Annotated in this window: 54 protein-coding genes, 1 tRNA gene and 1 riboswitch (2 of these 56 cut by a window edge); of the genes, 25 read left to right on the top strand and 30 right to left on the bottom strand. The window is 40.1% G+C overall.

Annotated features, from left to right (window positions below; translation table 11 throughout):
• Nucleotides 1-237: the 5' portion of a hypothetical protein gene (locus K1X76_00555; GenBank protein MBX7147547.1), read on the bottom strand. Its footprint begins 123 nt before the window's first position; 237 of the gene's 360 nt are visible here — the first part of the coding sequence; the start codon lies at nucleotides 235-237; its stop codon lies beyond the left edge, outside the window.
• Between the two features lie 43 nt (nucleotides 238-280).
• Nucleotides 281-1,087, bottom strand: coding sequence for a hypothetical protein (locus K1X76_00550; GenBank protein MBX7147546.1), 807 nt, complete (start codon nucleotides 1,085-1,087; stop codon nucleotides 281-283).
• Between the two features lie 97 nt (nucleotides 1,088-1,184).
• Between K1X76_00550 and pal (K1X76_00545) the strand changes: the two genes are divergently transcribed.
• The 6 genes from pal (K1X76_00545) to rsmA all read left to right on the top strand — a co-directional run bounded on the left by pal (K1X76_00545) (nucleotide 1,185) and on the right by rsmA (nucleotide 5,273).
• Complete coding sequence (pal, locus tag K1X76_00545) at nucleotides 1,185-1,601, top strand: peptidoglycan-associated lipoprotein Pal (GenBank protein ID MBX7147545.1); 417 nt, start codon at nucleotides 1,185-1,187, stop codon at nucleotides 1,599-1,601.
• 41 nt (nucleotides 1,602-1,642) lie between these two features.
• Complete coding sequence (pal, locus tag K1X76_00540) at nucleotides 1,643-2,080, top strand: peptidoglycan-associated lipoprotein Pal (protein MBX7147544.1); 438 nt, start codon at nucleotides 1,643-1,645, stop codon at nucleotides 2,078-2,080.
• A gap of 84 nt (nucleotides 2,081-2,164) precedes the next feature.
• Nucleotides 2,165-2,944, top strand: coding sequence for a tol-pal system protein YbgF (gene ybgF, locus K1X76_00535; GenBank protein ID MBX7147543.1), 780 nt, complete (start codon nucleotides 2,165-2,167; stop codon nucleotides 2,942-2,944).
• Nucleotides 2,945-2,950: 6 nt separating this feature from the next.
• Nucleotides 2,951-3,982, top strand: coding sequence for a tRNA (adenosine(37)-N6)-threonylcarbamoyltransferase complex transferase subunit TsaD (gene tsaD / locus K1X76_00530; protein ID MBX7147542.1), 1,032 nt, complete (start codon nucleotides 2,951-2,953; stop codon nucleotides 3,980-3,982).
• Between the two features lie 15 nt (nucleotides 3,983-3,997).
• The gene (locus tag K1X76_00525; protein MBX7147541.1) at nucleotides 3,998-4,468 is read left to right on the top strand and encodes a DUF2062 domain-containing protein; all 471 of its coding nucleotides are present in this window, start codon (nucleotides 3,998-4,000) and stop codon (nucleotides 4,466-4,468) included.
• A complete protein-coding gene (gene rsmA, locus K1X76_00520) occupies nucleotides 4,455-5,273 on the top strand; it encodes a 16S rRNA (adenine(1518)-N(6)/adenine(1519)-N(6))-dimethyltransferase RsmA (protein ID MBX7147540.1) in 819 nt (272 codons plus the stop codon). Before K1X76_00525 ends, rsmA begins: the two co-directional genes overlap by 14 nt.
• Nucleotides 5,274-5,631: 358 nt before the next feature.
• On the opposite strand, the gene K1X76_00515 is transcribed toward rsmA, so the two are convergent.
• The 5 genes from K1X76_00515 to K1X76_00495 form a co-directional block, all read right to left on the bottom strand.
• Nucleotides 5,632-6,576, bottom strand: a complete 945-nt coding sequence (locus tag K1X76_00515; GenBank protein ID MBX7147539.1) for a J domain-containing protein — start codon at nucleotides 6,574-6,576, stop codon at nucleotides 5,632-5,634.
• A gap of 96 nt (nucleotides 6,577-6,672) precedes the next feature.
• The gene (locus tag K1X76_00510) at nucleotides 6,673-7,116 is read right to left on the bottom strand and encodes an Hsp20/alpha crystallin family protein (GenBank protein MBX7147538.1); all 444 of its coding nucleotides are present in this window, start codon (nucleotides 7,114-7,116) and stop codon (nucleotides 6,673-6,675) included.
• Nucleotides 7,117-7,281: 165 nt separating this feature from the next.
• Complete coding sequence (locus K1X76_00505) at nucleotides 7,282-7,731, bottom strand: response regulator (GenBank protein MBX7147537.1); 450 nt, start codon at nucleotides 7,729-7,731, stop codon at nucleotides 7,282-7,284.
• Between the two features lie 145 nt (nucleotides 7,732-7,876).
• Nucleotides 7,877-9,292: a sigma-54 dependent transcriptional regulator gene (locus tag K1X76_00500; GenBank protein MBX7147536.1), complete on the bottom strand. Its 1,416-nt coding sequence runs from the start codon at nucleotides 9,290-9,292 to the stop codon at nucleotides 7,877-7,879.
• 144 nt (nucleotides 9,293-9,436) lie between these two features.
• Nucleotides 9,437-11,455: a TonB-dependent receptor gene (locus K1X76_00495; GenBank protein MBX7147535.1), complete on the bottom strand. Its 2,019-nt coding sequence runs from the start codon at nucleotides 11,453-11,455 to the stop codon at nucleotides 9,437-9,439.
• Between the two features lie 395 nt (nucleotides 11,456-11,850).
• Here K1X76_00495 and K1X76_00490 point away from each other — a divergent pair, with 395 nt between their 5' ends.
• The 5 genes from K1X76_00490 to K1X76_00470 all read left to right on the top strand — a co-directional run bounded on the left by K1X76_00490 (nucleotide 11,851) and on the right by K1X76_00470 (nucleotide 18,026).
• The gene (locus K1X76_00490; GenBank protein ID MBX7147534.1) at nucleotides 11,851-13,287 is read left to right on the top strand and encodes a radical SAM protein; all 1,437 of its coding nucleotides are present in this window, start codon (nucleotides 11,851-11,853) and stop codon (nucleotides 13,285-13,287) included.
• 191 nt (nucleotides 13,288-13,478) lie between these two features.
• Entirely contained in the window at nucleotides 13,479-14,930 is a 1,452-nt protein-coding gene (locus K1X76_00485; protein ID MBX7147533.1) for an ABC transporter substrate-binding protein, read from the top strand.
• On the top strand, nucleotides 14,927-16,636 hold the full coding sequence (locus K1X76_00480) for a sensor histidine kinase (GenBank protein ID MBX7147532.1): 1,710 nt from the start codon (nucleotides 14,927-14,929) through the stop codon (nucleotides 16,634-16,636). Before K1X76_00485 ends, K1X76_00480 begins: the two co-directional genes overlap by 4 nt.
• Nucleotides 16,633-17,274, top strand: coding sequence for an ATP-binding cassette domain-containing protein (locus tag K1X76_00475; GenBank protein MBX7147531.1), 642 nt, complete (start codon nucleotides 16,633-16,635; stop codon nucleotides 17,272-17,274). The genes K1X76_00480 and K1X76_00475 overlap by 4 nt, the downstream gene beginning before the upstream one ends.
• Nucleotides 17,271-18,026, top strand: a complete 756-nt coding sequence (locus tag K1X76_00470) for an ABC transporter permease (GenBank protein MBX7147530.1) — start codon at nucleotides 17,271-17,273, stop codon at nucleotides 18,024-18,026. Before K1X76_00475 ends, K1X76_00470 begins: the two co-directional genes overlap by 4 nt.
• Nucleotides 18,027-18,039: 13 nt before the next feature.
• Here the strand turns inward: K1X76_00470 and K1X76_00465 are convergent, their stop codons facing one another.
• Nucleotides 18,040-18,885: a hypothetical protein gene (locus tag K1X76_00465; GenBank protein ID MBX7147529.1), complete on the bottom strand. Its 846-nt coding sequence runs from the start codon at nucleotides 18,883-18,885 to the stop codon at nucleotides 18,040-18,042.
• A gap of 109 nt (nucleotides 18,886-18,994) precedes the next feature.
• Between K1X76_00465 and K1X76_00460 the strand changes: the two genes are divergently transcribed.
• From K1X76_00460 to K1X76_00450, 3 genes are read left to right on the top strand one after another with little or no spacing between them, the layout of a single operon-like run.
• Nucleotides 18,995-19,531 carry a rhodanese-like domain-containing protein gene (locus tag K1X76_00460; protein ID MBX7147528.1) on the top strand — a complete coding sequence of 179 codons (537 nt, stop codon included), beginning with the start codon at nucleotides 18,995-18,997 and terminating at the stop codon, nucleotides 19,529-19,531.
• A complete protein-coding gene (locus K1X76_00455; GenBank protein MBX7147527.1) occupies nucleotides 19,518-19,841 on the top strand; it encodes a metalloregulator ArsR/SmtB family transcription factor in 324 nt (107 codons plus the stop codon). The genes K1X76_00460 and K1X76_00455 overlap by 14 nt, the downstream gene beginning before the upstream one ends.
• A 14-nt stretch (nucleotides 19,842-19,855) precedes the next feature.
• Nucleotides 19,856-21,481, top strand: coding sequence for an FAD-dependent oxidoreductase (locus K1X76_00450; GenBank protein MBX7147526.1), 1,626 nt, complete (start codon nucleotides 19,856-19,858; stop codon nucleotides 21,479-21,481).
• Here K1X76_00450 and K1X76_00445 read toward each other — a convergent pair.
• From K1X76_00445 to K1X76_00405, 9 genes are all read right to left on the bottom strand, one after another.
• Nucleotides 21,478-22,044 (bottom strand): heme-binding domain-containing protein, encoded by a 567-nt coding sequence (locus K1X76_00445; GenBank protein ID MBX7147525.1) that lies wholly within the window; start codon nucleotides 22,042-22,044, stop codon nucleotides 21,478-21,480. The genes K1X76_00450 and K1X76_00445 overlap by 4 nt on opposite strands.
• Nucleotides 22,041-22,949, bottom strand: coding sequence for a serine/threonine protein kinase (locus K1X76_00440; GenBank protein MBX7147524.1), 909 nt, complete (start codon nucleotides 22,947-22,949; stop codon nucleotides 22,041-22,043). Before K1X76_00440 ends, K1X76_00445 begins: the two co-directional genes overlap by 4 nt.
• Before the next feature lie 15 nt (nucleotides 22,950-22,964).
• The gene (locus K1X76_00435) at nucleotides 22,965-27,167 is read right to left on the bottom strand and encodes a hypothetical protein (protein MBX7147523.1); all 4,203 of its coding nucleotides are present in this window, start codon (nucleotides 27,165-27,167) and stop codon (nucleotides 22,965-22,967) included.
• A gap of 199 nt (nucleotides 27,168-27,366) precedes the next feature.
• Entirely contained in the window at nucleotides 27,367-30,588 is a 3,222-nt protein-coding gene (locus K1X76_00430) for a CusA/CzcA family heavy metal efflux RND transporter (GenBank protein ID MBX7147522.1), read from the bottom strand.
• Between the two features lie 109 nt (nucleotides 30,589-30,697).
• Nucleotides 30,698-31,690, bottom strand: coding sequence for an efflux RND transporter periplasmic adaptor subunit (locus K1X76_00425; GenBank protein ID MBX7147521.1), 993 nt, complete (start codon nucleotides 31,688-31,690; stop codon nucleotides 30,698-30,700).
• Nucleotides 31,687-32,925: a TolC family protein gene (locus K1X76_00420; GenBank protein MBX7147520.1), complete on the bottom strand. Its 1,239-nt coding sequence runs from the start codon at nucleotides 32,923-32,925 to the stop codon at nucleotides 31,687-31,689. The genes K1X76_00425 and K1X76_00420 overlap by 4 nt, the downstream gene beginning before the upstream one ends.
• A gap of 78 nt (nucleotides 32,926-33,003) precedes the next feature.
• Nucleotides 33,004-33,378 (bottom strand): hypothetical protein, encoded by a 375-nt coding sequence (locus K1X76_00415; protein MBX7147519.1) that lies wholly within the window; start codon nucleotides 33,376-33,378, stop codon nucleotides 33,004-33,006.
• 50 nt (nucleotides 33,379-33,428) lie between these two features.
• Nucleotides 33,429-33,941 carry an NADH-quinone oxidoreductase subunit I gene (locus tag K1X76_00410; protein ID MBX7147518.1) on the bottom strand — a complete coding sequence of 171 codons (513 nt, stop codon included), beginning with the start codon at nucleotides 33,939-33,941 and terminating at the stop codon, nucleotides 33,429-33,431.
• Nucleotides 33,942-34,001: 60 nt separating this feature from the next.
• Entirely contained in the window at nucleotides 34,002-35,081 is a 1,080-nt protein-coding gene (locus K1X76_00405; GenBank protein MBX7147517.1) for a hemolysin family protein, read from the bottom strand.
• Nucleotides 35,082-35,621: 540 nt separating this feature from the next.
• Here K1X76_00405 and K1X76_00400 point away from each other — a divergent pair.
• On the top strand, nucleotides 35,622-36,554 hold the full coding sequence (locus K1X76_00400; protein ID MBX7147516.1) for a hypothetical protein: 933 nt from the start codon (nucleotides 35,622-35,624) through the stop codon (nucleotides 36,552-36,554).
• A 25-nt stretch (nucleotides 36,555-36,579) separates the two neighbouring features.
• On the opposite strand, the gene K1X76_00395 is transcribed toward K1X76_00400, so the two are convergent.
• The 6 genes from K1X76_00395 to K1X76_00370 form a co-directional block, all read right to left on the bottom strand.
• A complete protein-coding gene (locus K1X76_00395; protein MBX7147515.1) occupies nucleotides 36,580-38,046 on the bottom strand; it encodes a hypothetical protein in 1,467 nt (488 codons plus the stop codon).
• 232 nt (nucleotides 38,047-38,278) lie between these two features.
• Nucleotides 38,279-39,577, bottom strand: a complete 1,299-nt coding sequence (locus K1X76_00390; GenBank protein ID MBX7147514.1) for a hypothetical protein — start codon at nucleotides 39,575-39,577, stop codon at nucleotides 38,279-38,281.
• Nucleotides 39,578-39,690: 113 nt separating this feature from the next.
• A riboswitch (cobalamin riboswitch) is annotated at nucleotides 39,691-39,894 on the bottom strand.
• A gap of 95 nt (nucleotides 39,895-39,989) precedes the next feature.
• Nucleotides 39,990-40,763, bottom strand: a complete 774-nt coding sequence (locus K1X76_00385) for an SDR family oxidoreductase (GenBank protein ID MBX7147513.1) — start codon at nucleotides 40,761-40,763, stop codon at nucleotides 39,990-39,992.
• An 84-nt stretch (nucleotides 40,764-40,847) separates the two neighbouring features.
• Nucleotides 40,848-41,528 (bottom strand): hypothetical protein, encoded by a 681-nt coding sequence (locus K1X76_00380; protein MBX7147512.1) that lies wholly within the window; start codon nucleotides 41,526-41,528, stop codon nucleotides 40,848-40,850.
• Nucleotides 41,525-42,544: an RNA polymerase factor sigma-32 gene (locus K1X76_00375; protein MBX7147511.1), complete on the bottom strand. Its 1,020-nt coding sequence runs from the start codon at nucleotides 42,542-42,544 to the stop codon at nucleotides 41,525-41,527. The genes K1X76_00380 and K1X76_00375 overlap by 4 nt, the downstream gene beginning before the upstream one ends.
• Before the next feature lie 116 nt (nucleotides 42,545-42,660).
• Nucleotides 42,661-42,731: transfer RNA gene (locus K1X76_00370), tRNA-Gln, on the bottom strand.
• Nucleotides 42,732-42,820: 89 nt separating this feature from the next.
• Between K1X76_00370 and K1X76_00365 the strand changes: the two genes are divergently transcribed.
• A complete protein-coding gene (locus tag K1X76_00365; protein MBX7147510.1) occupies nucleotides 42,821-43,489 on the top strand; it encodes a hypothetical protein in 669 nt (222 codons plus the stop codon).
• On the opposite strand, the gene K1X76_00360 is transcribed toward K1X76_00365, so the two are convergent.
• Nucleotides 43,479-44,531, bottom strand: coding sequence for a mechanosensitive ion channel family protein (locus tag K1X76_00360; GenBank protein MBX7147509.1), 1,053 nt, complete (start codon nucleotides 44,529-44,531; stop codon nucleotides 43,479-43,481). The genes K1X76_00365 and K1X76_00360 overlap by 11 nt on opposite strands.
• Before the next feature lie 45 nt (nucleotides 44,532-44,576).
• On the opposite strand from K1X76_00360, the gene K1X76_00355 reads away from it, so the two are divergent.
• The 4 genes from K1X76_00355 (at nucleotide 44,577) to K1X76_00340 (ending at nucleotide 48,261) form a co-directional block, all read left to right on the top strand.
• Nucleotides 44,577-45,191: a CPBP family intramembrane metalloprotease gene (locus tag K1X76_00355; GenBank protein ID MBX7147508.1), complete on the top strand. Its 615-nt coding sequence runs from the start codon at nucleotides 44,577-44,579 to the stop codon at nucleotides 45,189-45,191.
• A 931-nt stretch (nucleotides 45,192-46,122) separates the two neighbouring features.
• Nucleotides 46,123-46,947, top strand: a complete 825-nt coding sequence (gene dinD, locus K1X76_00350; protein ID MBX7147507.1) for a DNA damage-inducible protein D — start codon at nucleotides 46,123-46,125, stop codon at nucleotides 46,945-46,947.
• Between the two features lie 88 nt (nucleotides 46,948-47,035).
• The gene (locus K1X76_00345) at nucleotides 47,036-47,581 is read left to right on the top strand and encodes a hypothetical protein (protein MBX7147506.1); all 546 of its coding nucleotides are present in this window, start codon (nucleotides 47,036-47,038) and stop codon (nucleotides 47,579-47,581) included.
• 20 nt (nucleotides 47,582-47,601) lie between these two features.
• Nucleotides 47,602-48,261, top strand: a complete 660-nt coding sequence (locus K1X76_00340) for a 2-hydroxychromene-2-carboxylate isomerase (GenBank protein MBX7147505.1) — start codon at nucleotides 47,602-47,604, stop codon at nucleotides 48,259-48,261.
• Here K1X76_00340 and K1X76_00335 read toward each other — a convergent pair.
• From K1X76_00335 to K1X76_00325, 3 genes are read right to left on the bottom strand one after another with little or no spacing between them, the layout of a single operon-like run.
• Nucleotides 48,258-49,424: a 2-oxo acid dehydrogenase subunit E2 gene (locus K1X76_00335; GenBank protein MBX7147504.1), complete on the bottom strand. Its 1,167-nt coding sequence runs from the start codon at nucleotides 49,422-49,424 to the stop codon at nucleotides 48,258-48,260. The genes K1X76_00340 and K1X76_00335 overlap by 4 nt on opposite strands.
• A gap of 1 nt (nucleotide 49,425) precedes the next feature.
• Entirely contained in the window at nucleotides 49,426-50,403 is a 978-nt protein-coding gene (locus K1X76_00330) for an alpha-ketoacid dehydrogenase subunit beta (protein ID MBX7147503.1), read from the bottom strand.
• Nucleotides 50,400-51,470, bottom strand: coding sequence for a thiamine pyrophosphate-dependent dehydrogenase E1 component subunit alpha (locus K1X76_00325; protein MBX7147502.1), 1,071 nt, complete (start codon nucleotides 51,468-51,470; stop codon nucleotides 50,400-50,402). Before K1X76_00325 ends, K1X76_00330 begins: the two co-directional genes overlap by 4 nt.
• Nucleotides 51,471-51,764: 294 nt before the next feature.
• On the opposite strand from K1X76_00325, the gene K1X76_00320 reads away from it, so the two are divergent.
• Nucleotides 51,765-52,670 (top strand): LD-carboxypeptidase, encoded by a 906-nt coding sequence (locus K1X76_00320; protein MBX7147501.1) that lies wholly within the window; start codon nucleotides 51,765-51,767, stop codon nucleotides 52,668-52,670.
• Nucleotides 52,663-53,709: a beta-lactamase family protein gene (locus tag K1X76_00315; protein MBX7147500.1), complete on the top strand. Its 1,047-nt coding sequence runs from the start codon at nucleotides 52,663-52,665 to the stop codon at nucleotides 53,707-53,709. The genes K1X76_00320 and K1X76_00315 overlap by 8 nt, the downstream gene beginning before the upstream one ends.
• 163 nt (nucleotides 53,710-53,872) lie before the next feature.
• Here K1X76_00315 and K1X76_00310 read toward each other — a convergent pair whose 3' ends face one another.
• Nucleotides 53,873-54,475, bottom strand: coding sequence for a helicase (locus K1X76_00310; GenBank protein MBX7147499.1), 603 nt, complete (start codon nucleotides 54,473-54,475; stop codon nucleotides 53,873-53,875).
• A gap of 82 nt (nucleotides 54,476-54,557) precedes the next feature.
• Here K1X76_00310 and K1X76_00305 point away from each other — a divergent pair, with 82 nt between their 5' ends.
• On the top strand, nucleotides 54,558-54,935 hold the full coding sequence (locus K1X76_00305) for a methylglyoxal synthase (protein ID MBX7147498.1): 378 nt from the start codon (nucleotides 54,558-54,560) through the stop codon (nucleotides 54,933-54,935).
• On the opposite strand, the gene K1X76_00300 is transcribed toward K1X76_00305, so the two are convergent.
• Together K1X76_00300 and K1X76_00295 are read right to left on the bottom strand one after the other, a co-directional pair.
• A complete protein-coding gene (locus tag K1X76_00300; protein MBX7147497.1) occupies nucleotides 54,928-55,887 on the bottom strand; it encodes a D-2-hydroxyacid dehydrogenase in 960 nt (319 codons plus the stop codon). The two genes, K1X76_00305 and K1X76_00300, sit on opposite strands and share 8 nt — an antisense overlap.
• A 10-nt stretch (nucleotides 55,888-55,897) precedes the next feature.
• Nucleotides 55,898-56,407: a secondary thiamine-phosphate synthase enzyme YjbQ gene (locus tag K1X76_00295; protein MBX7147496.1), complete on the bottom strand. Its 510-nt coding sequence runs from the start codon at nucleotides 56,405-56,407 to the stop codon at nucleotides 55,898-55,900.
• Nucleotides 56,408-56,643: 236 nt separating this feature from the next.
• Here K1X76_00295 and K1X76_00290 point away from each other — a divergent pair, with 236 nt between their 5' ends.
• Both K1X76_00290 and K1X76_00285 read left to right on the top strand, forming a co-directional pair.
• A complete protein-coding gene (locus tag K1X76_00290; protein MBX7147495.1) occupies nucleotides 56,644-57,507 on the top strand; it encodes a TIGR02147 family protein in 864 nt (287 codons plus the stop codon).
• Nucleotides 57,504-57,671, top strand: partial view of a hypothetical protein gene (locus K1X76_00285; GenBank protein MBX7147494.1) — the 5' portion only. The gene runs 81 nt beyond the window's last position; the window shows 168 of its 249 coding nt (coding positions 1-168); it begins with the start codon at nucleotides 57,504-57,506; its stop codon lies off the right edge, out of view. Before K1X76_00290 ends, K1X76_00285 begins: the two co-directional genes overlap by 4 nt.

Below are 57,671 nucleotides of genomic sequence, written 5' to 3'. Positions count from 1 at the left end.
AGAACGGGTCAATTTAGGATGATTAAAAAGAATCTCTTTTTGCTTTTCTGTATTTTGGTTTGGTAAAAAAACGCGCTGGTCGGCAAGGACCAAATGTACTTTTTTAAATTGATTTCCTTCCAACGCATCCAGCGAATGCAAAACCGTTAGCTCCACTTCTGATTTTAAAAGAGAGGTTACGGCTAGTAATAAATTAGCCGCCAAAATAGAAGGTGTAATAAAAAGAATTTGTTTCATTAAAAACCTACCATAACATTAAAAATAAAGTGTGGCCAATGGCTTATGCGCTAAGACGCCACAAAAGAGTACCGAGTCTCTCTTTAAAAAATGGGTATTGTTTACGGATTGTATCCACGTCTTTTAAATTAATGGTGACAAGTTTAGATTGTTCCAAAGCCGACATTTTAAGAACACATTCGCCCCAAGGATTAAAAACCAGCGAATTCCCTTTAAAATTCAATTTTTCCTTACGGCCCAAACGGTTACAGCCCACAACAAACATCTGGTTTTCAATAGCCCGGGCTTTAAGCAAGGCCTCCCAATGAGCATTGCGGGAACTTGGCCATTGCGCCGAAACGAAGAGTATTTTTGAGCCTAAATGAGCTAAAACACGGGATAATTCAGGAAATCTAAGGTCATAGCATATAATTCCAGCCATTTTATGGCCCAAATAGTCAAAAGTTGCATATTTTTTTCCAGAACTATAAACTTTTTGCTCATTTCCAAATGTAAAAAGGTGAATTTTATGATATTTTGATAAAATCTTACCCGTTTTATCTATAAAAATAGCTGTATTAAAGTAACGTGAGCCTTCTTTTTTGAGATATGAGAAATAAAAGGCCGTTTTAAAATTTTTAGCCGTATCTGTTATGTTTTGAACAGCTTTTTGGTAATTTTTAGAAAAAAATAATCGTTCTGAAGGATGCGAAGGTGCACCTAAAAACATTTCTGGCAAAATAATCAGATCGGGTTTTTTGCGAAGAAGTGAATGAATTAATTTTTGTGTGATGGAAAAATTTTTATCAAACACCAGCGTGAGAGGCGTTTGAATAATTCCAATTTTGATTTTTTGTTTCAAATTTTTCATGGCAAATCGGTTGACCCTGCAAGAACACTATGTTACCTAGAAGAAAAAGTAAAATAAGTATATTGATCATTTTTTCTTAATCTTTCAGGAGGCATTCATGAGTTTTAAAAAAGGGTTATTATTTTTAGTTTTAATTCTAGCGGTTTCCGGTGTTGCTTGTCAAAAAAAGGGTAGTGATTCGGCCAACAATTTAAACCGTATTCATTTTGATTATGATTCTTCTTCTATAAGCCCCAGCCAGGTTAAAGTGATCGACAGTAATATTAAGTATCTTAAAAAGCACACAGCAACCAATATTGTGGTTGAAGGTCATTGTGATGAACGTGGTACCAACGAATACAATTTGGCGTTAGGTGATCAACGCGCCGAAGCCGCAAAAGATTACATGGAACGCAAGGGTGTTTCTGAAAAGCGTATTCGTACTGTAAGCTACGGTGAAGAACGCCCAGTAGATAAAGGTAAAAGCGAAGCATCATACTACAAAAACCGTCGTGACGAATTTGTAAGAAGATAATTTTTGCTATTCGGAACATAGCATTTTATATGGAGTGATATATGAAAAATTTTTTGAAAATTACTTTGGTTGTTTTGGTTGGGTTTGCAGGAGTGGCATGCCAAGCCAAAAAAAGTCCCGAATCGTCTGGTGGTTATGCCCCTAGTTCTGTTGCCGGACTTAAAACAGTTTATTATGATTATGATGATTCTACTATCCGTTCCGATCAAGTATCGGTGCTCGATAATAATGCTTCTGTTTTAAAAGGTGGCAATAAATCGGTAACGGTAGAAGGTCATTGCGATGAGCGGGGCACCAACGAATACAATTTGGCCCTAGGTGATAGACGTGCCCGTTCGGCAAAAAACTATCTCATCAATCGCGGTGTGGATCCCTCTTCACTCAATGTTGTGAGTTTTGGTGAAGAAAAGCCGGCATGTAGTGAACACGACGAATCGTGCTGGTGGCAAAATCGCCGGGCAGAATTTGTAAAGTTTTAATATCGTCCTTCTAAAGGAGAGTTAAAATAGGGGTTTCTGTCTGAAGCGCATCAGGCGGCTTCCCCTATTTTAGTTTTAAGTACCATGAAAAAAATTTTTACTTTTTTTCTTTTGGGTGTTTTTGGTTTTTTTTCAATAACGGCGCAGGCCAAAGGAGAAAGCACCGAAGACCAAGTAGCCGAGTTAACGCGTGTGCTGGACGCACAATCTAAAAATTTGGCAACAGCTATGAATCAATTGCAGGAAGTATTGGCCCAATTTCAAAAATTAAACGGCATGGTTGATCAAAATAGTTATACCATCACCAATCAGCAAAACATTATTAAAGACAATCAGCGTCGATTAGAAGTGCTGGAAGATAAAAACCATCTTCTTGTAACACAATTGGAAGAATTGAAAAAAGCGGGATTATTGCCAACCACAGCTGTAAAAAGTTTAAAAGAATTTCAGACTTATCAGCAAGGTTTGGGACTTTTAAATAATGACAATTATCAAGGTGCTCTTACGGCTCTTAAAACCTTTATTGCCGATAATCCCAAAAGTCCTTATGTGGAAAACGCCCAATATTGGGTGGGTGAAAGTTTATTTGCCATGAAAGATTTTCCAAAAGCGGTTAGTGAATTTCAACGTGTGATTAAGGATTTTCCAAAAGGCTCTAAAGTAGCTCCTTCTTTGCTTAAGCAAGGGATGTCATTTTTTGAAATGCAATCGTTTGATGATTCCAAAGCTTTTTTAAACAAACTCATTACCCAATTTCCTCAATCTAACGAAGCCATTCAGGCTCAGGGTGTAATTGCTTCTATTGACCGTGTGTTGGAAGAACGGGCTAAAGAAGCCGTTGAAAAGAAAATATCCGCACTGTAACCATTTATGCAAGATAGCATCATTTTAGGTTTTGATACCTCGTGTGACGAAACATCGGTTGCCATTTTAAAAAATGGTAAAGAAGTTTTAGCCAATGTTATTTCCTCGCAAATTAAACAGCATGCTCCCTTTGGTGGTGTAGTGCCCGAGCTTGCTTCGCGTTCTCATCTTGAAAATTTGGATACCGTGGTGGATACAGCCTTACAAAAGGCAGGGTTAAAGTTATCTGATATTACCGGTATTGCTGTTACTGCATCGCCTGGCCTTATTGGTTGTTTGCTGGTTGGTTTGTCGTATGCAAAGTCGCTTGCTTATACTTTGGGAATCCCACTTACTCTGGTGCATCATTTAAAGGGACACTTATTTAGTCCATTTTTAGAATTTCCTGAAGTATTTCCATTTATTGGTCTTGTGGTGTCTGGCGGACATACAGCACTTTATAAGGTAAAAGATTTTGAAACGGTAGAAAGTATTGGCGAAACAGTAGATGATGCAGCCGGCGAAGCTTACGATAAAGTAGCCAAATTATTAAACCTGGGTTACCCAGGCGGTCCTGTAGTAGATAAGCTTGCTCAAAAGGGAAATGATCAAAAATTTAAATTTACGCGTGCCCGGGTAAAGAGAGGAAAAAACTTTTTTAGTTTTAGCGGTCTTAAAACTCAGGTTCTTAAGGTTGTGATGGAGAATAACCGCAAAGATGTGGTGTCTACAAACCCCTCCGAAGACCCCTTTATTGTAGATTTATGTGCCTCATTTCAACGTGAAGTGGCAGAAACATTAGTTGAAAAAGTAGCTATGGTGGCGCAAGAAACAGGCATTTGTAACGTTTTGGTATCGGGTGGCGTGGCTGTTAATTCACGCTTGCGTCGTAACATGACCGATTTGGCACAACAACAAAACCTTAACATTCATCTTCCTAAGCCCATTAATTGTACCGATAATGGCGCCATGATTGCTTATGTAGGCCATCACCAATTGTTAAAAAACAGCAAAACATCTCTTGATGCCAATGCTTATGCAACACGCCCTTTGTGGTAAGGGTTCTTCTCAAATATGCTTAAAAAATTAAAACTACTTTTGCGCAATCTTCTTTTGTCGCATGTTACTCCCAAAGAAGTAGCTTTTAGCTTTGCTGTAGGTGTATTTATTTCATTTACGCCACTATTGGGGTTTCACACCCTGCTAGCCGCAGGACTTATGGTGTTGCTGCGTAAAAACAAAGTTGCTGCTATTATTGGGGTGTGGATCAACAACCCTATCACCCTTTTTCCCATGTTTTATGCCGCCTATGAAACCGGCCTTTTTATCATGGGAGAAAAAAAACGGGAATTAAGTCCAGATTCCCTCATGAATATCTTTAATTTAGGAAAAGAAATTCTTATACCTCTTTCCCTTGGAGGCATAGTTTTAGGAATGGTTTCTGCTATTTGCAGTTATTTTGTTGTCTGTAAAATTTATCCAATTATTCTTCATAAAAAGGAAGAATGGCTACATCGCTTAAGAGATCGTCATGAACACCCATAAACCTAAAAAAAGCCTGGGACAGAATTTTTTAATTGATGGCAATCATCAATTAAGAATTGCAAAAGCTGTTTTGTCCCAAAATTCCGAAGTTGTATTGGAAATTGGACCTGGTCAGGGCGCTATTACCCATAAGATATTCTCGGTGCTCGAGCAAACCTTTGGTGTTGTTCATTTTGTGGCTGTTGAAAAAGATCGTTGGCTCGCAGCGTCTTTAAAAGAAAGTTTTAAAAATGAATCCTCATTTCATGTAATCGAAGCCGATTTTATAGAATGGGATTTATCATCATATAATTTTCCATCCCGTGCTGTGGTGGTGGGGAATTTACCGTACAATGTTTCATCGCAGATTTTTATTAAGTTAGTTCAAAACCGTAGGTATTTCTCATCACTTTTTCTTATGTTTCAAAAAGAGGTGGCGCTGCGCATGGTGGCTAAACCTAAAACCAAGGATTACGGTCTTTTATCCTTATGGGCACAGCTTTACACCAAACCAAAAATTCTTTTTTACCTTCCGCCATCGGTGTTCAGGCCGCGTCCTCGTGTGGATTCCAGTTTTGTACAATTTGACTTTTTACAAGAATCCTTGCTGAGAGAAGCCGACGAACAATTTTTTTGGCAAGTAATTCCGCTTTTATACCAACATCGCCGTAAAACTATTGCTTCTGGCTTATCTGTTCAAAATAAATTTGTTTTTAACCGTGAACAGTTAAAGGGCCTTCCTTTTTCTGCGCGTCGTATTGAAGAGTTTAGTCCTGTAGAAACAGTAGTTATTTCAAAAGAGCTAAAGAATTGTTTAGGAAATTAAGAAGGGAAACAGACCATAGACTTTTTTGGATCGCTTCCAAAAACAGGGTAGATTTAAAAATATTTTTTTTGTTCATCCAATCCAGAAGCGCAGTGCCGCCGGTTGCATTTGCCGGTATCGCATAACTGGCTTCACGCCCCATTACAAAAATGTAAATACCATCCGATAAATCAAAACTTTCCGTTTTATAGCAGACTCTTCTAAAGTTTAAGGTTTGTACCCCGGGTTTTAGGGGAGAAGGCAGGCTTTTGATCCAGCGCCTTGCGATGAAGGCTGATATTCTGGACGATGTTAGAAAAAAGAAAAGTACAACAATGAGTGAAGAAACCAGAATAAGGCTTAAGTTTAACTTGACAGATTATTTAGCGAATTTTTTTCGGGGGTCTTCTTCGTTTGCGAAAATTTCTTCCAGTTTTTCTATCGCCTTTTTATCCAAATGCTGGGGCACAGTGATTTGCAGGATTACATAAAGGTCGCCCGTTACTTTAGTTTTCATATTCGTCATCCCTTTTCCCTTTAAACGCAATTTTTGTCCACTTTGAGACGAGGGAGGAATGGTGAGGGAGACCGCAGAATCAAGGGTTGGTACTTTTATTTTGGCTCCTTTTAAAGCTTCTAATACAGTAATAGGCAGAAGCAGCGTGATATCGTCATCCTGGCGTTTAAAAAAGGGATGATCGTTTACTCGCGTTTCAATAAACAAATCCCCGGCTTCTCCACCATTTATGCCGGGCTCACCTTTACCAGCAAGTCTAATACGCGAACCATTATCAACACCGGCTGGTATTTTCACTTTAAGCGAAACACCATTACTTAAACGAATATTTTTTTCGGCTCCTCCTGCAGCTTCTAAAAAGTCGATATTAACCGAAAATACTAAATCTTTTCCCTTTTGCGGTTCTGGCTTAAAGCCACCACGACGACCGCGCGATTTTTGAGCTTGGCCACCAAACAAATCACCAAACATTTCTCCCAAATCGTTAATATCAAAACCACCGGGCCCTCCAGGCCCTCCGCTAAAAGGATTACGGCCCGAGGAATAGGTGTATTGATAATTGCTGCCTCCACCACCGGGAAAACCCTCAAAATTAAAGGCACCCATTGTATCGTATTCTTTGCGTTTTTTAGGATCGGAAAGAACCTCATAAGCTTCGGAAATTTGTTTAAATTTTTCCTCTGCTTTTTTATCACCCGGATTGACATCGGGATGGTATTTTCGGGCCAACTTTTTAAAGGCCGATTTTATTTCATCGGTAGCAGCTGTTTTTTCAATACCCAGGATTTTGTAAAAGTCGTTTGCCATACAAAAAACATCATATGTCAGTTTTTCAAATTGTCAAAGGCCATGAAAGGCCCAATATCACAAAAAAAGTGAATTGGGCCTTTAAGGGAGGAGTTTTTAGGTTACTTTTACTTCAATTTGCCGAGGTTTTGCTTCCTCTTTTTTGGAAAGCTTTAGTTTTAAAATACCGTCTTTATACTCCGCATCAATTTTAGCGGTATTGGCAGTTTCGGGAAGTTCAAACGAGCGAGTAAATTGCCCGTAAGAGCGTTCAAGACGAAAATAATTTTTACCTTCTTTTTTTTCTTCCCTTTTTCGTTCACCTTTAATGGTGAGGACACGATCATTGATTGATATGTTAAAGTCCTTTTTATCCAGGCCAGGAGCTTCGAAATCGAAGTAAAAATTTTCTTTATCTTCGTGAATATCTACCGCAGGCAACCAATCGGGATTAACCCAATCGCGCTTTTGATTTTGTACAAGTTTACCCTGAAACAGGCGATCGATATCGCTTTGCAGACTTGTTAATTGTTCAAACGGATCCCACTTTGTTAGTAACATATTATCTCCTTTTTAGCTTTTATTAAGCCTAATAAGCCCCCTTTGTTGCAATACATTTGCAACAGCGGGAAAGCCCTGATTTTTATATGTCCTGCAGGAGACTAACGTAAAATAAGTGGCCTGTATTAAACGTCAAGGGATGGGGCTAAAATTTTTTAAAAATGATTATGAAGGGGAATTTTCCAGAATGTTTTCAAGCCTGTTTTTAAGCTGAATATGTTGGGCCGTGAGTTCTTTAATACAAATTAAGTTATAGATTTTTTTGAGCACACTTTTTTTATTGTAGGGTTTTACAATATAATCGTTGGCCCCATGGTCTAAAGTTTCAATTAAAGATTCCTCCTCGTTTTTGTTTCCAATAACAATTATGGGCAATTGTTCGGGAGTATAATGCCTGCGTATGTTAAGAATTAAATTAAGGCTTTCAAGACTTGAAATTACAATTAAGCAAATATCGGGCGAATCTTTTTGAATGGTTCTCCACGAGGTGGCGGCATCACTCGTGGCTAAAACTTTATAATGACTTTTTTCTAAAATATTGTTCAAACTCTGAACTTCCAAAAGATGAGAATCTACAATTAGTAACGTTTTTAAAGAAGATACTGAATAATTCATACTCCCTCTATAATGCCATAAAAGAAAACCCCACGGAAGATTTTTAACGGAAAAAATAATGATAAACCATTGAATTTGATAAGTTTTTTATCCAGAAACTGATAATATATGGATATATTTTTATCCTAAAATAAAAAATTAACAATTAAGCTGTAGCTCTTTTTTGAACAATGATAGCGCCCAGATCGTATTTTTTAATTTTATATTCAAGGGTTTTGCGATGAATACCAAGACGTTGGGAAGTTTTAGTCTGATTCCATTCTTCTTTTTCCAAAATTTTTAAAATGAAGCTACGCTCAAAAGCTTCGGTTGCTTGAACCAAAATATCACCATCAGGAGATCGCTTTTTAAGCGTTTCAAAATCACTTACCAAGTATTCTACCGGAATATCACCTTCGGTAATATAGGGTTTTTCTGATAACACAATGAGGCGCTCAACTAAATTTTCAAGTTCGCGGATATTGCCCGGCCAGGTGTAGTGAGCCAAAATAGACAAAACCAGTTCCGAGATATTTTCAACATTACGGTTAAATTTTTTATTATATTTTCTAATAAAAAAGCGCACAAAATCGGGAATGTCTTCCAATCGTTCTCGTAACGGGGGTAAATGCACTCGTAATACATTAAGGCGATAAAATAAATCGTCTCTGAATTCACCCTTTAAAATTTTTTGTTCCAAATGAGCATTGGTGGCGGCAATAATACGAACATTAGTGTGAATAGATCGGTTGCCGCCAACACGTTCAATAATATTTTCTTGTAAAGCACGCAAAAGCTTGGCTTGTAAGTCAATTCGCAAATCACCAATTTCATCTAAAAAGAGTGTCCCATTATCGGCTAGCTCAAATTTTCCGTAATGAAGTTTATGGGCACCGGTAAAAGAACCACGCTCGTGGCCAAACAGAGTAGATTCAATTAAATCAGGGGGTACAGAAGCCACGTTAAGCGCTATAAAAGGGCCGAATTTGCGATCGGACAAGGTGTGAATGCGACGGGCTATCACTTCTTTTCCGGTTCCCGATTCACCGGTAATAAGCACTGTAGCCGGTACTTGAGAGGCTTTGGCAATAATGTCGTTAATTTTATGCATTTTGGGGCTGGAGCCCAAAATGAATTGATCTTGCACTAAAGTTTCAATTTCGCTCTCAAGAGAAATAATTTTACGCTGCCGTAAATATTTGGTGATGGCATTATGAACCAAATTTTTTAAATCATCAGGGTCAAAATCTTTATCAATATAATCAAAGGCGCCCAGCTGCGTGCAGGCCACAGCTTTTTTAATATCTTGGTGCATGGTCACCATGATAACTTCTACGTTTTCATTGATATCTTTAAAATATTTTAAAAGCTCTTCGCCCGTGCCATCGGGTAAAGAATAGTCGAGCAAGACTAGCTGAAAATCTTCCTGATAACTGATACGCTTTGCTTCTTCACACGAGCTGGCTTTTAAGATTTGATAATCGCCACCTAAAATTGTGTCGATGAAATCCAAAATGGAAGGATCGTCGTCTACAGCAAGAATTTTATACTTTCGAAAATTTTGTTTTATAAGTTCATCCACGTTTTTGTTAGAGATACTATAGGGCTATGAGAGAAGGCAAGAAAAAATCTATATTTTTCAATAAAATAGATAAGCTTCTTGGATAAGTTTTTAGATAATGTTTCCCCTCATAAAGGTTAAAAAATATCTCATCATTAGGCATACTTAAAATTCAAAATTGCTACCAAAAGTAACTCTAAAACCGTTTACAGGATAACCATAATTATTATCGTACCGACTATTGAATAAGTTAGTTCCTTTTGCATACAGATTAACAGCCTTTAAATTTTTAGTAGGATTTATCCATTTATAATTGAGCAGTAGATTGAGAGCGGTATGACTGCTGGTATAGGTACTCGTTTCACCCTTTGAATTAAAAAACTGTACTGGAAAATCTCCTATAGTAAGGCTGATGGTTTCAGGATTTTTTCTTCTAGAAACATATTGAAGTTCTGGCCTAATTGTAAAATTGGCAATAGGCTCCATTTCCACATAAGTATTAAGCATATGATGTGGGCGCATGGTAAGTTCTTTGCCCGTATCGTCATTATGGGTATGGTTAAATGTGTAGTTGATTCCTAATTTGGTTTTGGGAACAAGCGATGTAGAAACATCATTTTCAATACCCCACGAGTTAGCACTATTGATCGCTTCTAAGATATCCAGCAGCTTGTTGTAGCTGATGTAAAAATAAGTGCCGCGTAGTTTTAATTTATTATCGAACAAGTTTTGTTCAATACCGGCCTCATAGCTTTGTGTGGTTTCTTGATGGCGCTTTAAAGACAATGCCGTTACTGTGCTACCAATGGTGGCATCAAAAAATTCGGCAATGGTAGGAGCATGAAATCCTTCTGAGTAACTGGCTCTTATAGTGGTGGATGTTTTTTTGAACTCATACGATGCCGCAACACGCGGAGACCATTCGCTGCCAAAGGTGGTATTATGATCTATTCTGGCACCTGTAGTAAGCGTAAAATTATTCCAGTAAAAAAGATTTTGAAAATAAAACGAATAATTTTCTCGTCCCGATTTTTCACCAGGGCTGGGATAACTATCGGTAGAGGGGAGGCCAGCGCCTATGTCTCCCGGATATGAATTATTAATAAAATCTAAATGATCGTGAATGACACTGATGCCTACTTGTACATCATCTTTAATGTTAGAGCTTTTAAAAAGACGGTACTGATTTAAAAAATCGGTATAAATGCGGTAAGAATGACCCAAATAATATTGCGAGCTGGCATCCAGTGGCAAACCATTTTCATCCACGGGGCTATCACCCGCATTAGTATTAGCCAGTGTCTCGGTTAAATAGTTGCCGGCAATTTGAAGGGCCGATTTAAAACGCTCGGTAATTTGTGCCTCTAGCTTGATGTAAGACTGAAACCAGCCTATTTTTCTTTTAATATCGTCATCAGGCACTACATACGAATTAACGGTGGCTCCAAACGCATTAATTTGATCGTAGGCTAAATTTTGTCGGCCAAAAAATGTATCTAATCCCCATGTTACTTTAAAACCGGGGGAAACCTGATGATTGAGATTAAGGTGTAACCCCGTGGTGTCGGATTGATCGTTAAAGTGATTTAATATTTTAGAGTCGTCCCTCATAACCCCCATGTTAAAAGCTGTTTTTTCATTGCCCAAGCTTGTACCCAAAGCCTCTCGAAAAGAATTATCAGTAGTGTAAGCAAAATTGGCAAAATAATGGGGTTCTTGCTTTGAGCCGTTTCGGCTAATAATATTGATGATTCCACCAACAGCATTGGAGCCATATAAAACACTTTGTGCGCCTTTAATAATTTCTACACGGTCAATAAATTCAACGGGCATCATGTTAAGAAAAAACGATCTGGCTTCTCCATTGCCCTCAATTGGAACGCCGTCAAAAAGAACCAACACTTCATCGCGATCGGAGCCACGCATACGGATATCTAAATCGTCGCCGCTTAAACCCTTTTCAGCCACATAAAGACCCGAAATTTGATGCAGCATATCGCTGATGGTAGCATTCTTTTGCAGAGCCAATTTTTTATGAGAAATGACATCTACCGTATGAGGTATTTTTGAATTGTTTTCCTCTGTTTTGTTGGCAATTACCGAAATTTCGATAGTAGGCGATGCAAAAGCGGTAGAAGACAAAAGTAAAAACAAAGAAATAAAAATAGATAATTTACTATGCATGAAAAATTAAAGTATATTTCCTTTATCTAGAGGCGATTGATGGCGGTGTCTATAAAAAAAGGCTATAAATTTTGAATTTATGAAAATCTACGAAATATATATGGATAAGAATTTATCCAAATCCTAGATAAAATTTATCCCTCACATAAGAGTTTGATAAGACATTAAAAAATCATAGCATAAACAGCATGGATATTTTTCTATCCATTCATTTTATGAACATTCGAAAATGTATTTATCCAAGAAAGTGCTCTATAAAAAAACACGTATTTAAGAAATATTTAAAAAAAACAGAGCAATTCAAATAAGTTACAACCCTAAAATATTATAGCCCCTTGTTTGGTACAGCCCTTGCTTAACTCACTGCAGCAACATTGCAAAAAAGGGGGGCTTTCATGCAGTGGTCGAAATTCAATGTTATTGCCGAGAAGGCTCATGAAAAACGTTGTCTTGTATATAATACATTTTCCGATTCGCAAGTATTATGTGACGACAAAAATATTCTTCACACATTTAAAAATAAAATAAAAAATAAAACTCCACTAACAGATGCCGAAGAAAAACTATGCGAAACGTTTGTTGAATGCGGTTTTTTGGTTGATGACAATACCAATGAAAAACAAGATTTTTTAAATTGGTTTGATGAAAAAGTACGCAACAATTACGAAGAGCTTTCTTACCTTCTTTTAACCTCACGTACCTGCAATTTGCGCTGTCCTTACTGCTTTGAAAAAGATGTTTTGGCCAAGGGGCTTAATATGAGCATGGAAACGGCGCGCCAGTTTGTAGAATTCAATAATGAAAGAGTTTTGAAATATAAATCCAAAAAAGTTGCCATTACCTTTTTTGGTGGTGAACCCTTAATGAACGTTCCTGTTCTTGAATATATTGCTACAGAAACGCAGCGTTTCTGTCTTAAACAAAATACGGAGTTTGAATTTGGAATAGTAACCAATGGCGTGATGCTAAAACGGGAGAAAGTGAAAGAATGGATTAAACTAGGACTTAAATGGATTAAAATTACACTCGATGGTGATAAGCACGACCACGATAAATTGCGTGTAACCCAAAGTGGTAAAGGAACCTTTGATAAAATTTGGGCTAATTTATCGGATCTGGCCGGTATCATTCCCTTTTATATTGGTGGCAATTTTAATTCACAAAACGAAAATAGTTTAAAGCAGCTGGTGGATCGTTTAAACGATTCTCCGTTTAGAAATAATATTTTTAGTGCCGAATTTAAGCCTATTCAGGCGTACGAACAAAAAACAGAAGCGCCTGTGCGTACCGATTTTACAGGACCTGCTTTTGATGCTCATCACGTAGAGGTGATGATGCGTACCCGCAATTATATTCAATCCAAAAACTTACCGTCAAACGACCAAATTGGTATTGGGCCGTGCGAACTGCACCGTAAAAGTTTTTTTGGAGTGGATATGACCGGGAAACTTTACAAATGCTCGGCCATGGTGGGCAAAGAACAATTTGCCTCGGGCGATATATGGCAGGGCGCTGATATTAAAAAGGTGGATGAACGCATGGGTACAGGTATTACGCCGTGGAAAGACTGTGGTGATTGCGCGTTTATTCCTGTTTGTGCTGGTGGTTGCAAGGCTGTGGGTTTTGAGCGCTACCAGGATTTTAGCATAGGTTCGTGTGACAAACTTTATTTTAAGCAAATGGTGCAGGAAATGTTTGAACGCAATTTAAATGAGACCATTGGCTATGAAGATGGGCTGGATGTAACACGCGCCAATCTTGAAACTAAAACTGTTTTTAATCAAGAGACTTCTGATGATTATAGCGGGGACATCGGAATGTTCTCAGTTTAACTAAACCTCGCCACTAAAAAGGAGCAGTTATGAATACTATCGTAATTAAAAAAGGTGTTAAAAAAGATAAACCCAAAATGATGAGCTGCAAACCTGTAGTATATTAAAATTGACCTGTTTATTATCGCAAAAAGCCCCCTTTATGGGGGCTTTTTGTTTAAGGTGCTTTATGGTATTCACATTAGCAATACATGACGAAAACCACATTTTACTTTCTTATCCTTGGTCTACTTATTGCATCGGCATGTAATACCCATTCAAAACATCCACAGCACGGAGACGAACTGCATATTGGTATCGATATGCTCGTATTTGATCCTGCAGCTAATATTTATCTTGATCCACTTGGAGGGCAGGGTTTGGTTAGCGACATGGTATATTCTACACTTTTTGAAATGACCGGCAGCAATATGCTTGTTCCCGATTTGGCATTATCGTACACCACTAATGCTGATAAAACCGTTTGGCGTATCCATTTGCGTGAAAATGCTTTTTTTCAGGATGGCACCAGGTTAAGGCCGGATGATGTATGTTATTCTTTTCAATACAATAAAGATCACGAAAAAAGTTCATATCACAATTTGCTTATAAATTTAGATAAAATAGAAGTTGTAGGAGAAAACGAAGTAGAATTTACTTTTAAGCGCTATGATGCTTTTTTTAGTTATGCTTTAGAATTGATTCCAATTACTAAAAAAGGTCAATGGGATAAGGGTGAGAAGCCTACAATGAATGGAACAGGGGCTTTTGGTGTATTAGATTACAATGCAAACCAAGGTATTTTAACACTTGTTCCTAATAAACATTATTATAAAAAAGGACCTTATTTAAATAAGGTATTAATTTATTTTTTGCCTACATACATGGAAGGTTTGGCCATGCTCACTCGTGAAGATCTCGATTTCTTGTATTTGGCCGATCCCACTTACGAAAAACTGTTTCAAGACAACAATACATATCGTGTTCTTTTTCAAAAGAAACCCCTTCATTATGTAATAGACCTAAATGTTGATAATCCACAATTGAGTTCTCAAGCGAGTCGCCAGAGTATGGCGCGTCTTTTACATGAAGCTTCAATTATTAACCAAATAGGTGAAACAAAAACTTCTGCTTCCCAAGAAGTAACTATTAATAATGACATATCTGTTTCTACACTTCCTTCTGTCTTAAATGTAATTACTATTAAAGAGCATGAATTTAGTGATTTTATTTTATACCAACTTATTCAGTCCTTTTATGCACAAGGTATTAAGCTTACTATTCATCCTTTTGTTTTTAACGATTTTGTAAAAGCGGTGCATGAAAAAAAATATGACCTTGCCCTTTATCCTGCCGATTTTTTATTTGATGACCTGTATGTTTACGAGTATGCAAACGAAAATCAAAAAACACTTTTAACAGTTGAAGAAAAAAAACAGGTTGTGGATGATATTCGTTATGAGTTTTTACCACAAAAACGCGAAGAAGCTTTTTTAGAAACCCAAAAATTGCTGCAGCGGGCCCCCACTTATTTTAGTTTGTTGGAACGGCATATTCCCATGATTATCCATAAACGGTTTAGGGGGTATGACCCCAATTTTGATGAATTCTTTTATGAAATTCAAAAAATTTGGGTACCTCGTGAGGAGCAAAAGTATAAATGAAATCAGTTTTTTTTAAATTAACCCTCATTTTTTTATTATCGGCTATTATACCCGTAATAGTTTTTCATACTATTTCCATCAGTCGTATAGGTCAGGTTAGTAAAGAACAAGTGATGCAGGCCAATTTGGAAGTGGCCCGTGCCACTACTCGAGATGTATCCAATTATTTTGATAATAGCTTTGATATTTTACAAAATCTCTCCCGCGAGTTGGAACAATTTAGCTACACCCAAGACGAATACGACCATTTGTTAAAAATGGCCTTTGCCAACTATCCCTATTTTCAATATTTGATGATTACCGATTTAGACGGAAATGTTTTAGAGCAAAGTCAGTTTGAAAAACCACCTGCTGTTGATTTAAGAGAGAAAACCCCACAATTGCTGAAGGGGCAAATGGCCATTAGCGATGTGTACATTGCACAAAATCCGCCACCGGTTAGGCCTGCTATTAGCGTCTATTTGCCCATAAAAAAGGAAGGCAAAGTACAAAAAGTTTTAGTGGCCGAACTTAATCTAATTTATGCCTGGCATCTGGTGCACCAGATGAAAATTGGAAAAACAGGTGAGGCTTTTTTAGTGGATGCCAAGGGTAATATTTTTGCCTCGTCCAACATGTCGGTTTTATTTGAGCTTAAACCTTATCCGGGCTTTAGTGATTTTATTCATGGGTCTCAAAGTTTTATTCAAACACTTAACTCAAATCGTTATTTAGTGTCGTTAATGCCTCTTGATTTGCCCTTTGGTGGTATTTTGCTGGTACGCGAACCCACAGAAGAAGCTTTTCAATTAGCCAATCATCTTTCCATTCAAATGTTGGTACTCACTATACTGGTAATTGCTCTTATGCTTGTTGTTGGTTATTGGAGTGTTAAAAAAATGGTGGTGTCTCCAGTTAAAACACTGACGCTGGGTTTGGAAGAAATTGCGCACGGTAATTGGGAGCATCGCATTAGACTAGATACCCACGATGAATTTTCGGATATGGGAGGCCATTATAATGAGATGGCCCAGCAATTGTCCTTTCAGGCCGGTCAAATTCGCAAGCAAGAACGTCTATCGCTCATTGGTAAAATTGCGGGTGGGCTTGTGCACGATTTAAAACACCCCATTACCAATATTCGCAATTGGGCCAAGCTAATGCCTACAAAGGCTGGTGATCCAAAATTTGTTACGGATTTTTCTAATGTAGTGACGCGCGAGTTTAATAACGTGGATCTTTTTTTTAGTAATTTAAAGGATTTAACTTCTGAAATGCCGTTTAACCGCAGCGATATTAATATTGGAAAATTATTGGCTGATCTTAAAAGTCGTTTTGAGTTACAGGCCGTCGATAAAAAAATTGAACTTATTTTTGATGCCGACAACGAGCATGTTGTGAAAGCCGATTATTTTTTACTGGTGCGTGTACTGTCTAATCTTATGACCAATGCGCTGCAAGCCTTGCCAAATGGCGGAATTATTAAACTAAATGTTAATAGTGATTTTGGTAAAACATTATTTGAGGTGAATGATAACGGTATTGGTATTCCTGCCGATAAACTGGAAACTCTATTTGACGATTTTACCACCACCAAACGCAAGGGATTGGGATTAGGCTTGGCTATTTCCAAAAAAATTATCGAATTACATGGAGGCGTTATAAGTGTTGTAAGCGAACAAGGAAAAGGAACTACTTTTAGTTTTTGGATACCGGAGAATAAATGAACCCTCTATTTACATTAAAAAATATTAGGCTTTCATTTTCAGACACCTCAATTTTTTCGGATTTTAATTTTATTATTCCAGACGAAAAAATAAATGTTGTTATGGGGAGCTCCGGATCTGGAAAAAGCACACTGTTGCGTTTATTAAACCGTCTTATTGACCCTCAGGACGGCCAGATATTTTATAAAGAAAGATCTATTGCCGAAATTCCCGTTTTAGAACTTCGTCATAAAGTGGCGTTGATGCCGCAACTAAAAGCGTTGCCAGAAGAAACTGTGAATACTTTTGTTCTTTACGGACCCACTCAGCATAAAAAGAAAATTGAAGAAAGCAGATTAGAAGCGCTCATGCAGGACGTTCTTTTAGACCCTTCTATTTTAAATAAACAAATACGTGATTTATCTACCGGTGAATTGCAGCGTGTTAACTTAGTGCGCGTTATATTAAACGATCCCGAAATTCTTCTTTTAGATGAACCCACCGCCAATTTAGATTTGGATACCACTCGCAAGATTGAATCGGTACTATTAGATTTGATTCATAAATTGAATGTCCGTGTAGTGTGGGTTACGCACGATGCCGCACAAGCCCAGCGTTTGGGTGTAAATCCGCTTTTTCTAAAAAAGGGAGGAATATGAACGACATTAGCTATACCTCGATGGCATTATCCTATTCTCTTATTTTACTCTTTGCCCTTTTTCTTTATTTACGTCGCATTAATCTCACTCTCCCCATCATTTTAAGCTCGCTCCAGGGTATTGTACAATTAACGGCGGCGGGTTTTGTGGTGTTGTGGTTGTTTAAAGTTGATCATGTATGGGCTGTAAGCGGTATATTATTTATCATGTGTGGAGCCGCCACTTTTTTAACAGCGCGACGCTGGAAAAAATATAAAAGAATGGGTGTGCTTATTGCGCTGGTTATTTATTTAGTGCCGCCGTCTATCCTCATTATTTTGTGTTTATTTAAGGTAATTGCCTGGAAGGCACAGTATATTATTCCTATTGGCGGTATTTTAATTGGGCAGGTGATGAACAATTGTTCTTTTTTTATTGAGCGGGTTACGTTTGAAATAGAACAATCTAAAAGTTTAATTGAAGCCAATTTATCTTTGGGAATTTCGGCCAAAGAAGTGATTATTCCGTTAACTAACCGGGCTATCAAAATTTGTTCCATGCCCATGGTAGATACGCTTAAAACTTTGGGTATTATTTATTTGCCGGGAGCCATGGCGGGGCTTGTGATGGCGGGTGTAAATCCATTAGTAGCTGTAAAATACCAACTGGTAATAATTTTTATGCTCACGTTTGCGTTTGGATTTTCATCCATTTCGCTGGCGTTGGGAATCCACAAAGTGTTGTTTAACAGCAAACATCAATTAGTTATCTGAGGAGTTTAACTTGTCACACCAGTCGGAAGCAAATGCTGGGCTTAGGATTGTTCCCACAGTAAATATCAAAACGGCTTTTATCAGTGGTGCCCTGTACTAACCTCACTTCATTTTCTAAAAAAAGCGGGCCTTTAAAGAAAACATCATTGGTTTTAGCATTGGCTAGTCCCGCGCGATCGATCGCGGTAGCCAAAACACCCATGCCATGCGCTACATCGCGCTTAAAGCCAAACATTTTAGCGAGCGTTTTAGAAATGTGAATGGGGTTATAATCGTTTGATAATTTTGCGTATTGTTTGCCCAATTTTTTGGACAAATACCAACGAGCCACTTCAACCGTATCGGTTAAAGTTTCCATGGTTTTAGTTTCTTTGCCACTATCGGCCCCAAAACGTCCACGCTTGTAATAAGTAGTTACTTCTTCCCACACCAGATTTTCGTTACTAAAAAACTCGGTATAAAAATCAAACTCTACGCCTTTAGATGTAACACGCACTTCGGTGAAGGCTGTTTCAAGCCTTAAGTTATCGGCCGTTGAAACGGGTGCATGTCGGGTAATTTGATTACGCAAATGAACAGCTCCCAATAATTTTAAAGGAAAACTTTTGTGAGTTAACAAGGCCATATGCACCGACGAGGCCAGATTATGCGGAAAAAGAAGAGGGACATCGTTTTTATTATTAAACTGACACACATCAAAATAAGAATGGAGCAGGGCCGGATTGATTTTAATAGCGTTAAAAACACCTTTAAGGGCGGGAAGTTCTGGTTTTGGTCCAAAGCCTTTACGGGGCAAAAAGAGAGCTTTGGCAAAGTTTTTTGTGAGCGATGGATTTTTTGTAAATTCAAGTGTTTGCATGCTGTATGCTCTAGCAAACTTGATTTTGATATTCGAGTAAAAAAAATGACCCGTTGACAAATTGTACTTCAATCTTTATATAAGTAATTGCTTATATATAGGAGGTTTCATGACAAGTATCTTGCCAAAACAATTAAGCGAGCTTTTAGATAAAGAATCATGTTGTGTGGTGGATGTGCGCGAACCCGATGAATTTAATGCGGCGCATATCAAGGGCTCTCATAATGTTCCGCTATCTCAAATAGAAACGGGTAAAGTAGTTCTTCCTGTTGCGCAAAAACTCTATTTAGTGTGCCAAAGCGGCGTTCGCAGCGAGCGGGCTCGTCAAGTGCTGATGGCACGCGGGAATCAAAATCTCATCTGTATAGAAGGCGGCATCAAAGCCTGTAAAAATGCAGGGCTTGTAACAGGATCACTTAAAACGCTCCCACTTATGAGGCAGGTTCAATTGGTTGCCGGGTTTTTAGTGGTACTGGGCATTATTCTTTCAAAAACAGTGCACCCCTATTTTTTAGGCCTAAGTCTTTTTGTAGGTTGTGGTTTAATGTTTTCTGGCATTAGCGGATTTTGTGGCATGGCTGTACTTCTCTCCAAACTTCCATTTAATAAATTCCCTGCGTGCGAGGTAAAAAATGGCCAAGCTTGATAAATTAAATGATCAGGAATTATCAAACATTGCCGTGATGATGAAGGCTTTATCCGATCCTACACGTTTAAAAATTATGCAGTATCTGCATGATGGCGAAAAAAGTGTGGGCGATATTGTGGCCGAGGTAGGAACAGCCCAAGCTAATATTTCGCGTCATCTTTCCATTTTAAGCCGGGCCCACTTGCTCAGTAGTCGCCGCGACAAAACAACAGTGTATTATCGGATGATAGGACCCTTTGTATTGCAGCTGTGTAGCCATATTTGCGAAGGATATAAAAATTCAATTGCCAAAAAATTTGGTGCTTAAAAAAAGGAGACAATATGTCGCTTAAAATAGTTGTTATTGGTGGTGTGGCCGGTGGAGCCACAGCGGCCGCAAAAGCGCGCCGGGTTAATGAACATGCGGAGATTACCGTTTTTGAACGGGGTGAGTATCTCTCTTTTGCTAATTGTGGTCTTCCTTATTACATAGCCGGCGAAATTAAAGATCGTGAAAAACTGCTTTTAATGACTCCGCAAAAATTTTGGGATAAATATCGTATAAAAGCCCTTATTCGGCATGAGGTTCTAAGTGTTGATCGTGTAGCTAAAAAAGTAAAAGTAAAAACCCCCGATGGGTCTATTATCGACGAGGTATACGATAAACTTATTATGAGCCAGGGCGCCATGCCGATTGTGCCTCCTTTTAAAGGTTTACCCGCCGAACATGTGTTTGTTTTGCGTGATGTGCCCGACATGGACAAGATAGATTTATTTATTAAAACCCAAAATCCAAAAACGGCGGCTGTTATTGGCGGTGGGTTTATTGGTTTAGAAATGGCCGAGGCCTTAATGCACCGTGGTTTAAAGGTGACGGTTATTGAAAAGGCCCCGCATATTTTGCCTCTATTAGATGACGATATGGCACGTGAGCTGGTGCGAGATATGGAGCAGGATTATGCAAACACACTCACCATTTTAAATGCCATAGGCGCTAGCGAAATGGGAAAAGATTTTGTTGTTTTGGAAAACGGACAAAAGGTAAATGCGGATATGGTACTCTTATCGGTAGGAGTAAAACCCGAAGTGGCGCTTGCTCGCGAGGCCGGTTTGGAAATTGGTGTGACGGGAGGAGTGAAGGCTAATGGACGTTTACAATCATCCGATCCCGATATTTATGTGGTGGGTGATGCCGCCGAAACAACACATCTTATTACTGGCGCACGTTTACGTATTCCGCTGGCTGGCCCGGCTAATCGTCAGGGGCGGATTGCGGGAGCTAATGCTGCGGGAGCCCATCTTACCTATCCGGGCGCTTTAGGCACATCTATTGTGCGTCTTCTTAATAAAACAATTGGATATGTGGGGCTAAATAGCAAACAGGCCAAAGATGCTGGTTTTACCTTTTTTACCTCAACAACGCGCGATCCTTCTCATGCCTCCTATTATCCCGGTGCTACAACTGTAATTACCAAACTTTTAGTGGAGGAAGGTAGCGGCCGCATTTTAGGTGCACAAGTAATGGGAGAAAATGGGGTAGATAAACGCGTGGATGTTTTAGCCACGGCAATCTACGGTAAAATGACCGTGCACGATTTGGAATCACTCGATTTAGCTTATGCTCCACCGTTTGGATCGGCCAACGATCCCATCAATATTGCTTCATTTGTAGCGGGGCACGAAGTGAAGGGTGATGTACGGACGATCGAAACTTTTTCAGAAGCAGATTTTTTGGTGGATGTGCGTAATCCCGATGAAATACAAAAATTTGGGAAATTGGGTAATTCAGTTAATATTCCAGTTTCCCAGTTACGCGATCGCTTACATGAAATTCCAAAAGATAAAAAAATAGTGGTGTATTGCCAAAAAGGCCAGCGTGGATATCTGGCCTATCAAATACTTAATCAAAACGGTTTTCAGGTGGCTAATTTAAAAGGTGGCTTTCTGCAGGCCAGAAATACAAATTAATCACGATCTTCATCGCTTCCATCACCTGCTTCCGATTTTGTAATTCCTTCTTGCGCTAAAAGTGCCTTGGAATGTTTTATCCATTCCATAATAGCCTGTTTTTCGGATGCGCTTACAAACGATTTTAAATGCATGGCCAAATAAATGGCAGGGGGCATTTCTCCTTCGTCAATCACGTCTATTAGTTCATCAAGGCTTTCAACAAAATCGTGCCCTTCTTTACCGCTAAAAGGAAAATCAAAAGTCATGTTATATTTTTCCTTGGCTTCATCAATATCATGATTTACCAAAAAAGATGCCGGAGGAATAACAGAATAGAGCGGCATCTTTTCTACATGGCCATGACACATGAGACATTTTTCTTTGGCCATAGGTAAAACTTTTTCCTGATATTCCTTATTGATAGCTTCGAGGGTAGCGCACTTTAAACCGTTTGCATTGCTATCGGTAGTGCATCTAAGAGCAGGTTTAGTTTCGGTCAGTGGTGGTGTTTTAATCTCAATAAAGCGGGTAATTAAAATGAAAATGATAAGACTAGTAACTATTAAAATTATTTTTTTCATGAATTTATTCCTATTTTTTCGGCATACGCCTTAAGAGCTGCAATGGTAGGGCCATAGCCGCCTTCGTAAATGTAACGTTCCAAGTCTTCAGCCAGCTCCGGGGTTTTATTGTAACGATTATTAGGATCAAGAGCTAAACAACGTTTTAAAATGGTGTTTAAACGATCGTTCACTTTAAGTAAATCCCAATTTACTTCTCCCTCCATCGCTTGTTTTAATGAGGGGCCAGCTTTGGTTGTGCCTTTTCTAATGCGATGCAGTGTGAGCATTTCAAACAAAACGGCACCTAACGAAAAAATATCCGTTCTTCTATCGAGCGTCTCGCCCTTTGCCTGCTCGGGCGACATGTAGGCCATTTTACCGGCGCGGTAGGTTTGTTTACCTCCAGTGCCCTCCACTACCATGGCCAATCCAAAATCGGCCAATTTTGGCAATCCTTCACTTGTAATTAATATATTGCGCGGGCTTACATCGCGGTGCACTACCGATACCATGTTGGGCCTTGTATGGGCATACGACAGGCCCCTGGCAATGCGGCTGGCAATAAACACGGCTATTTCTTCGGGTATTCTTTTTCCTATTTTACGGTGATGTTCCAAAAATTCATTCAGCGAATAACCATCAATATACTCCATTACAATGACATAAGCATTATCGTGAAAGCCTAAATGATAAAGAGAAACTATATTTTCGTGAACAAGAGACGCTACCAGACGTGCTTCATTAATAAACATGTCGAGATAAAGTTTATTTTGGGCGTATTGAGGTAAGAGTACTTTGATGGCAACCGTTTTTGTAAAGCCCTGCACACCACATTGAAGTGCTTCATAAACCGAACCCATGCCGCCATCGGCTATTTTGCGTTGAATATGATATTCTACATCCAGTTTAAAGTTGGAAAGCATCAAAAGTTCTATGGTTTAATTGTTAGCATTTAAACTACAACCGCCGGCACTCGATTTATTGCTCGATACATCTTTATTATCCGTGCCAGTACTATCTGACGGAGAATCAGGATTTTCCGAACTCGGATCGTCGTTGTTATCTGTACCGGGAGAGTCTCCATTATCGGGGGCATCACCGGCTTCCGGGGTTGTTCCAGTAGGAGTATTACCACACGACAGTTCTTCATCAACCAAACCGTCACCATCATCATCTACTCCATTGCAGATTTCATCCGTAGGAATTTTTTCAGGTTCTCCGCTTGCACATACACTCTCGTCAATAGTTCCATCGCCATCATTATCAAGACCGTCACACTCTTCTTCATCTACGCAGTCTTTGATACCATCGTTATCGGTATCATTAAAACCCTCGTCAGTCTGGCCATCACCATTGTCGTCAATCCCGTTACATAACTCATGTGCTATTTCACGACAGTCGGGGGTGTCATTATGGTTGCCATCCACGTCACTGGTACCACAACCGCACAGACCGGGTTCTGTTTTGGAGGCATCATTAATACATTTGTCCACACAGTCTTTGGTGCCGTCACCATCGGTATCCGGAAAGCCTTCATCAACAATACCATCGGCATTGTTATCAAACCCATCGCAGGTTTCGGGAATGGGGGCACTGCAATCGAGTCCTTCATCTATTTGTCTGTCTCCATTGTTATCTACACGATCACATACTTCGGTGTCTACGCAATCCATGATTCCATCGTGATCGGTGTCGTTATCGGCCACTCCACAGCCGCAAATACCAAGTGTTGTTTTATTTCTGTCGTTAGGGCATTGATCGATGCAATCGGCACTGCCGTCACCATCTGTATCGGTATCGGGCACTCCGCAACCACAAACACCTGGACTTAATTTGGCAGGATCGTTGTCACACGTTTCTTCACAATCAAGCTTTGTATCGCCATCGGTATTGATATCGGCTACTCCACAGCCGCAAATACCAAGTGTTGTTTTATTTCTGTCGTTAGGGCATTGATCGATGCAATCGGCACTACCGTCACCATCTGTATCGGTATCGGGCACTCCGCAACCACAAACACCTGGACTTAATTTGGCAGGATCGTTGTCACACGTTTCCTCACAATCAAGCTTTGTATCGCCATCGGTATTGATATCCGGTACACCACAACCACAAATACCAGGAGAACTCTTGGCAGGATCATTCGGACATAAATCACCACAATCCACAATGCCGTCATTATTGATATCCAGTTCAGCATAGCCGCAACCACAATCACCTGGTTCGGTTTTGCTGCCATCGGTAGGACAGGCATCATGGCATAAAGGTGTACCGTCGTTATCGGCATCTTCTTCACTATTGCCACAACCACAAGCACCTGCCTGTGTTTTCAAAGGGTCATTGTCGCATTCATCAAGACAATCCGGTGTTCCATCATTATCTGTATCGGTATCGGGCACTCCACAACCACATATGCCGGGTTCCAGTTTGTTGGTATCCTCATCACAGAGTTCCTGACAATCGCGCAAAGCATCATTATCGGTATTGGCATCGCTTACACCACAGCCACAATAAGCTGGTAAGGTTTTGTTAGGATCGTTGTCACACATCTCACGACAATCAAATGCACCATCACCATCGGTATCAATATCGGCTACACCGCAACCACAAACGCCCGGAACTAGCTTTAACGGATCGTAGTCGCACACCTCCTGACAATTTGGTGTCCCTTCATGATCCGTATCGGTATCCGGCACACCACAACCACAAATGCCAGGAGAACTTTTGGCAGGATCATTCGGACATAAATCACCACAATCCACAATGCCGTCATTATTGATATCCAGTTCAGCAGAGCCGCAACCACAAACGCCGGGTTGAGTTTTGCTGCCATCAGCAGGACAGGCATCATTACAGGCCGGGGTTCCATCACCATCACTATCGTCATCCAAAACACCACAACCGCAAATACCCTCCACAGCTTTCAGTGGATCATCATCACAGCGATCTATACAATCGGCAGCGCGATCGCCATCGCTGTCGATATCCACTCTACCGCACCCGCACTGATTGGGAGATGTTTTTAACGGATCATTGGGACATCTGTCGTTACAATCGAGAGCTCCATCTCCATCGGTATCGATATCAAGCGTACCACAGCCGCAAATACCCGGGCTTGTTTTATTAGGATTGTTTGGACAGGCATCAATGCAATCGCGCGTACCATCCCTATCGCTATCGGCATAACCCTCATCAATGAGTCCATCGTTATCATTATCAAGCCCGTCACAAACTTCGGTCTGGTTTTCCATACAGTCGGCCACACCTGTACCATCACGATCGGGAAAGCCTTCATCAATCTGCTGATTGCAGTTGTTATCAATGCCATCACAGATTTCGTGTGTTGAAGGTGAGCGCAACAGGGGATTTGTATCATCACAGTCGTTGTTGTTTAGGACGTAGCCAGTATATGACTGACTGCACAAATGAACGCTGTTATTTCCTCCAAAGCCATCGCCGTCGGCATCCAGATAGTATGTTTGAGGATTGCATGTGTATTCAACAGCTCCAATATCGCAATAATCGGCAACAGGTCTGGATGAATTTATCTGATCGGTAGTTAAATATACAGGATGCGCCTCCAGTGTATCTGTTAATGAGATACACTGGCCTTTTTCTGCTCTATCTATGGCAATACTGTTGGCTTGAAGTGAGAGTGCAGTATCTATTCCGTTTACCTTAATAATTGGACCAAATAAGGGGTTAGATGAAATTTGATCGGGATGGCCCGAAAAATTTTCAATAAGACAAGTTGAGCCTAAAATATTATATCCAAAACTTTCGGAGATAACTTCAGTTGTAACATTACAATCATTGTCGGCAAAACTGTTGGATCCTGTACGAGAACGATTTTGAGAAACAATACTGGCCTTAATGGCAAAATACTCCCCTTGAGGCACGTAGAGAGCCGATCCATAACGTAAACTGGTAGTAACAGAATTGGCTGTGTTTCCAGAAATAGTGGTGTAGCTGATGAAGGTGTTATCAATACCATCAATGTACAAGGCACTACCATCCTCTGTCCCAAGGGCGGCCTGATCGAGGACCTGATTTAAAATAAAGGTAGAGTTGTAAATATTGATATCGGCTCTGGCAACATCACCAGGGACACTACTTCCAGATAAAGCACCGCCTTTGTTTGATTTGTTACGGATAAATGTACAACTGTTTATACTGGTTATTTTATTTGTTGGGGTATTGCCAACATTTTGTACGTTAAAAGTCAAGGCTCCGCCAAAAGACACGCTTGTATTGCTATCGAAACTTGATTTTATAATTCTGAGAGTTGAGTTTTGGTTGAAAATGGCACCACCCTTACCAAAATTGAGAAAATCTTCACCGATAGCAGTATTTGCAAAAAAGCGACTTCCATTGATTAGAGCGTCGGAATTACTGTCCAGATAGAGCCCTCCCCCACCAGAAAAACTTATATTATTTAAAAATTTTGTACCTTCAATATTTAAGTTGGCTGCTTTCACATAAAGCGCACCACCTTTCCCGGCATGATTAAGTGAAAATTGTGTGTTATTAATAATTAAGTTCTGGTTGATATTTTGCTGCTCATTTCCTGAAAAATAGATAGCAGCACCTAAACCTAATCTAATGGATGTTGTTGCATTTGATTCGAAAGAAACATTGTTGGTTGAAAGTGTAATGCCTATGGTGTTTTGAGTAGTATTATTGTCAATATAGACAGCGCCACCATTTGTATCTTTGAAATTACGGATAACTAAATTTTCAAGATTTATGTAATCCTGATATATATAACTATTGGCATTTGCCGAAATGAAGCGATGGTTGTGATTGTTTATACCATCAATAATACTCGGATTCTGAGGATCTGCACCTCTGATGTTGACAGTTTCCGTGATAACCATTTCTCCAAGGGATATATTGTATGTGCCTGGTGGCAAAAGAATGGTGTCGTATCCCGAATGTAAATTGGCTAAAAGAATGGCTTCTCTTAAAGAACAGATTGGTACAGTTAAAGTTGCATCACAATTTTTGTGTGTGACAATGCCTGGCGGTTCGTTCAAAGAATTTACTTGAATAGTAATGGGGCCAGGAGGCGGAATAGTGGCATACAGGATGGAACATTTTAAGAGTAAAAAAAGTAATATTAAAATTGGTTTTTTATTCATATTTTTATTACCGGTTTTTTGGTCAGTACTGAACGATCACGAGAACTTTATACACTAAAGCAAAAACAGTGCCTTTTTTGATATAAAAATTTTATTAATTATTAAAGACTTATCAATATGAGAAGAGCAAAATTTTATCAATATGAGACAGTTTTGATGAATGCAGTCAAAACTATGACTATCAATTATTTTTTATCCTCTACTCTTTCCACAATGCAAAAAGGACAGGATAAATAAGTAACTCAAGAGCAAATGAGGTAATCAGCCCACCCACCATGGGGGCGGCGATGCGTTTCATCACATCGGCTCCTGTGCCCATGGAGTATAAAATAGGAATAAGGCCCATCATCGCGGCCATCACCGTCATCATTTTAGGGCGCACGCGCTTAACGGCTCCATGAATAATAGCATCATAAAGACCTTGTTTATTTTTGATGAGCCCTTTTTCCTCATATTCTTTGTGCGAGAGATCTAAAAATAAAAGCATAAACACACCTGTCTCTGCATCTAAACCCATGAGCGCAATGAGCCCAACCCACACGGCAATGGATAAATGATAGCCCAAAATATAGAGCAGCCAGAAAGCGCCAATGAGCGAAAAAGGAACAGCCAGTAAAACGATGGATGTTTTGATGATGGACTTAGTGTTCATGTATAAAAGAAAAAAGATGCACAGGAGTGTTAAGGGAACAATTAAAATCAAGCGTTCTTTAACGCGCAGCATGTTTTCATATTGTCCGCTAAAGCTTAGGCTATATCCTGTGGGCAATGTGATGGTGGCTACTGCCTTTTTTGCGTCTTCTACATAACCACCAATATCACTCTGATCGGTATCCACATAAACATAGCCGGATAATAAACCATTTTCATTTCTAATCATGGACGGACCTGTGTTGAGTGTAATATCGGCAATCAAACTGATGGGAATTTGAACGCCATTGGGTGTTGTTACTAAAACACGTCCCAAAGAATCTAAATCACTTCTAAAGTCGCGTGCGTAACGCACGTTTAATGGGTAACGGGCACGGCCATCAATTACCGTGGTAATATTTTCGCCGCCGATGGCCGAAGCAACAATCATCTGTGCATCATCAATGGTTAAACCATACCGCGCTAGTTCGCCCCGCTTTAAATTAAAATCTACAAAATAACCACCCGCCACCCTCTCCGCATACACGCTGCGTGTGCCTTTTAGGGGGGAGAGAATAGCCTCTAGTTGTTTTCCTATTTTTTCTATTTCACTCAAATCGTCGCCGTAGATTTTAATGCCAATGGGAGTGCGGATGCCAGTTGTGAGCATGTCGATGCGGTTTTTAATGGGTAAGGTCCAGGCATTGGTGTAGCCCGGAAACTGCATTTTTTCGTTCATGCGCTTTATAAGTTCTTCATAGCTTTCGTGATTGGGCCAAATGTGTTGAAATGATCTCGTTAAAAAATTAGGCAAAAATGAGTACCAGCGTTTCTTTTGGGGCCATTCTTCTTGTGGTTTTAAAACAACCGTTGTTTCTACCATGGATAATGGAGCTGGATCGGTAGAACTATTGGCGCGTCCTGCTTTTCCAAAGACGCGTTCTACCTCAGGAAACGATTTTAAAATTTTATCCTGCATTTGAAGTGCTTTTTCGGCTTCGGCAATTGAAATTCCGGGCATGGTTGTTGGCATGTATAAAATAGCGCCTTCATTTAAACGCGGCATGAATTCCGAACCCAAATGAAGAAAAACAGGAATGGTTGTGAGCATGAGCAAACCAGCCGCAATAAGTGTTTTCTTTTTGTGATTTAAAACAAACAAACAAGCGGGTTCGTAAATTTTAAACAAGAGCCGACTTACCGGATGCTGTTCTTCGGGATAATAGTTGCCCACTAAAAGTGTGTTGGCCACTTTTTCCATCCTTTTATGGCGTTTAAAACGGAAAGGTTCCATACGCGTAAAAAGCATGCGCATGGCGGGGTCCAGTGTAATGGCCAAAAGTGCCGCAATCAGCATGGCTAAATTTTTGGAATAAGCGAGCGGCTTAAAAAGACGGCCTTCCTGATCGACCAGCGTAAAAATGGGAATAAAGGCAATGCCAATAACCAAGAGTGAAAAGAAAACAGACGGGCCTACTTCTTTTAATGCTTTTAATCTTACCTCGTGAAAATCACCTTTTTTTCCTCCATTTTGCCATTCTTCAAGGCGCTTGTAGGCATTTTCCACTTCAACAATGGCACCATCCACCAACACACCAATAGAAATGGCAATGCCAGCAAGCGACATGATGTTGCTCGTGATGCCCATGTAATAAAGCGGAATAAAAGAAAGAAAAACGGAAATAGGAATAGTAACAATAGGAACAAACGCCGAAGGGCAATGCCATAAAAAGATAAGAATAACGAGACTTACAATCACCATTTCTTCGGTCAGTGTATGCTTGAGCGTATCAATGGCTCTTAAAATAAGATCGGAACGGTCGTATGTTACTACAAGATCGGTGCCTTCTGGTAAGGAGGGTTTAATTTCGTCTAATTTTTCTTTAACACGCTTAATAACATTAAGGGCATTTTCGCCCTGACGCATCACCACAATGCCGCCTACCATATCGCCTTCGCCATCCAAATCGGCAATGCCCCGTTTCATATCGGGCCCAATGGCTACATTAGCTACATTTTTTACCAGTATAGGAGTGCCATTATCGCCACCTATCACAATGTTTTCGATATCCTCAATTTTTTGAATATAACCGCGGCTTCTTACCATGTACTCACGGCCCGAAAAATCAATCACGCGTCCACCACCTTCGTTGTTTGATTTACGAATGGCTTCCACCACGGTGGTAAGCGGAATATTGTAGGTAAGTAGTTTTCCGGGATTAATATTAACCTGGTATTGTTTTTCGTAACCACCAATAGAGGCCACTTCGGCAACCCCTTCAACCGATTGAAGTTTGTAACGTAAATTCCAATCCTGAAAACTGCGTAGATCGGCCAAAGAGTTTTTACCTGTTTTATCCACCAACGCATATTGAAACACCCAACCCACACCGGTGGCGTCGGGCCCCATTTCTGTTTTAACGCCTTGGGGCAATTGCGGAACAATTTTGGATAAATACTCATTCACGCGGCTTCTGGCCCAATACATATCGGTATTGTCATCAAAAATGACATACACATACGAAAAACCATAATCAGAAAAACCGCGGATAGATTTTACGCGCGGAGCACCTAAAAGCGCAGTTACAATAGGATAGGTAACCTGGTCTTCAATAATGTCGGGGCTTTTTTCCCAGCGGGAATAAATAATAACCTGCGTATCGGATAAATCGGGTATAGCATCGAGAGGGATATTTTTTAAGCACCACGCTGCCCAAAAAAGCAAAATGCCCGTCATGGCGAGTACTAAAAATTTATTTTTAGCCGAAGCCTCAATTATTTTTTCAATCATATAAATGGGCTACCCCTCCTGACCTCCCCTTACAAAGGGGAGGAATTTCCCCTCCTTTGTAAGGAGGGACCTGTCTGCATGGCAGACAGGTGGGGAGGTAGCAATTAGTTCAATGTTGATGCACACTATTTCCAATTCCTTTAAGCTGAGCTTCCGAATCAATTAAAAATGCAGCGGCATCCACAACGATATCGCCCTCGTTTAATCCTTCCAGCACCACCACTGTATTATTTTCTGCCAAGTCACCTGTTTGAATGGGGTGCCGATAAAAGTTGATATTATCCTTCACCATAAAAACTGTTTTTTGATTGCCGTTATCGAGTACTGCTGTTTGAGGAATAATTAATTGCTCGCCAAGAGGTATTTTAAAATCAACATTCACATTCGCCGATGGTTTTAAAGATACATCAGCCGTATTAATTTGAATGCGGGCTCTGGCCTGACGGGTTTGGGAGTCCACCACATTATCAATGGAAGTAACAACACCTTCATAACTCACTTGCGGATTTGCCGAAAGACTCACCACAGCTTTGGTTTGGGGTTTTACGAGAGGAAAATCGCTTTCAAAAAGAGTGGCATAAACAAGTGTGGTGCTAGCGGGCAAGGTATAACTTGTTACAGTTTTAGCAGATAAATTATTAATATCGCTATCGCTTAAGCCCAAAATTTTCAGGCGATTTTTGCTGCTTTTGGCCAGATCGGGAAAATTATTTTTAAGTTCCAGATACTCGCGTATGGCCACAGCCAACTCGGGGTCAAAGGCCACGCTGCCCACGGTGCGGATATTTTTAAAAGTGTCCATTTTTTTAACCGTGGTTGTTTTTACACCAATCAACTGCTGCCTATCGGGCGCAATCATAAGGCTGGAATTGATATCGGGCGTGTTAGCACTGTCTAAAGATTTGCTATCTTTATAAACAGGCACTAAATCCATCCCGCAAATAGGGCAGGTGCCGGGTTCGTCCTTATGAATTTGCGCATGCATGGGGCAAGTATAGTGATCAATCTCCTGTTTATCATGTTGTGCAGCAGTTGTTTGTGTTGTGTTTGAGCATGCAACAAAAACACCCAAAAGAATAAAAAATGTAATAAAAAATTTCATAAGTTCTCTCCTACTAATTGTTCCAACAATGCATATTCGGTTTGATAATCGGCCCACATGTCCCAGTACATTTTGGCCATTTCGTTATAATCCACCAGTTTCTCCATTAAATTATTGGCCGGGATGAGAGATACCTCAAAGGCTGTTTGTGCCATGTTGGTAGCGCTTCTGGCGGTGGGAAGAATTTCGGATCTATAGGTATTGATAATACTGTAATGCTCGCGTGCATGATTGGTGAGGTAATAAAGCTCTGTTTTTAAATCGAGAGTTTTGGCCTCAAATTCTTTTTGAGTTTTATATTTTTCGAGAGTGGCTACCTTCATTTGCGAGGCGTTGCGGTTAAGCCACAGTGGGACATTAAAACCAATGCCAAAGGTTTGCGCATTTTTTTCATCGTCAATTTTATTATAGGTCCATTCGGGAGTAACTGTGGGGAGCACACTCTGCCGGGCCAGACTTTGATCGGCTTTATATTTTTGAACCATCCATTTTAAGGAGGCTAGTGTGGCATTGTTGTTAAGAAGCACTTGTTCCAGTTCGCTATCTGATTTACCCAATCTTTTAAGAGGGGGTTCACTGAGAGCGTCCAGCGGTTTTGAGGCGGGTTGTCCCATCAGTAAATTGAGTTTGGCTTCTAAAAAACCTTTTTGATGTTTAAGATCGTGCAAGTTGGTTTCGGCTACAGCCCGTTTTGTTTTAGCCATGAGTATATCGCTCATGCCGGATATTGGCATGGTGCTTGGCTTTTCCATGTCTCCCGAAGCGGGTAATTTTTTATCGGCTGTCGTTTCGTATTGCTGCTTAAGAGAATTGATGAGCTGGTCGTATGAGGCCACAACGGTGGATTGATGATTAATTTGTTTTTGATTAGCCACAAGTTCGTAATATGTTTTTTTGGCCTCAAATATTTTTGTGCGTTCGGTTTCGGATAAATCACCAAGCTTGGATTTATACTCGTAACCAATCGATTTATTTTTGGTAATGAGTGTTGTGGGAAAGGGAATTTCCTGCGAAATTTTATAATTGGTTTGCCTGCCTTCTTCCCGCTCAATCATGGCTTGCGGGTCGTTTAGCCAGGCCTCGGCTCCCTTTTTAGCTTTTGTGGCTTTGGCCTCAAACTGTTTTGCGGCAATAGCCGGGTGAGTGTTGGCAACGCGCTTTATCACGTCATCAAGTGTTAAGGCCCAGGTTTTGGGTGCTACCAGCAGTAAAATAAAAATTAATATTTTTTTCATAAATCAACTCATCAAAAAATGAATACACTTGGCCTTTTGTAAAAAGCCTTAGGTAAAACTAAGTTTTGGATAAGTTGACTAAATGCGAAGAATAGTTTTTTCGAGTGTAGGCGGAAAGGGCGGACTTATATTTGTTTGAGGGATTATGCCAAAAGATAAAGACGTATTGTGATGAATAGTGGGAGTAGCAGAAATTACGGTAAATAAAGCAACTGTTGTGGGTTCTTGCTGAATAGCTATTGTTGGATTGAGGAGCGGGGCTGGCTTGCCATCGCAACAATTCATTTTAATGGCAACTCCCTGATGGGGGAGATTTTTACAGCAATCCATCATGCCCTGGTTACTGGTCATCCCACAAGGCTTGCATAAAGCAGTGGTGCTGAAGGCTGTTACCATCAGTAAGACCAGCATGGTAACGAATGAAAAATGTTTATGGACGCGCCAGTGCTTCACATCTTTAATATTAAGTAGATAATGGACGAGAGTCAACCGAGCATTAAAAATTAATACATACCTTCGGAATAAGGGCTTTTTCCGGGAGGGTGGTTTGCCTTTAAGTAGTTGATATCTTTAACAAAATCTTCGCGATGATAGTAGCTATCCACTGGTTTACCGGTATCCATACGGATGGCATCGCAGGGACAGGCTTCTACGCAAAAGCCGCAATAGATGCAGCGTAAGAGATCGATCGTGTATTTTTCGGCAAATTTTTCGTTATCGGCGGTTTTGCCTTCGGTGGCTTCGATATGAATACATTTAGCCGGGCATACGGTAGCGCACAGCATGCAGGCAGTGCAGCGGACGGAGTTGTCGGGGCGCAGCATTAAGCGGTGTTCACTACGGTGTGTTTCGTCGATCGGTTTTTTTTCTTCGGGGTATTCGTAGGTCATCATTTTACCGGGGTTAAACATATTTTTTAACAGATGGCGCATGGTAATGGCCAAACCCCGAAAAATTTCAAAGATATAAAGTTTTTGAAGTAGAGTTAATTTTTTACGTTTTAATACGATGGCCACGAACTTTTCTCCTAAGGTGTCAACCTAACACATGATTTTTACAATGCAAAGCGCTTTTCCTTAATTAGCTTTAGCGGCTTCTTCATCAAATTCATCCTCAATTTCGCCCACTAATTCTTCAATAATATCTTCCATAGTTACAATACCAATAATAACATCGTGTTGGTTTTTAACCATGGCCATATGAATTTTTTTTCTTCTAAATTGTTTTAAAGCTTCGTCTATATTTACTTGTTGCCTAAAAGTGATGAGAGGCCGGATAAGATCGTACAAATTAATTACTTCATGGTTTTCCAAGCTCCAAATAATATCTTTCATATGAACAAAACCTAAAATAGTTTTGTCGATACTTAAGACGGGAAACCGAGTATGGCCGGCATCGCGTGCGCGGGTTAAGTTTTCGTTTAAACTTTCGGATAAGTCCAAAAATACAACTTTATCAAAGGGCAACATGATATCGCCAATGGTTTTGGACCCAAAATCGATTGCTTTATTTAAAAGTGTACGTTGGTCCGATTCGATAGCGCCTTCTACAAACGAATCTTCAACCACCAGTTTTAATTCTTCTTCGCTATGTGCATGGCTTGAGCCTGTAGGCATGGGCAAACGGATAAGTTTAAGTACAACGTTGGCTGTTCCGTTGAGCATCCATAAAAAGGGAAAGAAAACGTAGTAAAAAATGCGCATGGGCAGGGCAACGGCTAAGCAAATATATTCGGTGGTGCGAATGGCCAGCGATTTGGGAACGAGTTCGCCTAAAATAATATGAAGGGCCGAGATAATAAGAAAGGCCGACATAAAAGCTACGGAATGAAGCGTATTGTCAGTTATGTTAAGATTAAACGTGGATAGAAAACCTTTCACTAAAACAGCAAAGGCCGGTTCGCCTATCCAGCCAAGCCCTAAACTTGCCAGTGTAATGCCCAGTTGTGTTGCTGAAAGATAAGCATCTAAATTATCCACCATTCCCAGCGCTATTTTGGCAAGTCTGTTTCTTTCGCCCACAAGAACTTGAAGCCTGGTTTTACGGATTTTTACCAAAGCAAATTCGGCCGCTACAAAAAAGGCATTCATGACAATAAAGAGGAGCGCCAACAAGAGGTATAAACTGGTACCGGAATTAACATTAAAATGAGGCATATAAACTTTATAACGCGCCCGAGGCCGTTATATTTTGCAAAAAATTGTAAGGTTCTTTTAAGGTCTAAAAGCTTTCTTGTCGAGCACGTTCTAGAAAGTCTTTAAATTGAAATGTGTTAAAGGGGGTGAGCCGCTTGTAGAATCCTCGCTACAAGCGGCTCGGAGGGTATTAAGGGGCTAAAGAGCAAAGCTCCCTAGCCTGTATTTGTAAACATAATAAAGCAACCTTTATGCCAATAAAGCTTTTTTGTTTCATATTTAAATAATTGAAATTATTTGTATTTTTAAATCTCTTAGCAGAACTTTTGCAAGCTTAGGGGGTAGAGTCCCCAAAACCTTTCTTTTATACGGGGCTTCAGACCCTTTTTATTGCCCTACATTGCCATACATTAATATCAACAGGCTTTTCCACAGCTGGGGATAAGGAGGTGATAACAGTTTGGATGCAGAAAGTGAGAAGAAGGAATGAATATCAGGCAATTCTTTCAAAAAAATGACGATAACTTTTTGTAGTCAATTAAGTATGAAGAGGTAATTTTTATGGGTACTGGTCCAATTGTAAGAGCGCAATTTCTTGGTGTTAATATTGATAATCTGCTAAGCGGTCGTGTAAATGATCAGGCTGTTCAATTGGCTGAAACATTTTACATAGCCGGCTGTCAAGCGCGCTTATCGGAACAATGTAAAGAGAGTGATTCTAGCTTTTCGGGTCTTTTTATTAACAATACAATCATTTCGCAAATCTGTGCTGATGAACTGCTTTTAAATTTAACAGATCAAGATCAAACCTTGGTAAGATCTATTGTTGATGTTGTTGCCGGTTTGCCCACACAACCAAGTTATTCTACCGATTCAAAATTATCAGATGGAGCGGGCGGTTTACAAAGAAAAGCTAATACGCAGATTGGTAAAGATTTTTTGCAAAATCATCCCTTTTACTTGTTGGGTTTAGGAAACCCCAAGCTTAGTATTCATACAAAACTTCCAGAGAGCACCTGTCGTGAATATATTGAAGAAGAAAGAAGGGGTGCACAACAATTTTTGGAAAAACGCTATTCAGATACTCCGGTTGAAGAGGTAAATCGTCCAAATCCAAACTCATCAGTTTTAAAGATTAAAACAGAAAAGGTAGATTTTTCTGATAATGATACAAACATTTATAGAACTGGTTTTTTAGCTGGTTTGTTTGCACTGCCTCTTACAGAATTGGCGTTTTCTTATCTTCCGCTTGCTGGTGAAACAAGTGTTGCAACAACGGCTGAAAGCGCAACTACGGCTGCAGCCGGGGGTGAGGTAATCGATTTAGCGGTCGCGCGTGCTGCTAAAATTGCTGCTGCATCGGCTACTCTTGTTACAAAGGCCGCCGCCGCAGAGCCTTCACCTGAGCCAATGTCTGTATCTAAAAAAGAACCAAATTTAGGTTATTCAGAATTAACCCCTAGCGATTATTACAGTAATGTGTCTGGAGACTGATATATATTTTCCTTTGAACAATTTGCTATCGCACAAACTTTGAAACCGGTGGGGTGTATTCCACTTTAACAAAGGGCATATAATCATTATCCATGAGGCCTGTCATATACAAATAATTATTAGAATATGTAGCGCCAGCGGTAAACCCCGCTGCATTATAGCTAATGCCAATTCTTGTTAAAATATAGGCCTTTTCCAAAAAGTCCGAGGTAATAGCAGTGGATGTTCCTAAATTGATCATTTCATTATCGTTTCCTATAACAGCAACATAGGCATTTTTAATTCGAAAAACATCAGCGCCTAAAGCCAAGTCGTTTTCAATTTGATCCTCACTTGTATAAAACCCATAACCCGGTGGACGCATTTCAAATATGGTATATTTACCAAATAAAATAATAATGCCCGATTCGGGACGTACAACGAAATCGGCGACCGTGATAGCATGTTGATAAGCAAGATCTTCTTCAATAACATTGGTGTTCTCAATATCTGCACGTCCGTTGTTTTGTCTTAGGCGGCTAATTAAAATTTTATTGCTGCATTCAATGGTGCCAACAATAATAATTTGGTTGGTGGGCCTGTTGTATTTAACACCCACTAAACTAAAATCATCTTCCGCAAAGTGATATGTACGGTAATTTTTACCTGCATCATTAAATTCATTTTTAACAAATCCATTACGGTCAATAAAAACAGCATAATGATTACCAAGAGGATCGGCATCTTTTGTAAAAATAACGTAGCCTCCGTTAACGCGTGCACCTACATTGCCACCTTTAGGCATATCTATTACAGTATAACCATCCGGTATACCGTCGGTTACCCCAACACGCCCTTCGGGGCTTGTTTGATCGCGACCAAAATTTGTGGGCATTAAAGTGCTAGTGGATAAAACAAACACAAAAGTGCGCTTTACTTGTGTTACGCTGCCTATAATTTTATTGTTATCAACCGATAATTCGGCAAAGCCACCTTTTAAAGATTTAGAAGCATCATACTGAGGTGTCATAAAAATGGTGGAAAGATCTTTTTCTTCGTAATGATTGGGATTTCGTTTTTCAATTTTTAAAATGGTGCTGCCAAATTTGGCGTACTCACCTGTGCCTAAAGTATATTCTGCCAGCATGTAATAATAATTAGAGTCGCTCATCAAGCTCACAACACGGGTTGGTTTTTTATTAGCATTTAAATCGTAATAATAAACCTTATCAAATTCACCAAAAGTGGTTCTGCTGTCTTGTGGTTCCATAAAATATTGAATGAGGGTGATGTATTCGGTGCCATGAGTTCCGCCCCCCACCATACGCGAAAGGTTTGGGTCATAAATCATTTTATCAACTGCATAATCAGCGGAAGATTCTGGTATAAGGTTAGCTACATCATCATTGTAGAAAAAGGCATCATCAATCCGTACATCGAAAAGCTGATCAATGGTTTGGGCATAAGCTGTTGAGGTTAAAAAGAAAGCTAACAGAAATAAAAAAAGGCGCATAGGGTCCTCCAAGTGTTGATTTCCCTAATTGTGCCCAATCAATAGATATGCAATTTTGAAGCCAAAATAAAGAAAAATGATTTAAAATTATATATATAAATCAACTATTTATAGGTGGTAAAAAGTGAGAAAAGAAAACTTGTAAAAAACATGCGGGGAAAAAACCACAGAAGACTACAAAATTGGGGTCCGGGGGCCGTCGTTATTTACGGCCCCCGGATTCCTTGTTGGTCTATTTTTCAAAGGCGATAGAAACTACGGGCGCACTGGGCGTGTATGTTGTGCCAGTATAATCGCCGGTGATGCCGTCCAAAATTTCTACTGTGGCATCACCTGCTATGCCGGTTTCTTTAAAAATGGTTCGGTACGAAACCCATAAATTACCATCCGGCGCTATGGCAAAAGTTCTAATGTCTTGTGCTGCAGGCAATAGGTTAAAAAAACCTTCTACGTTTGTGTTGGTCTCATCCATGGTCCAAATGTTGGAGGTAAAACTAAAATTTGAAGCATTGTAATGAGAAATGGTAACGTACAACAGACCATTACCGGTGGCAATGCCTTCCAAATATCCTCCAAAACTATTATCGGCAATAAAAGTACTGTGCGTTGTATCGGCGGCCGATAAAATTTGTAAGCCGCCAAATTCATCCGTTTCGTATTCGTTTATTGTAAACCAGTCATCAAATGGAGCTCCAAAAGAAACATAGATTGTTTTTTTATCGTGACTAACGGCCAACCCTACAGGATTACGCCCCGCCAGGGTAATGCTATCCAGGCGCTCGCCGGTGGTGGCATCCAATGTGACTAAATGCCCTGCTGCATTAATGGCATAAGGATTAAAGCCTTCGCCTAAATCCTGAACCAATACATAAATTTTATCGTCAATAAGCAACATTTTGTTGGCATTAGATGCTTTGTAATCATCATCATTTAACAAATCAAAAAAGCTGATGCGATTTTCGATGTTACCAGTATCTAAATTCATCACAATTACGTCGCCGGGTTTACCATTATCGGCCACATTATCCGGATCGGATTCTGGATTGCCTAAGCTGATGAAGGCTTTATTATCAATAATAATGATGTCCTGTGGGTTGGTGCCGTTACCGGTAGACCATTGATTGACCGTTGCAAAGCTATTGGCCGGATCAATAATTTGCACGTTATCGGTAGAGCCCGAAACGAATGCTCCTCCACGGTGCAAAACATACACCAAATTATTTTGAGCTTTGATAATGGCATCATTGCCCAAGCTAGGAACGCCGCTGTTAAAAAGTGTATCAAGCGTTGCTGTAGAAGTAAGAAAAAGCTGGCCATTAGAACCATATGCCGTTCCGTACATGTAAGCAACAAAGGTATCGTCATACACAATTTCATCACTATCCTCAGGGATATCAGTATCAGGGTCATCAAGCGGACTTAATACGTTATCTAAATCATCATCGTTAATGCTGCCTGTTGCTTGGTTTTGTACACTGCCACAAGCGGCAAATAGAAATAGAATAGTAAATAAAGAAAGATATTTTTTCATGGGATTCTCCTGTTGAATTTTTATATTTTCAACAAGCGAGAACAGACGATGTCTTGGGGAAAAATTCCAAAAGGAAGGAACCAAAACAAAGTGTCGCTCGCACTGCACATCCAAATAATTTTGAATGGATTGGCTGGTATTCTGACTTGCTGGCCTCTTGTGCGGTCTTCCCACCCCGATAGTTCGGGACAGTGACTTGCTTTGCACAGAGGTTGATCTTAAAAAGACCCCCAGCTTACAGCGGCGGGACCGTGCCGGAATTACACCGGACTTCCTTTAGAGCTAGTTCCATAGAGACAAGCATCGCTCGGCTTTATGGTTACTAGGTCTTACAACCAATGAGGGGTCACTAGTCGGTTTTATAGACAAATGTCAATAGGGTGTTTAGAAGGCTCTGTTATTACTAAAAGGGCTAATCTTCTGGCAAAGCTAGTGGTTGAATATGCGACAGGCCACCATCGGCACGTATTGTCTGGCCGCAAATCCAGCGGGATTCTTCGCTGCATAAAAACGTCACCACATCGGCAATTTCTTTTCCACCAGTAACGCCACCCATGGGCGTGATGGATTCATTGGCCTGTTTAATTTTATCGTAAAAAGGGCCCATGTAAATTTGAGTGGATTGTGTAGCGAGAAATCCGGGGTTAACTGCGTTTACACTTATACCTAACGGAGCTAATTCCACACCAAAATATTTCACCAAAGTTTCCATGGCGGCTTTAGCGGCACCCAATACGCCGTGACGGGGCAAATACGTATGAGTGTCGTAACCGCTGATCGCCACAATTTTACCTTTACGACCCTTCATCAGTTCCGAGGCACGTTGGCAGGCTACAATGAAACCTGTTACTGTAATGGCAAAAGTTTTTTCTACGTGATGAGGTTTGATATCGGCCAGAGGTTTAAAGGCTGTGGCGGCGGCATTGGCTATAAAATAATCGAGGTGGCCGTATTTCTCCTTCGCAAAATCGAATAATTTATTCACATCCTCCACCACACCCATATCGGCCTGGAACACGTCTACTGTTACACCGGATGTTTCCATTTCCTTTTTGAATTTTTCGGCACTTTCTACATCTTTTCTAAAAATGGTAATAATGTTCACGCCGCGATCGATAAATTGTTTAATAATTTCTTTTCCGGTTCCTTTAATACCACCGGTTACAATGGCTACTTTGGTGCTCATAGGTTCTCCTCTTAATCCCGATAAACGGGATAAGTCTCTTATCGGAAACTATTTATGCTCCGCATAACTATTTTCCGTAAGAGACTAATAATTGGTTAAAATATTTTCTTGAGGCAATCCTAAACTCATTAATTTAGCCGATACCTCTTTCATCATATCGGGCATACCGCACACGCAGGCGATCGTGTCGTTACCTAAAGGAGTTTCAGGGATATGATTTTGTACAAAGCCCGTCAGTCCTCTCCAGTTTTTATCGGGAGCAGGGGCGACTGTTGTAATTATTTTTACTCCCTGCGATTCCCAAGTATCAAAATCGGCTTCGTAGGCAAATTCGCTTCCATTTAAAGCACCATAATAAAGCGTGATGCCCTTATAGTGAGCGCGTTGTTGAAGCAAGTATAAAACAGCCGAACGGATAGGGGCAATGGCTGAGCCCACAGCAAACAAAAATACATTTTTGCCCTGAGCTTTTTCCAAGGCGTAACCTTTGCCTTGAGCATCGCTAATCGTCAGTGTGTCTCCCACTTTAAGCCCGGCAATATGTGTTGCTGTGGGAGATGCTTTTTTAACAAGAAAACTGACAGGGGCATCACCCGGGTTTGAACTCATGGCAAAAAAGCCATCTTTTAAACCTTCTGCTTTTATTACCGCATATTGACCCGGAATAGTAAACGAGCTTACTAAAGCCGGAGCATTAAGCTCGATATGCTGGCACAAAGGCGTAATAGCTTTTGAGGCGGCGATGGTAGCGGTTTGAAAAATCATTTCTTTCCTTTTGTTAAATCAACTTCAAAGCCTTTTTCCGAAAAAAAGTTTTTGAGCTTATCAACCACTCGTTCTTCCAATTGGCGTACGCGTTCGCGGGTAATGCCATATTCGTCGGCAATTTCCTGCAAAGTTTTGGGAAGTTCTGCATAAAGACGTTCGCTAAATATTTTTTGCTCTTTTTCTTTAAGCGTTCCCACAAACTCATCCAAATTTTTAAACAAAATATTTTTAAGCTCGTTTTGTTCGGTAGTGGCCTGGGCTGAAGTGGCAGCATCGTTTTCGGGAACAAAAAGATCCATATTGAGTTTTCCTTCGGCGTGCGGGTTGGGGGCATCCAGCCGCATGTCGCGCCCGCCCATGCGTTGTTCCATTTCTACCACTTCTTTTTCTTTTACATTAAGCGTATCCGACAAAAGCTTGGCTTTGGGCGTAAAACCCATGGCTTCAATCTTTTGTTTTTCTTTCATCAAATTATAAAACAGCTTCTTTTGCGCTTGAGTGGTTCCAATTTTAACCAGGCTAAAATTATCGAGCAGGTATTTTAAAATAAATGCCTTAATCCACCACGAGGCATAGTACGAAAAACGGGTGCCTTTAGTGGGATCATACTTAATTACCGCGCGCATGAGCCCCATGTTGCCTTCCTGAATAAGGTCGAGCACGTTTGTAAAGGCACGGCGATATTCCATGGCAATTTTGACCACAAGACGGAGATTAGATGTCACCAGTTTTTGAGCTGATTCGCGATCTTGATGTTGTAAATAATGCTTCACAATTTCGGCTTCTTCTTCGCGGGATAAAAGAGGATAGCGATTGACCTCGCGCATATAAGCATACAAAGGATCGCTTCTGGAGGGTAGGCTGTCGTCGGCTTTAATAGGAACAAGAGCGTTTTCAGATTCTTCCTCGGGCTCTTTTTCTTCAACCTCTGCCACGATAGCGGGAGTGACAGGGACGGGTAAGGCTCTCTTTTCTTCTTTTTTATCAGGCTTTTTGGATTTTTTAGGAGCCATGGTGAAATCTTAAAAATGATCCGGGCCAAGGATTCGAACCTAGGGCCCCGAATGCGCCGACCGAATAGGGAGGAGGGAGCATTTGGGAACCGCTGACCGCAGAACAAAAAATTGTGATCCGGGCCAAGGATTCGAACCTTGATTCTTTGAGTCAGAGTCAAATGTCCTGCCGTTGGACGAGCCCGGAGCAATAAAAATGTAAAAAAGACCTATAGCAGATGGCCTGTCTTTGTCAAAAACAAGTTCTTCTGGATTTTTAGAGACTTTGTTATAAATATGATTATGAAAACTATTCCATTTTTTGCTTTATTGGCTTTTTTTTCTTTCCCGGTTTTAGCTCAAGTTCCCACAATTCCACAGGCAGGGGCTAGCCCTCAAAACTTTGTGCCAGCCGGCTATTTTATTAAAAATCAGGCCGAAGGCGATTTAAACGGCGATAAATTAAATGACTTGGCTTTGGTGTTAGCGCCCGATTGGGAGAAAACAATCGATATTCAGCCCGATAATGATAAGCGCGACCGTTATCTTGTTTTAGCGTTTAAAAATCCCGACAACACGTATAAATTATCCGCTGTAAAAGGCGATTTTATCATGTGTAAAAATTGCGGCGGTGTATTTGGTGATCCGTTGGATAATTTAAGTATTGAGCGTGGGGCTGTGGTGGTTTCGTTTTATGGTGGCAGCCGTGACCGTTGGGGGCAAGTCTATCGTCTTCGTTATCAAAATAACGATTGGTATCTTATTGGCTATACCGATTCTACTAACGATGGACTTGAGTTATCGGGCACAAAAGTTGATGTGAATTGGAGCACAGGAGTTTTAGTAACCGAGGTGCAAAAAGGTGAAAATTTGGTGAGTTCAAAAAAAGAAACGCGCAAATTGCCAGCTGTAAAACTATCCGAATTAAACATACAAAAAATTCAGGCACTCATTTTTAAGAAGTAGTTTTGGACCATACTACCCGTTGAGGGTAAGGAATAATAATGCCTTCTTGCTCGTAGCGCTTGTGAAGCGATTTAATAAACTGACTTTTAATGATGTATTGATCGCCATATTCCCGTGCGCGTAAAACAACAGTAAATCCTATTCCCGAATCGCCAAAGGTATGAAATCGAAGCAGGGGCTTAAAAGATGACGTTAAATGCGCATGCGTGGTTAGCGTTTGTTCGGCTACTTCAAGCGTAATTTTTTCTACGTGTTCCAGATTGCTCTCGTAAGCTACCGATACTTCAACTGGCACAGCCAGTTCTTTTTCGGGCATGTTAAAATTAACCAGCGTTGTATCGGCCAGTTTTGAGTTGGGCATAACTACTGTATTATTGGCCATGGTACGTATGCGGCTATTGCGCCAGCCAATTTGTTCTACAAGCCCTTCTTCGCCACTATCCAAACGTACAAAATGCCCCACGCTAATGGGTTTATCCATAATAAGATGAAGGCCGCTTATAAAATCGGACAAGGTTTTTTGCAAAGCCAGTGCTACAGCGGCGCTTCCAATACCCAGTGATGCTACCAGTGGTGTTACCGAAATACCAAAGAGATCGAGCACTACAATAAGCAGCATGGAGTAAATGGCCACATTCACAAGCACGCTTAACATGGCTTCGTAAATGCTTAAGGAATGGTTATGTTTTGTTACTCGAGTAATGAGTGTTAAAAGAGCATGTTTGATGGTTTGAGCGACTGCCAGAAAAATGAGAATTTTGGGTGTGAGAACAAAAAAATCTTTCCAGTCGCCAGAAATTTTATAAACAAGACCGGCAAGACGTATAAACACAGCCAAAATTAAAATTGTGAGCGGGTTTTTTAACCCAGCTAGTATTTTAAGCCTTTCACTTGAAAAGAAAGTAATCTGCTTTTGAATACGTCGAATAACAAAACGCTGAACAGCTAAAAATAAAATTAACGACAGTGGAAAACCATAGTGAAGCACCCAAGGGGGCAGGCCTTTAAAGTTAGCGATAAAAGCTTGTAATGATGCGTCCATAAGGGGTATTTGGCAGGTTGTGGAAGGAAAATCAAGAAAGGATCCATGCTCCACTTTTTAGCCATTATTCTTATTATTCTTTACCATCTCACCGGACAGGTATTGGGGATGGATTATTTATATGTGGCGCAAATTGCCTTTTTTTTAATTCCTGGGGTTGTTTATATAATCACCCATCGTCATTCCGGTCCGCCTAAGGCGGAGGATCCATCTTTAAGTTTTCCTTCTCTCAAATTAATTTTTAAAATACTTCTGCAAATGCTGGCGGTTTCGTTTATAGCCATGTCACTCGTCACCCTTACCGATTATTTTTTTCCTATCCCCGAATGGATTTTAAATATGATGCCGCAGGATGCTAGTTTTAGTAACGTGCGTGATGTGGCGTTTTATGCGTTGATGCCTGCTGTGTGCGAAGAATTTTTCTTTAGAGGTTTTTATCTCAATGCGCTCTTAAAAAAACAGAGTGCGTCTTTTGCGGTAGCAACAGCAACCATTGTATTTGGCGTAGCGCATTTAAATCCCTGGTTTTTACCCGGACTTTTAGTGTTGGGGTTTTACATCAGCCGCTTGTACGCTAAAGAACAAAACTTGTGGCTCTGTATCCTTTGCCACTTTTTTAATAATTTTGTGGCGCTATGGCTATTAGGCTTCCAACAATAAAGTTACTGCATATTTTTTAATTTTTACTTGTATTGTGAACGGGAACAGTTCCAGAAATAGACATGAAACTGTTATGGAGGAGTTATAAAGCTTTATTAAGACCTGTCAGATCAAAAAACTTGTTTATTTTTTATGGTTTTGTAAACACGTTTTGCACTATATTTATATGACTAAAAAAAATAAAATAGTTATAGGATCTATTATCGGCTTTTTATTATTTATTTGGTTTCAATTACGCCCAATGGGCATTCGATCTTATTGTCAAAGGCACGAGTATGATGGGTATATTAATTGGGTAATTCAAAAAAATATTGATTATCGATTATTACAAATATATGAGGATGATTCTTCATTATCTCGATATATATCTGGCTTTGAATATGATGAATTATCACCCGAACGAAAATCTAAATATAGTATATTTATGAAAAAAACTATCACAGATAGTGATTATCAAGAAGCAAAACGAAATTATAATAATTGTCTTCGGAGATGGGGTTTATAGTTCACTATATTTATTTCAGAATTTTGTAAGCATGTCCTAATTACAATTTATTAAAATTACCAGACAAATATCTAACTCTCGATTCAATGTTAGAATCGATTTTTATTCAGAATAGCTCGGTGCCAGATACTGTATAGAGATGTAACCGCTCCATACCATTTTGCCAATGCCGGCAAAATGGTGCTTTTGGCCAGGCATGATCAAAAATTATTGATAAATAAAGATTATTTAGTAATTTTTACACCTATGAAAATTACTTTAGGTTGCTTGGATCATTTTGCCAGCTTTGGCAAAGTGATCCTAAGATATTTTCTCTTGAAAAGTGAACTCTTTATGGAGTGATATGGACCATCTCGTGGGTATGCACGAAATGGTTTTGTATAAAAAACAAGAGGTTATCATATGGAAGAGAAAAAAGATGATTTGATGGTCGGTTCCAAAAATATTTTTGAAATAGCCAAAAAAATGGATCCCAATGGAAAAGAATATTGGTCGTCTCGTGATTTAGGAAAGATACTTGAATATTTCGAGTATAGAAATTTTCAAGCCGTTATCGATAAAGCAAAGTTGGCCTGTATCAATAGTGGTAATATCGCCGAACAGCATTTTATTGATACCACAGAAAATGTGGTTCTCGGGTCAGGAGCAAATAGGGTGATGCCCACTGTTTTGTTATCGCGGTATGCTTGTTATTTGATTGTCCAAAATGCTGATCCCTCCAAAGAAATAGTAGCCAAAGGCCAAACCTATTTTGCAATTCAAACCAGGAAACAGGAGCTTTCGGAGCAAGATCGTGAAAATGAAAAACGTTTACTTTTGCGTGATGAAATTTCCAAGCATAATATTCACCTTGCCGAGGTAGCTAAAAAAGCGGGAGTAAGAGAACCTCTTGATTATGCTATTTTTCAGGATTTTGGTTACAAAGGACTATATGGGGGTTTAGGAGCGAAGGATATTCATTCGAAAAAAAACTTAAAGAAAAGTCAAAAAATTTTGGATCATATGGGAAGTACAGAATTAGCTGCTAATTTATTTCGTGCTACCCAAACAGAAGAAAAACTCAAGCGAGAACCGCATCAAAATAAATTTCAAGCTAATCAAACCCACTATAATGTGGGCCAAAAGGTGAGGGAAACCATAAAAGAATTAGGTGGTACCATGCCAGAGCACTTGCCAACCCCTGACAGTATTAAGAAAGTACAAAGGAAAAAAGTTAGAGAGAAAAAAGAAGAGAAAAGATTGAAGAATTAAGGTTTATATTAAGAGTAAATTCATATTCGTTGAAATGTGCTTTTGCTTGATCTGGATGTTGTGGGTGGTAGAAAGGCATCAAAAAATTATGACAGAAAAAGAAAGTGTTTATTGGGCATTACAACAGTTTACTTTTGCTGTAAAACTGGTGGTATGTTGTTTTAATGCCAAAATCGATTTTAATATATTTAAGCCCAAAGTTACTTTTAATATTCAGAATGATGTAACTTTTGATGTCCCTGAATGGGATATTATAAATCAAGAAGAATTGAACAAGGCAGTCATGAATCAACTAATGGCATCGCTTGCCGCTTGTACTATTGCCGTAGACGAGGCCCTTTCAATTAGGCATGGTAAAAGTAGTTTTCGAAATTGGGAAAAAACCCCATCTGATTTAAATGCACTTCGTGAAATTATTTTTTTAATTCGATCGGCATATGCTCATAAAATGCCTGATGTTTATTGGAATATAGATCCAAACAGAAATAAAGCGATTTATACTGTAAATACGCCCGATGGGCAGGTTCAGCTTGATGCTAGAGATAAACATGGTACGAAACTAAAATTTCCTCATTTTGGTGGCCTTAAAGGGTATTTACATTTAGTAAATTTTGCTTCTGATGTTCTAAGTTAATTCATAGCATGCGAAATACTATGAAAACCGTCACTTATTATTTTGACCCCATCAGTCCGTATGTGCATATGGCTTTTCATGGCCTGCCTGCGTTTTTAAAACGAAATCAAAATGTACAAATCAAATACGTTCCCGTTTTATTTGCAGGCCTTCTCAATGCCCATGGGCAAAAGGGGCCGGCTGAAATAGCAGCCAAGCGCGTGAATGTGATGAAAGAGATTTTACGTTTTGGAAAAATTTTGGGAATTCAAATGAAGCTGCCACCGCAACATCCTTATAATCCACTCACAGTTTTGCGAATTTTAACGTCTTTAGGTGAAGGTGATGAATGCTTTAAGCTGGCAAACATTTTTTCAAAAGCGTCGTGGGAAGAGGGGCTTGACATATCAGATGCTAACGTTGTTCGGTCCATTCTTATGAATAATAAGTACGACGCCGATGCGTTACTTGCGAAAGCAAACGATCTCGCTATCAAAAACAAATTAAAAGAAAATACCGATAAGGCAATTAACCAAAACGTGTTTGGTGTGCCTTCATTTGTGGTGGATGACGAAGTATTCTGGGGCAACGACCGTTTGGAGCATCTCGAATTATATCTCCAGGGCAAGCTGGATATTGATCGGAAATTATTTCAAGAGATGATGAATCGCCCGCGTGGGGCCGATAGAAAACAAATTTAAGCTTGTTCGATTAATTCTTTTAACGTTTCCATAAAGCGGGCGGCATCGCGTCCGTCCATCACGCGGTGATCAAAGGCTAAAGTCCATTCCGATACAGAGCGTATAGCAATACCTTCACCCACAATCCACGGGCGTTTTTCAATGCGGCCCATGCCTAAACTTGCTGCTTGCGGGTAGGGAATAATTTGGACCCCTACGTTTGTTCCAAAATATCCAAAATTGTTAAACGTAAATGTGGCGCCGGTAACTTCATCCACACTCAGCTTGTTGTCTTTTGTTTTTTGAAGCAAAGAGTTCCATTTTGTTTCGAAATCTTTTTCAAGATGGGCATCTTTTAGCACAGGAACAAAAAGCCCTTTATCGGTATCTACACTCACCCCCAAGTGAATTTTATTAAAAGTACGGATCGTGGGCGGATCATTTTTATAAGTAGCGTTTACCAACGGGTGTTTTTGAATAGCGGCTTTTAATGCCGGCCACAGAAGAACCAAATAATTTTGTTTTGTTTGTTTTCGTTTTTCTACAATTTTAGTCATATCAATGGTCACATTGGTATGCGCGTGCGGGATAGTGGTTACCGCTTTAAGCATATTTTGAGCAATGCGTTCGCGGATAGGAGAGACGGGGATGTCTTGGTAAAGATCTGTGCCATTCCGGCGTAGGCCGGAATCCAGGTTCGGTTTTATCAGTTTCTCAATATCCTCCTTGGTGAGTTTTTCTTTTTGATGCTGTTCTAAATAATCTTCAATTTGTTTGTCAGAGAGATTGTGCTGCGTGATCATTTTCCGTATATAAGGTGAATGAGAAAGAGGGGCCTTGTTTTTAACCGGAGTTTCTTTTTTAGTTTCTATAATCGTTGTTTGAGAAACTTCCGGGCCTTTTTGACCCAAGCCCATCATTAAATAGTTTTTGGCTTTAGAATCTTCCACTTCTAGCACTGCAATTGGTTCGCCTACGGGAACATTATCTCCATTGTGATGTATAAGCGTTGTAATACGGCCTTCAAAGGGCGATTCAAATTCAAAGAGAGCTTTTTCTGTTTCTAGCTCGCTCACAATATCGCCTTCTTTGATCATATCGCCCTCTTTTGCAATCCAGCGGATGATTTTTCCCTCGGTAATAGTTTCACCGGGTTGAGGCATGGTGAGATAAATTTGCGTCATTTTAATACTCCATTAATTTTTCTGCTGCCGTTGTAATGTCTTGAATACTGGGTAAATAATATTGCTCGAGCGTTGGATTTGTAGGAACAGGCATGTGTTTAGCTCCAATCCTCACAATGGGTGCTGCTAAATCATGAAAACACTCTTCTTCTAACATAGCAGCAATCTCGGCTCCAAAGCCGCTTGTTTTAGGGGCTTCGTGCAGCACAATGGCGCGGTTTGTTTTTTTAAACGATTCTTTAATGGTGTCTTTATCTAAAGGGGCCAGTGTCCGTAGATCGACAATTTCGGCAAAAATATTTTTTTGTTTTAATTCCTCACGCGCTTGTCTTGCCCAATGAACTGGTGTTCCATAGGTAATGATCGAAATATCTTTTCCTTCGCGGTCAATATTGGCTTTTCCCAGGGGCACCGTATAATCACCCTCGGGTACATCATCTTTAATTTCACGATAGAGCTTTTTTTGTTCAAAAAATAAAACGGGGTTTTTATCTCTTATGGCACTGATCAAAAGCCCTTTGGCATCGTGGGCGGTAGCGGGCACCACTACTTTTAACCCCGGCACGTGTGTAAACCAGCTTTCTAAACATTTAGAATGAAAATTGCCGATATTCATGGCGCCTCCGCTGGGAGCTCTAATGGTGATGGGTAGAGCGGTGCCAATGCGGTAATGATACGTAGCGGCTAAATCTACCAAAGGGGACATGGCCGTGGTGAGGAAATCTGAAAATTGAATTTCAGGAACAGGAACTAACCCCGCCACGGCCGCCCCAACAGCTTCGCCCATAATCGCAATTTCACTTAGCGGTGTGTTGCGCACACGCTTTTCGCCAAATTCATCCACTAAACCTTTAGTCACTCCAAACACGCCGCCATATTGGGCAATATCTTCTCCAAAAATGTACACGTTGTCATCACGGCGCATTTCTAGAGCCAGTGCTTCTTTAATGGCATCGGCGTAATAGAGGGGTCGATTCATTTTGCAAATACATCGTCCAACTGCTTATCCACTGTGGGCCCCGGCATTTGACTAATCCGTTCCACAGCCTCATTCACCAGTTGGGCGAGTTCTTCTTTTTTGTTTTTAAATAAAAAATCATCCGCGACCCCATTATTGATCAATCTTTGTTCAAAATTTGAAATGGGGTCGCGGGACTTCCAATATTCTATTTGATCTTTAGGCATGTATTGAGCGCGGTCGTGTGTGCCGTGGCCAGCCATGCGCATGGTTTTGCATTCTACTAAACTTGGGCCATTACCATTTCTTGCATGATCAACGGCTTTTTTAAGGTGATTATAAACCTCTACCACATTATTGCCGTCGCATGTTGATCCTGGCATGCCGTAAGCGCTGGCTCGTGCCGAGATATCCTGAATGGCATATTGCTGATGGGTGGGTGTAGAAATAGCCCAGCCATTATTGTTGCAAATAAAAACAACGGGCAGTTTAAACACGGCTGCGTAATTCATGGCTTCGTGCACAGCACCCTGTGAGGAGGCACCATCGCCAAAAAAGGCGAGTGTAACATTGTTTTCGCCTTTGTATTTGGAGGCCCAGGCTACACCGTTGGCAGCAGGAAGCATGGCACCCATGTGCGAGATAAATCCCAATATTCTTTTTTGCGTGTTTCCCAGGTGCACATTGGCATCGCGTCCCTTGGTGGGGCCATCTACTTTACTAAAATATTGCATGAGCAAATCATCCACCGTCAGTCCGCGCATGAGCAAACAACCAAAATCACGATGGCTTTGTGCCACCCAATCGTTTTCTTTCAGCGTATAAGCAGCCCCAATAGACACCGCTTCTTGTCCCGTTGATAAATAACCTTTACCGATAATAAGTGGGTTTTTGGGGTTTTGGTGTGAGCATATGTAATGAATTTTGTCTTCCAGGGTGCGGGTTAAAACCAGATAATGGTAGAGATTCAGCAAGTCTTGCTTGGTGAGGAGAGAATGGATCAAACCATGTGTTGCCAGTTCCTGGGGTTGTTGTGCATCCCCGCTCGGTTTGAATCCATGCAGATCTTGTGAATCCAGCATGGGCATATGCAAATTGTAAAAGAAAGGCGTTGATTCCGTCTATGGAAATCTTTATTCTGAGGTAGATTTTGATGTGGTGCGTTAAGTGGGAGAAATTACTTAAAAATCCCTTCCAGAACCTTTCTTATATTGAGACACGCTTACGCTCGGGCCGACCCGAGCGACGCTCCGCCACCGCCAATTGGGTCTATTGTATCCCGGTTGTTCCAATTGACGACGGAGGGTCTCAATATAAGAAAGGTCCCTCCAGGGATTTTTAAGTAATTTCAAGAAAGTGTTTAGAGAGTTTTTTATAAGAAGATGAAAAAAGCAAAACAACTAAGAGATGGTGACATTATCGGTATTGCGGCCTCGGCGAGTCCATTTGAAAAAGATAAATTTTTAGCCGCTGTGGAGCATCTTCGGTCTAAAGATTATAAAGTTTTTTACAAAGACGATATCTTTGAAAAGAAAAATTATCTGGCTGGTAACGATGCCAGACGTGCTAAAGAGCTGCTTTCTCTTTTATCAAATAAAAAAATAAACGCGCTGTTTTTTGCCCGTGGTGGTTACGGGATGATGCGTATTTTGCCCTTTGTTGATAAGATGATGAAGCCCAGCCATCCTAAAATTGTGATGGGCTATAGCGATATCACGCCACTTTTAAATTATCTCACGCAAAAAAAGAAATGGATTACTTTTTACGGGCCGGTAGTAGCTAAAGACTTAACGCCACCAGTGGATCTTTTAACCGAAAAAACACTTTTTCAAACACTTACCGGAATTGTGCAAAAACCGTTTTACCAGTTTGACGAAACTGTGTGCTTAAAAAAGGGTAGGGCGCAGGGCATGCTGACTGGGGGATGTCTATCTCTCATCATTTCTACATTGGCCACTCCTTATGAGCTTGATACGACGAACAAAATATTATTTTTTGAAGATATTAACGAAAAACCCTACGCGGTAGACCGCATGCTGACTCAGCTCAAATTGGCTGGAAAACTTAAAAAGGCCAAGGGAATTATATTTGGAAATTTTGTAAATGGTGGTGAGAACGAGCATTATATTGAAACCATCAAGGATGTTTTAAAAGATTTTAAAGGCCCGGTGCTATATAATTTTCCGGCAGGCCATGGGGCGCAAAAAGTGACACTGGCTTTTGGAGCCAAGGTGGAGCTTAACGCCACAAATAAAACCCTCAAGTATCTGGAAAGTCCTCTTGAATAAAATTGATTCTTTATTCGAACAAGCTTTAGCCGATGGCGTTTTTCCCGGGGCCAGTGTTCTTGTGTTGAGTCATCAGAAGATTGTTTTTGAAAAAGTGTATGGCTTGGCGCAAAAAGAACCTATAGAGCGTGCCTTAACGCCCCATTTATTTTTTGATATTGCCTCTCTTACAAAGCCCATTGCGACCGCGACACTCTTCATGAAGGCGGTAGAACGAAAACTTTGTTCCCTTCATGATCCTCTTTCCAAATATTTTTCGAAAGCAAATCCACAAATAACATTAGCTCATTTGCTCAATCACTCTTCCGGTCTTGCTGCTTATAAAGAATATGAGAAAGAATCGCATCCAGCTGACATAAAACAGTGGATGACGGATAAAATTGTTTCCGAGTCTTTAGAAAACCCCGTGGGGACTAAAGTGGTGTACAGTGATTTGGGTTATTTATTATTGGGTTTTATTTTAGAAAAAATATTTTCATTACCCCTTGATGTATTATTTAAAAATGAAATTGCCAATCCCCTGAAGCTAAATCTATTTTATAATCCAATCAGTAAGCCGCTTGATAAAACAGAAAGTCATTTTGTGGCCACCGAGCTCTGTCCGTTGCGCAATAAAATTTTATTGGGCGAAGCGATGGATGAGCGTTGTTATCTGCTTAATGGTGTTGCCGGCCATGCCGGCCTGTTTGGCACAGCGCGGGATGTAGCGGGGTATCTCATAGAGTTAAGGAAAGTTGAAAAAGGCGAGAGTACTTTTGTTAATCCGGCAGTCCTTAAAACTTTTTTAACAAAGCCAGCTAGTGGTGGCTTTACTCTTGGTTTTGATACGCCCAGCTTTCCTTCGTCATCCGGCAAATATTTTTCAGAATTGTCGGTGGGTCATCTGGGTTATACCGGCACTTCTTTTTGGTGGGACCGTAAAAAAGATTTTTCTGTTATTTTACTTACCAACCGCATTCATCCCACACGAATAAACGAGGCTATTAAAAAATTCAGGCCTAAAGCGCACGATGTGATTGTAGAAAATTTACATCAATAAGAGTTTTTATCGGCAGAATCTGTGGGACAAATGTTTTCTCCATCACAACAAGGAGCCTGGTTTTGGCCAAAGAGGGGGCATGTGCTATTTAGGCAGGCACCATGGCCGTGCACAAATTCCAGAATTGTTTTACACAGCTCACAAATTTTGGGCGCTTCATCCATTAAAATAATTTATATTGAGCAGGAGCGGCAGGCGTGTCGCTTACCGGTTTTTTGTATTTTTTCCAGTCTACCTTAACTTCCTTTTTCTGGTTACCCAGCTTGGATAAGTAGGAAATTTTCCCGTTGGCAACACCGTAATCAAAAACTTCTTTGGTTACTTTTACGTCATTTAAACAGTAATTTTTGAGTTCTTCTATTTTACCCTCGCGCCAGTAACGGATAGCATCCAGCCCGTGTCCGTTTTTACCTACGTTAAGAGTAGCCTGAGCTACGCTATCGAGCCCCACACGATGACCCAAAATATTTTTAAGATCGTCCATGATGTCAAACAAGGGAAGTTTGGTAACATCTACCGAAAGATAGGGTTGTAACACAGGCATGTCGAAATATAGGTGATTAAACCCAATGATGAGCGAAGCATTGATAAGCAGATTTTGCAGAACGCCAAACTCGTGTTCTTGGTAGGCCTTGTAGGTATTGGTTGCATAATCGTACACACCCACAACCGAAATGCCAAGCTCGGCCAGGTTGTTGCGGCCTCCTACTTCATCAAAAGTTTTTTTGGTTTCTAAATCGAGTACTAAACGGGAGTCTTTTACCATGCTTTCTTAAAGCAATAATTCCATACAAAATTCAACAGAAAACTGTTTAGCCTTCATTTTTTTTGTGATAGTTTAGCGTCACATGAAAAAAAGCATCGCAATTGTAGCCCACGACAATAAAAAGCCAGAAATTCTCAAGTGGATAAAGGCTCATCTACATATTATTAAAAAGCTTAATATTATTGCTACGGGTACTACCGGCACACTCATTCAGAATGAATTTAAACTAAAAGTTAAAAAATTAAACAGCGGGCCCTTAGGGGGCGATCAACAAATTGGAGCTTTGATTACTGAAGGTAAAGTGGACATGCTGGTTTTCTTTTGGGATCCGCTAGAACCTCAACCACACGATCCAGATGTAAAGGCTCTTTTGCGTGTGGCGGCGGTGTGGGATATTCCGGTAGCTTGTAATAGGTCTACGGCCGATGCTCTCATGGCTTCCCGAAAAATGTTTAAATAAGTCGGTTTCTCTTTTTTCCTTTTAAAAAAGCCTCAATATTTTTTCCCATTTCATCCGTCAATCTTTGGCGCGATTCCAGGCTGGCCCAGGCTACGTGCGGGGTAATGAGCACTTTATTTCTGATTTTTTTATCAAAGAGAGGATTATTGGCCGATGGAGGTTCTTGTTGCATCACATCCGTTGCATAACAGGCGAGCCTGTTTTGTTTTAAGGCTTGTGCTACATCGGGCTCATTGACTACAGGTCCACGCGCTAAATTAAGAAGGACGCAATCCTTTTTCATCATCTTGAGCGATGTTTTATTGATGAGATGATGGGTGTGGCGTGAGAGCGGACAGTGGAGCGAGATAAAATCACTTTTTTTCAAAACGGTTTTAAAAGAAACTCTGCCCTTTGTACTGCGCCCTGGTATTTGGGATGCTAACACGGTCATGCCAAAGGCACGCGCTAAACGAGATACTTCTTTGCCAATATTGCCATAGCCTATTATGCCCAATGTTTTACCGCGTAAATCGCGAAATGGATAATCAAGTAGTGCAAAGTGAGGCGAGCGGCTCCATTTTTTAGCAAGAGTACTATCACGATGTTCTACTAAACGGTGAGAAGTGGCCAGCATCATCATCAGGGCATGTTCGGCAACAGTTGTGGTGGAATAGCCGGCTACATTGGTAACGGCTATTTTATTTTTGGCGCAATAATCCAAATCAACATTATTAACGCCGGTGGCCGCTACGCTGATAAGCTTAAGCTGTGGTAATTGTTTTAATTCCTTTTCTTTAAGAACAATTTTATTGATGATGGCTATATCGGCTTGCTTAAGTCGTGTTATTACTTGAAACGATTTAGTGTCGCTATAACATACTAGACGGGCTTTTTTATAGAGCGGAGATAAATCTATATCACCTAAATCGAGCGTAGACGCATCTAAAAATACAACACTCGGATTATTCATACTAAAAATTTTATTCACCCAAAATTTGCACAGCAACCTGACGATTGCGAGGCCCATCTAAATCAATTAAGCACACACGTTGCCATTGTCCCCAAAGGGGTGTGCCATCTTTCACAATCACTGTTTGTGATGGGTTACCAAAGAGGAATGATTTAACATGGGCATCGCCATTGCGATCGCATTTGTGATCGTCGGCACAGAGATTTTTCCAGCGTAAAGGACCGTTGTGTAAGTACGATTTTGTTTTAGGGGCAACTTCGCGGAGCATGTTATTGATATCGCCCAACAGGCAGGGTTCATCTAATTCGTTCACACTGATAAAGCATGTGGTGTGCATTGTTTGAATGGTTAAAAGGCCATTTTGAATGCCGCTTTCTTTTACCCAATCATAACTTTGTTCGGTTAAATCATTCACGTAAAAATAATCCAAATCTTGCACATGGTCTTTTAATTTGGGGTCTAAAGTTAAAAGATTGTTTTGATCGGAGTCAATTTTAAGTTGTTTGAAGAAAGTTTTCATAACGAGTTCCACGCCTTAACCTAAAGGTATGCGCATTGCCAATATTTTTTGTGATCGATATCAGTATTGATAACTAAAATAGTAAAATATTTATAATTATTAATATTTAAAAATAAATTTTATTGTTATTTATCATATATTTAATTAATATAATAGTTTATATGGTGTATTCTAAAAGAATACATTTTATTAGCAACTTTCGTGACATATTAACCGATACTATATACAAGGAAATTATGGAAACTGTAAAACCTAATATTTTTACCTATGACAATTACCGTACTTATTTAAAGGACCTGTATCTTTATCATAAAGAATCCAAGGGCAAAGTATCGTTTCGTTTTTTGTCGCGACAGGCCGGTTTTAAGTCCCCCAATTTTTTTAAACTAGTAATAGATGGGAAGCGGAATCTCTCTAACGATTCTATCGATAAAGTGGCTGGTGCTTTTAAGCTTAATAAAGAGGAGCGTGGCTTATTTCGCAACTTAGTTATGCTTAATCAGGCTACAACCTCGGATGAAAAACGTCATTTTGCCGAAGGCCTTATTAGCACCAACTATTATAAAAAGGTAAACCCGCTTAAAGAAGCGCAGCATGCTTATTATACCAACTGGTATTATGTTCCTATCCGTGAGCTGGCGGCCAGCCCCTATTTCGTTTCCGATCCGGAATGGGTAGCGCGCCAGCTCACACCCTCCATCACCACTCACGAGGCTAAAAAAGCACTGGATGATCTTGAGTCCCTTGGCCTTCTTAAAAAAGATGAAGAGGGAAAATACACGCAGAGTGAATCTCTTGTTTCCACCGGTGATGAAGTGGTGAGTAGCTTGGTGGTGCAATTTCATCGCGAGATGATGCAAAAGGCAGGCGAAGCGCTCGATATCATTTCTGCATCCGAAAGAGAAATTTCATCGGTTACTTTTGGACTGTCGCCTGAAAATTTTAACCGCTTTAAATTGATGATTCAGGCGTTTCGTAAAGAATTGCTTGCGTTAGCCGATGCCGAAAAAAGTCAAACTAGGGTCTATCAACTCAATTTTCAGCTTTTTCCACTTAGTAAAGATACCAATCCGGGGGTTAAGACAGGAGTTAAAAAATGAAGTCTTTTGTTTTAAAAATAATGAGCATGTTGTTGTTGGTTAGTTTTGTTGCCTGCGGCAATGGAACTAATACGGGAAACCCAACGCCTGATCCTGGTTGTGGAAATTGTGGTATAGGGCCAGCTGATGAAGAGACATTGTGTGAGGCAAGTGGTGGCATTCTG

The sequence above is a fragment of the bacterium genome (assembly GCA_019695305.1).
GTDB lineage: Bacteria > UBA10199 > UBA10199 > UBA10199 > JAIBAG01 > JAIBAG01.
This window is presented reverse-complemented; position numbering and strand designations above follow the sequence as displayed.

Excerpts from the sequence above, each read along its gene's own strand:
- rsmA (MBX7147540.1), top strand. The coding sequence starts at position 4,455 with ATGAACACCCATAAACCTAAAAAAAGCCTGGGACAGAATTTTTTAATT.
- K1X76_00365 (MBX7147510.1), top strand. The coding sequence starts at position 42,821 with ATGATTATGAAAACTATTCCATTTTTTGCTTTATTGGCTTTTTTTTCT.
- K1X76_00320 (MBX7147501.1), top strand. The coding sequence starts at position 51,765 with ATGAAAAAAGCAAAACAACTAAGAGATGGTGACATTATCGGTATTGCG.
- K1X76_00440 (MBX7147524.1), bottom strand. The coding sequence starts at position 22,949 with ATGCTTTCCAACTTTAAACTGGATGTAGAATATCATATTCAACGCAAA.
- K1X76_00380 (MBX7147512.1), bottom strand. The coding sequence starts at position 41,528 with ATGATTTTTCAAACCGCTACCATCGCCGCCTCAAAAGCTATTACGCCT.
- K1X76_00420 (MBX7147520.1), bottom strand. The coding sequence starts at position 32,925 with ATGAAAAAAATATTAATTTTTATTTTACTGCTGGTAGCACCCAAAACC.
- K1X76_00375 (MBX7147511.1), bottom strand. The coding sequence starts at position 42,544 with ATGGCTCCTAAAAAATCCAAAAAGCCTGATAAAAAAGAAGAAAAGAGA.
- tsaD (MBX7147542.1), top strand. The coding sequence starts at position 2,951 with ATGCAAGATAGCATCATTTTAGGTTTTGATACCTCGTGTGACGAAACA.
- dinD (MBX7147507.1), top strand. The coding sequence starts at position 46,123 with ATGGTCGGTTCCAAAAATATTTTTGAAATAGCCAAAAAAATGGATCCC.
- K1X76_00470 (MBX7147530.1), top strand. The coding sequence starts at position 17,271 with ATGAACGACATTAGCTATACCTCGATGGCATTATCCTATTCTCTTATT.
- K1X76_00425 (MBX7147521.1), bottom strand. The coding sequence starts at position 31,690 with ATGAAATTTTTTATTACATTTTTTATTCTTTTGGGTGTTTTTGTTGCA.
- K1X76_00345 (MBX7147506.1), top strand. The coding sequence starts at position 47,036 with ATGACAGAAAAAGAAAGTGTTTATTGGGCATTACAACAGTTTACTTTT.
- K1X76_00465 (MBX7147529.1), bottom strand. The coding sequence starts at position 18,885 with ATGCAAACACTTGAATTTACAAAAAATCCATCGCTCACAAAAAACTTT.
- pal (MBX7147545.1), top strand. The coding sequence starts at position 1,185 with ATGAGTTTTAAAAAAGGGTTATTATTTTTAGTTTTAATTCTAGCGGTT.
- K1X76_00525 (MBX7147541.1), top strand. The coding sequence starts at position 3,998 with ATGCTTAAAAAATTAAAACTACTTTTGCGCAATCTTCTTTTGTCGCAT.
- K1X76_00305 (MBX7147498.1), top strand. The coding sequence starts at position 54,558 with ATGAAAAAAAGCATCGCAATTGTAGCCCACGACAATAAAAAGCCAGAA.
- K1X76_00400 (MBX7147516.1), top strand. The coding sequence starts at position 35,622 with ATGGGTACTGGTCCAATTGTAAGAGCGCAATTTCTTGGTGTTAATATT.
- K1X76_00335 (MBX7147504.1), bottom strand. The coding sequence starts at position 49,424 with ATGACGCAAATTTATCTCACCATGCCTCAACCCGGTGAAACTATTACC.
- K1X76_00490 (MBX7147534.1), top strand. The coding sequence starts at position 11,851 with ATGCAGTGGTCGAAATTCAATGTTATTGCCGAGAAGGCTCATGAAAAA.
- K1X76_00450 (MBX7147526.1), top strand. The coding sequence starts at position 19,856 with ATGTCGCTTAAAATAGTTGTTATTGGTGGTGTGGCCGGTGGAGCCACA.
- K1X76_00495 (MBX7147535.1), bottom strand. The coding sequence starts at position 11,455 with ATGCATAGTAAATTATCTATTTTTATTTCTTTGTTTTTACTTTTGTCT.
- K1X76_00510 (MBX7147538.1), bottom strand. The coding sequence starts at position 7,116 with ATGTTACTAACAAAGTGGGATCCGTTTGAACAATTAACAAGTCTGCAA.
- K1X76_00550 (MBX7147546.1), bottom strand. The coding sequence starts at position 1,087 with ATGAAAAATTTGAAACAAAAAATCAAAATTGGAATTATTCAAACGCCT.
- K1X76_00310 (MBX7147499.1), bottom strand. The coding sequence starts at position 54,475 with ATGGTAAAAGACTCCCGTTTAGTACTCGATTTAGAAACCAAAAAAACT.
- K1X76_00480 (MBX7147532.1), top strand. The coding sequence starts at position 14,927 with ATGAAATCAGTTTTTTTTAAATTAACCCTCATTTTTTTATTATCGGCT.
- K1X76_00435 (MBX7147523.1), bottom strand. The coding sequence starts at position 27,167 with ATGAATAAAAAACCAATTTTAATATTACTTTTTTTACTCTTAAAATGT.
- K1X76_00405 (MBX7147517.1), bottom strand. The coding sequence starts at position 35,081 with ATGCCTCATTTTAATGTTAATTCCGGTACCAGTTTATACCTCTTGTTG.
- K1X76_00475 (MBX7147531.1), top strand. The coding sequence starts at position 16,633 with ATGAACCCTCTATTTACATTAAAAAATATTAGGCTTTCATTTTCAGAC.
- K1X76_00505 (MBX7147537.1), bottom strand. The coding sequence starts at position 7,731 with ATGAATTATTCAGTATCTTCTTTAAAAACGTTACTAATTGTAGATTCT.
- ybgF (MBX7147543.1), top strand. The coding sequence starts at position 2,165 with ATGAAAAAAATTTTTACTTTTTTTCTTTTGGGTGTTTTTGGTTTTTTT.
- K1X76_00340 (MBX7147505.1), top strand. The coding sequence starts at position 47,602 with ATGAAAACCGTCACTTATTATTTTGACCCCATCAGTCCGTATGTGCAT.
- K1X76_00430 (MBX7147522.1), bottom strand. The coding sequence starts at position 30,588 with ATGATTGAAAAAATAATTGAGGCTTCGGCTAAAAATAAATTTTTAGTA.
- K1X76_00295 (MBX7147496.1), bottom strand. The coding sequence starts at position 56,407 with ATGAAAACTTTCTTCAAACAACTTAAAATTGACTCCGATCAAAACAAT.
- K1X76_00485 (MBX7147533.1), top strand. The coding sequence starts at position 13,479 with ATGACGAAAACCACATTTTACTTTCTTATCCTTGGTCTACTTATTGCA.
- K1X76_00395 (MBX7147515.1), bottom strand. The coding sequence starts at position 38,046 with ATGCGCCTTTTTTTATTTCTGTTAGCTTTCTTTTTAACCTCAACAGCT.
- pal (MBX7147544.1), top strand. The coding sequence starts at position 1,643 with ATGAAAAATTTTTTGAAAATTACTTTGGTTGTTTTGGTTGGGTTTGCA.
- K1X76_00390 (MBX7147514.1), bottom strand. The coding sequence starts at position 39,577 with ATGAAAAAATATCTTTCTTTATTTACTATTCTATTTCTATTTGCCGCT.
- K1X76_00330 (MBX7147503.1), bottom strand. The coding sequence starts at position 50,403 with ATGAATCGACCCCTCTATTACGCCGATGCCATTAAAGAAGCACTGGCT.
- K1X76_00355 (MBX7147508.1), top strand. The coding sequence starts at position 44,577 with ATGCTCCACTTTTTAGCCATTATTCTTATTATTCTTTACCATCTCACC.
- K1X76_00325 (MBX7147502.1), bottom strand. The coding sequence starts at position 51,470 with ATGCCCATGCTGGATTCACAAGATCTGCATGGATTCAAACCGAGCGGG.
- K1X76_00460 (MBX7147528.1), top strand. The coding sequence starts at position 18,995 with ATGACAAGTATCTTGCCAAAACAATTAAGCGAGCTTTTAGATAAAGAA.
- K1X76_00515 (MBX7147539.1), bottom strand. The coding sequence starts at position 6,576 with ATGGCAAACGACTTTTACAAAATCCTGGGTATTGAAAAAACAGCTGCT.
- K1X76_00300 (MBX7147497.1), bottom strand. The coding sequence starts at position 55,887 with ATGAATAATCCGAGTGTTGTATTTTTAGATGCGTCTACGCTCGATTTA.
- K1X76_00360 (MBX7147509.1), bottom strand. The coding sequence starts at position 44,531 with ATGGACGCATCATTACAAGCTTTTATCGCTAACTTTAAAGGCCTGCCC.
- K1X76_00455 (MBX7147527.1), top strand. The coding sequence starts at position 19,518 with ATGGCCAAGCTTGATAAATTAAATGATCAGGAATTATCAAACATTGCC.
- K1X76_00290 (MBX7147495.1), top strand. The coding sequence starts at position 56,644 with ATGGAAACTGTAAAACCTAATATTTTTACCTATGACAATTACCGTACT.
- K1X76_00445 (MBX7147525.1), bottom strand. The coding sequence starts at position 22,044 with ATGAAAAAAATAATTTTAATAGTTACTAGTCTTATCATTTTCATTTTA.
- K1X76_00385 (MBX7147513.1), bottom strand. The coding sequence starts at position 40,763 with ATGAGCACCAAAGTAGCCATTGTAACCGGTGGTATTAAAGGAACCGGA.